The 57,671-nt window shown below is 44.5% G+C and carries 49 protein-coding genes and 1 tRNA gene (2 of these 50 only partly in view); 22 read left to right on the top strand and 28 right to left on the bottom strand.

Annotated features, from left to right (window positions below):
- Together FBF61_RS25715 and FBF61_RS25710 are read left to right on the top strand one after the other, a co-directional pair.
- A protein-coding gene (locus FBF61_RS25715) for an ATP-dependent helicase (protein ID WP_229215218.1) crosses the window boundary here: on the top strand, window positions 1-83 show its 3' end. It extends 2,191 nt beyond the left edge of the window; 83 of the gene's 2,274 nt are visible here — the last part of the coding sequence; its start codon lies off the left edge, out of view; its stop codon occupies window positions 81-83.
- Between the two features lie 110 nt (window positions 84-193).
- A complete protein-coding gene (locus FBF61_RS25710) occupies window positions 194-1,687 on the top strand; it encodes a DUF4301 family protein (protein ID WP_138482749.1) in 1,494 nt (497 codons plus the stop codon).
- A gap of 71 nt (window positions 1,688-1,758) precedes the next feature.
- On the opposite strand, the gene FBF61_RS25705 is transcribed toward FBF61_RS25710, so the two are convergent.
- On the bottom strand, window positions 1,759-2,232 hold the full coding sequence (locus FBF61_RS25705) for an Lrp/AsnC family transcriptional regulator (protein WP_015813234.1): 474 nt from the start codon (window positions 2,230-2,232) through the stop codon (window positions 1,759-1,761).
- Window positions 2,233-2,418: 186 nt separating this feature from the next.
- Window positions 2,419-3,360 carry a GDP-L-fucose synthase family protein gene (locus FBF61_RS25700; RefSeq protein ID WP_138482747.1) on the bottom strand — a complete coding sequence of 314 codons (942 nt, stop codon included), beginning with the start codon at window positions 3,358-3,360 and terminating at the stop codon, window positions 2,419-2,421.
- 95 nt (window positions 3,361-3,455) lie between these two features.
- On the opposite strand from FBF61_RS25700, the gene FBF61_RS25695 reads away from it, so the two are divergent.
- Window positions 3,456-4,493: a toxin-antitoxin system YwqK family antitoxin gene (locus FBF61_RS25695; RefSeq protein ID WP_138482745.1), complete on the top strand. Its 1,038-nt coding sequence runs from the start codon at window positions 3,456-3,458 to the stop codon at window positions 4,491-4,493.
- Window positions 4,494-4,628: 135 nt separating this feature from the next.
- Window positions 4,629-6,263, top strand: coding sequence for a hypothetical protein (locus tag FBF61_RS25690; RefSeq protein ID WP_229215217.1), 1,635 nt, complete (start codon window positions 4,629-4,631; stop codon window positions 6,261-6,263).
- A 2-nt stretch (window positions 6,264-6,265) separates the two neighbouring features.
- On the opposite strand, the gene FBF61_RS25685 is transcribed toward FBF61_RS25690, so the two are convergent.
- A complete protein-coding gene (locus FBF61_RS25685) occupies window positions 6,266-7,540 on the bottom strand; it encodes a D-alanyl-D-alanine carboxypeptidase/D-alanyl-D-alanine-endopeptidase (protein ID WP_138482740.1) in 1,275 nt (424 codons plus the stop codon).
- A 47-nt stretch (window positions 7,541-7,587) separates the two neighbouring features.
- Complete coding sequence (locus FBF61_RS25680) at window positions 7,588-9,138, bottom strand: glycosyltransferase family 39 protein (RefSeq protein WP_138482738.1); 1,551 nt, start codon at window positions 9,136-9,138, stop codon at window positions 7,588-7,590.
- Between the two features lie 108 nt (window positions 9,139-9,246).
- On the opposite strand from FBF61_RS25680, the gene FBF61_RS25675 reads away from it, so the two are divergent.
- The 3 genes from FBF61_RS25675 (at window position 9,247) to FBF61_RS25665 (ending at window position 15,002) form a co-directional block, all read left to right on the top strand.
- Complete coding sequence (locus FBF61_RS25675) at window positions 9,247-11,166, top strand: RecQ family ATP-dependent DNA helicase (RefSeq protein WP_138482736.1); 1,920 nt, start codon at window positions 9,247-9,249, stop codon at window positions 11,164-11,166.
- Window positions 11,163-12,590 (top strand): DUF5723 family protein, encoded by a 1,428-nt coding sequence (locus tag FBF61_RS25670; RefSeq protein ID WP_138482734.1) that lies wholly within the window; start codon window positions 11,163-11,165, stop codon window positions 12,588-12,590. The genes FBF61_RS25675 and FBF61_RS25670 overlap by 4 nt, the downstream gene beginning before the upstream one ends.
- 93 nt (window positions 12,591-12,683) lie before the next feature.
- On the top strand, window positions 12,684-15,002 hold the full coding sequence (locus tag FBF61_RS25665; protein WP_166444610.1) for a CehA/McbA family metallohydrolase: 2,319 nt from the start codon (window positions 12,684-12,686) through the stop codon (window positions 15,000-15,002).
- On the opposite strand, the gene FBF61_RS25660 is transcribed toward FBF61_RS25665, so the two are convergent.
- The 8 genes from FBF61_RS25660 to FBF61_RS25625 form a co-directional block, all read right to left on the bottom strand.
- Entirely contained in the window at window positions 14,999-15,313 is a 315-nt protein-coding gene (locus tag FBF61_RS25660) for a DUF6787 family protein (protein ID WP_138482732.1), read from the bottom strand. The two genes, FBF61_RS25665 and FBF61_RS25660, sit on opposite strands and share 4 nt — an antisense overlap.
- Before the next feature lie 3 nt (window positions 15,314-15,316).
- Window positions 15,317-16,048, bottom strand: a complete 732-nt coding sequence (locus tag FBF61_RS25655) for an RluA family pseudouridine synthase (protein ID WP_138482730.1) — start codon at window positions 16,046-16,048, stop codon at window positions 15,317-15,319.
- Window positions 16,049-16,075: 27 nt separating this feature from the next.
- Window positions 16,076-16,894 (bottom strand): 3-methyl-2-oxobutanoate hydroxymethyltransferase, encoded by an 819-nt coding sequence (gene panB / locus FBF61_RS25650; RefSeq protein WP_138482728.1) that lies wholly within the window; start codon window positions 16,892-16,894, stop codon window positions 16,076-16,078.
- A 73-nt stretch (window positions 16,895-16,967) separates the two neighbouring features.
- Entirely contained in the window at window positions 16,968-18,305 is a 1,338-nt protein-coding gene (locus tag FBF61_RS25645; protein WP_138482725.1) for a murein hydrolase activator EnvC family protein, read from the bottom strand.
- 93 nt (window positions 18,306-18,398) lie between these two features.
- Window positions 18,399-19,241, bottom strand: coding sequence for a lipoprotein insertase outer membrane protein LolB1 (gene lolB1 / locus FBF61_RS25640; RefSeq protein ID WP_138482723.1), 843 nt, complete (start codon window positions 19,239-19,241; stop codon window positions 18,399-18,401).
- Window positions 19,231-20,976 (bottom strand): tetratricopeptide repeat protein, encoded by a 1,746-nt coding sequence (locus tag FBF61_RS25635; RefSeq protein ID WP_138482721.1) that lies wholly within the window; start codon window positions 20,974-20,976, stop codon window positions 19,231-19,233. Before FBF61_RS25635 ends, lolB1 begins: the two co-directional genes overlap by 11 nt.
- 153 nt (window positions 20,977-21,129) lie before the next feature.
- On the bottom strand, window positions 21,130-23,571 hold the full coding sequence (locus FBF61_RS25630) for a TonB-dependent receptor plug domain-containing protein (RefSeq protein ID WP_229215216.1): 2,442 nt from the start codon (window positions 23,569-23,571) through the stop codon (window positions 21,130-21,132).
- A 55-nt stretch (window positions 23,572-23,626) separates the two neighbouring features.
- On the bottom strand, window positions 23,627-24,961 hold the full coding sequence (locus FBF61_RS25625; protein ID WP_138482719.1) for an APC family permease: 1,335 nt from the start codon (window positions 24,959-24,961) through the stop codon (window positions 23,627-23,629).
- A 109-nt stretch (window positions 24,962-25,070) separates the two neighbouring features.
- Here FBF61_RS25625 and FBF61_RS25620 point away from each other — a divergent pair, with 109 nt between their 5' ends.
- From FBF61_RS25620 to FBF61_RS25605, 4 genes are all read left to right on the top strand, one after another.
- Window positions 25,071-26,168 (top strand): sensor histidine kinase, encoded by a 1,098-nt coding sequence (locus tag FBF61_RS25620; protein WP_138482717.1) that lies wholly within the window; start codon window positions 25,071-25,073, stop codon window positions 26,166-26,168.
- Window positions 26,165-26,860 (top strand): LytR/AlgR family response regulator transcription factor, encoded by a 696-nt coding sequence (locus tag FBF61_RS25615; protein WP_138482715.1) that lies wholly within the window; start codon window positions 26,165-26,167, stop codon window positions 26,858-26,860. Before FBF61_RS25620 ends, FBF61_RS25615 begins: the two co-directional genes overlap by 4 nt.
- Before the next feature lie 119 nt (window positions 26,861-26,979).
- Window positions 26,980-27,705 (top strand): dioxygenase family protein, encoded by a 726-nt coding sequence (locus tag FBF61_RS25610; RefSeq protein ID WP_138482713.1) that lies wholly within the window; start codon window positions 26,980-26,982, stop codon window positions 27,703-27,705.
- A gap of 63 nt (window positions 27,706-27,768) precedes the next feature.
- The gene (locus FBF61_RS25605) at window positions 27,769-28,452 is read left to right on the top strand and encodes a pirin family protein (protein ID WP_138482711.1); all 684 of its coding nucleotides are present in this window, start codon (window positions 27,769-27,771) and stop codon (window positions 28,450-28,452) included.
- A gap of 23 nt (window positions 28,453-28,475) precedes the next feature.
- Here FBF61_RS25605 and FBF61_RS25600 read toward each other — a convergent pair whose 3' ends face one another.
- The 4 genes from FBF61_RS25600 to atpD form a co-directional block, all read right to left on the bottom strand.
- Window positions 28,476-28,898 (bottom strand): putative toxin-antitoxin system toxin component, PIN family, encoded by a 423-nt coding sequence (locus FBF61_RS25600; protein WP_138482709.1) that lies wholly within the window; start codon window positions 28,896-28,898, stop codon window positions 28,476-28,478.
- Window positions 28,867-29,097 (bottom strand): DUF8507 family protein, encoded by a 231-nt coding sequence (locus FBF61_RS25595; RefSeq protein ID WP_138482707.1) that lies wholly within the window; start codon window positions 29,095-29,097, stop codon window positions 28,867-28,869. Before FBF61_RS25595 ends, FBF61_RS25600 begins: the two co-directional genes overlap by 32 nt.
- Before the next feature lie 181 nt (window positions 29,098-29,278).
- Window positions 29,279-29,521 (bottom strand): ATP synthase F1 subunit epsilon, encoded by a 243-nt coding sequence (gene atpC / locus FBF61_RS25590; RefSeq protein ID WP_138482705.1) that lies wholly within the window; start codon window positions 29,519-29,521, stop codon window positions 29,279-29,281.
- Between the two features lie 13 nt (window positions 29,522-29,534).
- Window positions 29,535-31,049: a F0F1 ATP synthase subunit beta gene (gene atpD / locus FBF61_RS25585; RefSeq protein WP_138482703.1), complete on the bottom strand. Its 1,515-nt coding sequence runs from the start codon at window positions 31,047-31,049 to the stop codon at window positions 29,535-29,537.
- Between the two features lie 169 nt (window positions 31,050-31,218).
- Between atpD and FBF61_RS25580 the strand changes: the two genes are divergently transcribed.
- The 5 genes from FBF61_RS25580 (at window position 31,219) to FBF61_RS25560 (ending at window position 36,955) form a co-directional block, all read left to right on the top strand.
- On the top strand, window positions 31,219-33,879 hold the full coding sequence (locus FBF61_RS25580; protein ID WP_166444609.1) for a tetratricopeptide repeat protein: 2,661 nt from the start codon (window positions 31,219-31,221) through the stop codon (window positions 33,877-33,879).
- 43 nt (window positions 33,880-33,922) lie between these two features.
- Window positions 33,923-34,375: a hypothetical protein gene (locus FBF61_RS25575; RefSeq protein ID WP_138482701.1), complete on the top strand. Its 453-nt coding sequence runs from the start codon at window positions 33,923-33,925 to the stop codon at window positions 34,373-34,375.
- A gap of 64 nt (window positions 34,376-34,439) precedes the next feature.
- On the top strand, window positions 34,440-35,150 hold the full coding sequence (locus FBF61_RS25570; protein WP_138482699.1) for an ABC transporter ATP-binding protein: 711 nt from the start codon (window positions 34,440-34,442) through the stop codon (window positions 35,148-35,150).
- 120 nt (window positions 35,151-35,270) lie between these two features.
- Entirely contained in the window at window positions 35,271-35,993 is a 723-nt protein-coding gene (locus FBF61_RS25565; RefSeq protein ID WP_138482697.1) for an RluA family pseudouridine synthase, read from the top strand.
- 182 nt (window positions 35,994-36,175) lie between these two features.
- A complete protein-coding gene (locus tag FBF61_RS25560; RefSeq protein ID WP_138482695.1) occupies window positions 36,176-36,955 on the top strand; it encodes a hypothetical protein in 780 nt (259 codons plus the stop codon).
- Between the two features lie 71 nt (window positions 36,956-37,026).
- Here the strand turns inward: FBF61_RS25560 and FBF61_RS25555 are convergent, their stop codons facing one another.
- Together FBF61_RS25555 and msrA are read right to left on the bottom strand one after the other, a co-directional pair.
- Window positions 37,027-37,560, bottom strand: a complete 534-nt coding sequence (locus FBF61_RS25555) for a hypothetical protein (protein WP_138482693.1) — start codon at window positions 37,558-37,560, stop codon at window positions 37,027-37,029.
- Window positions 37,561-37,707: 147 nt separating this feature from the next.
- The gene (gene msrA / locus FBF61_RS25550; RefSeq protein ID WP_229215215.1) at window positions 37,708-38,301 is read right to left on the bottom strand and encodes a peptide-methionine (S)-S-oxide reductase MsrA; all 594 of its coding nucleotides are present in this window, start codon (window positions 38,299-38,301) and stop codon (window positions 37,708-37,710) included.
- Window positions 38,302-38,502: 201 nt separating this feature from the next.
- On the opposite strand from msrA, the gene FBF61_RS25545 reads away from it, so the two are divergent.
- Window positions 38,503-39,060, top strand: a complete 558-nt coding sequence (locus tag FBF61_RS25545; RefSeq protein ID WP_138482691.1) for a CopD family protein — start codon at window positions 38,503-38,505, stop codon at window positions 39,058-39,060.
- Here the strand turns inward: FBF61_RS25545 and FBF61_RS25540 are convergent.
- The 4 genes from FBF61_RS25540 to hpt form a co-directional block, all read right to left on the bottom strand.
- Window positions 39,050-39,568 carry a protein kinase family protein gene (locus FBF61_RS25540; RefSeq protein ID WP_138482689.1) on the bottom strand — a complete coding sequence of 173 codons (519 nt, stop codon included), beginning with the start codon at window positions 39,566-39,568 and terminating at the stop codon, window positions 39,050-39,052. The two genes, FBF61_RS25545 and FBF61_RS25540, sit on opposite strands and share 11 nt — an antisense overlap.
- A 66-nt stretch (window positions 39,569-39,634) precedes the next feature.
- Window positions 39,635-39,718 (bottom strand) — tRNA-Leu (locus FBF61_RS25535).
- Window positions 39,719-39,788: 70 nt separating this feature from the next.
- Window positions 39,789-41,189 carry an MBL fold metallo-hydrolase RNA specificity domain-containing protein gene (locus FBF61_RS25530; RefSeq protein WP_138482687.1) on the bottom strand — a complete coding sequence of 467 codons (1,401 nt, stop codon included), beginning with the start codon at window positions 41,187-41,189 and terminating at the stop codon, window positions 39,789-39,791.
- Window positions 41,190-41,253: 64 nt separating this feature from the next.
- Complete coding sequence (hpt, locus tag FBF61_RS25525; RefSeq protein WP_138482685.1) at window positions 41,254-41,781, bottom strand: hypoxanthine phosphoribosyltransferase; 528 nt, start codon at window positions 41,779-41,781, stop codon at window positions 41,254-41,256.
- A 121-nt stretch (window positions 41,782-41,902) separates the two neighbouring features.
- Here hpt and FBF61_RS25520 point away from each other — a divergent pair, with 121 nt between their 5' ends.
- Complete coding sequence (locus FBF61_RS25520) at window positions 41,903-43,129, top strand: tetratricopeptide repeat protein (RefSeq protein WP_138482683.1); 1,227 nt, start codon at window positions 41,903-41,905, stop codon at window positions 43,127-43,129.
- A gap of 43 nt (window positions 43,130-43,172) precedes the next feature.
- Here FBF61_RS25520 and FBF61_RS25515 read toward each other — a convergent pair whose 3' ends face one another.
- From FBF61_RS25515 to prmA, 4 genes are all read right to left on the bottom strand, one after another.
- Window positions 43,173-44,534: a dipeptidase gene (locus FBF61_RS25515; protein WP_138482681.1), complete on the bottom strand. Its 1,362-nt coding sequence runs from the start codon at window positions 44,532-44,534 to the stop codon at window positions 43,173-43,175.
- 112 nt (window positions 44,535-44,646) lie between these two features.
- Window positions 44,647-45,306: a glycerol-3-phosphate 1-O-acyltransferase PlsY gene (plsY, locus tag FBF61_RS25510; protein ID WP_138482679.1), complete on the bottom strand. Its 660-nt coding sequence runs from the start codon at window positions 45,304-45,306 to the stop codon at window positions 44,647-44,649.
- 143 nt (window positions 45,307-45,449) lie between these two features.
- The gene (locus FBF61_RS25505) at window positions 45,450-50,126 is read right to left on the bottom strand and encodes a hypothetical protein (RefSeq protein WP_138482676.1); all 4,677 of its coding nucleotides are present in this window, start codon (window positions 50,124-50,126) and stop codon (window positions 45,450-45,452) included.
- A 27-nt stretch (window positions 50,127-50,153) separates the two neighbouring features.
- Window positions 50,154-50,996: a 50S ribosomal protein L11 methyltransferase gene (gene prmA / locus FBF61_RS25500; RefSeq protein WP_138482674.1), complete on the bottom strand. Its 843-nt coding sequence runs from the start codon at window positions 50,994-50,996 to the stop codon at window positions 50,154-50,156.
- 133 nt (window positions 50,997-51,129) lie between these two features.
- On the opposite strand from prmA, the gene FBF61_RS25495 reads away from it, so the two are divergent.
- Window positions 51,130-51,363 (top strand): hypothetical protein, encoded by a 234-nt coding sequence (locus FBF61_RS25495; protein ID WP_138482672.1) that lies wholly within the window; start codon window positions 51,130-51,132, stop codon window positions 51,361-51,363.
- A gap of 171 nt (window positions 51,364-51,534) precedes the next feature.
- Window positions 51,535-51,762 carry a PIN domain-containing protein gene (locus tag FBF61_RS35665; protein WP_138482670.1) on the top strand — a complete coding sequence of 76 codons (228 nt, stop codon included), beginning with the start codon at window positions 51,535-51,537 and terminating at the stop codon, window positions 51,760-51,762.
- A 55-nt stretch (window positions 51,763-51,817) separates the two neighbouring features.
- On the opposite strand, the gene FBF61_RS25485 is transcribed toward FBF61_RS35665, so the two are convergent.
- A complete protein-coding gene (locus FBF61_RS25485; RefSeq protein ID WP_138482668.1) occupies window positions 51,818-53,632 on the bottom strand; it encodes a glycosyltransferase family protein in 1,815 nt (604 codons plus the stop codon).
- Between the two features lie 329 nt (window positions 53,633-53,961).
- Between FBF61_RS25485 and FBF61_RS25480 the strand changes: the two genes are divergently transcribed.
- Both FBF61_RS25480 and FBF61_RS25475 read left to right on the top strand, forming a co-directional pair.
- Window positions 53,962-55,530: a glycoside hydrolase family 10-like protein gene (locus FBF61_RS25480; RefSeq protein ID WP_229215214.1), complete on the top strand. Its 1,569-nt coding sequence runs from the start codon at window positions 53,962-53,964 to the stop codon at window positions 55,528-55,530.
- Between the two features lie 5 nt (window positions 55,531-55,535).
- Entirely contained in the window at window positions 55,536-56,753 is a 1,218-nt protein-coding gene (locus tag FBF61_RS25475; protein WP_138482666.1) for an NADH-quinone oxidoreductase subunit D, read from the top strand.
- A 48-nt stretch (window positions 56,754-56,801) separates the two neighbouring features.
- On the opposite strand, the gene FBF61_RS25470 is transcribed toward FBF61_RS25475, so the two are convergent.
- Window positions 56,802-57,671, bottom strand: partial view of an aspartate-semialdehyde dehydrogenase gene (locus FBF61_RS25470; protein WP_138482664.1) — the 3' portion only. Its footprint extends 141 nt past the window's final position; only the last 870 of its 1,011 coding nucleotides appear in the window; the start codon falls outside the window, past its right edge; the stop codon is at window positions 56,802-56,804.

Raw genomic sequence — 57,671 nt, 5'->3', positions numbered from 1 at the left:
ATCGAAAAGCGACGGTCAAATTTGATATCGTTGGAGAAAAAACGCTGCTGTTAAGTTTCGCAAAGCTTCATATCGTCAAATAATTGCACTTACATGGTTATAGTACATCAACATAAGACTTTATACTATTGAAAGATTTAATTTTAAATAATTAAGAAATTACCCTAAAACTTCACTGATTAACTTACTTGATATGTTCCTTGAAAAAGATATTGTACAGATTGGCGAACGTGGGAGTGACCTCGCTACGGTAAAAGAACAAGTTAAATATTTCGAAGATGGATTTCCATTTCTTCATCTTTCGAAAGCGGCCACTGTCGGAGATGGAATAATCCGGCTTACTGACAGTCAAATTACAGAAATGCTCGCCGAATTTGATAAAAATACACTGGAAGGTGAAATAGCCCTGTTGAAATTTGTACCGGCATCCGGCGCGGCAACCAGGATGTTTAAATCCCTTTTCGGTTTTTTGCAGGAGGGGAAAAAAGATAAATCGGTAGACGAGTTTTTTGCGAGACTGCGCGAATTTGCTTTTTTTGATGACCTTAAAACTGCCCTCGCTGCGGATGGTAACGATATAGAGACTGCGGATGAGACTACTATCGTTTCTTATTTTCTCACAAATAAGGGCTTGGGATACGGTGAGTTACCAAAAGGTCTTTTGAAATTTCACAATTACGAAAACCGCTCCAGAACACCTCTGGAGGAACATTTGGTGGAAGGCGCAAAATATGCAAATGCCGGAGGCCATGTTAAAATACATTTTACAGTGTCGCCTGAACATCGCGATAAATTTGAAAAACTGGTGGTAGAGGTGTTGCCAAGTTACCAGAGTGTTTTCGGAGTGAAGTACTTTGTGTCATTTTCAGAGCAAAAAAGTGCTACGGATACCATTGCGGTCAATCTGGACAATACACCTTTCCGTGAAAAAGACGGTAGTTTGCTATTCAGACCTGCGGGGCACGGTGCGCTCCTTGATAACCTGAGCCAACTGGATGCCGATATTATTTTTATAAAAAATATCGACAATGTGGTGCCTGACCGCATAAAGGAAGATACAATTACCTATAAAAAGGCACTCGCCGGGATTGTCCTGACTTACCAGAAACGTATTTTCGGCTATCTGAAAAAGCTTCAGCAATATGACTCGGCCCTGTTAAATGAGCTGGATTCGTTTTTCCGAAACGAACTTTGTGTTATTCCTCCGGCATCTTTTGACGGATTGACGGATGAGCAAAAGAAAGATTACTTTGTTCAGAAGTTAGACCGGCCTCTGCGCGCTTGTGGGATGGTTAAAAATCAGGGTGAACCGGGCGGCGGTCCTTTCTGGGCACAGAATAGTGACGGATCATCTTCCCTCCAGGTTGTGGAATCTGCCCAGGTGGATGTGGATGATGCTGAACAAAACAAAATTTTCAAGGACTCAACCCACTTTAATCCTGTTGATCTTGTTTGTGCTATCAAAAACAGCAAAGGAGAATTGTATGATCTCAAAAAATTCAGAGATCCGTTGACAGGCTTTATTACCGGCAAATCAAAAGACGGGAAAGACCTTAAAGCTCAGGAACTTCCCGGACTGTGGAATGGCGCGATGGCAGATTGGAACACACTTTTTGTAGAAGTTCCTCTACTGACATTCAATCCTGTAAAGACTGTAAATGACCTGTTACGGGAGCAGCATCAGTAATTTTAATTTATATAAAAAAAGGCGTCAAATTTAAGTTTGACGCCTTTTTTATGCCTCTGTTTTTGCTTGAATCAAGGAATTGGCAATACTTTGCTTTCTTTAAAAGTAGAAAGAATAACCATGGTTTGCGTGCTCGCTACTTCTTCGATCTCATTGATTTTTTCAAGCATCAGCTTCTGATAAGTGCTGATATCTTTTGAAATAACCCTTAAAAGAAAGTCACCTGTTCCGGTAATGTGATGACATTCGATTACTTCCGGGATCGCGTGTATTTTTTCTACAAAAGATTCTGTAACAGCTTTTCTATGCCCAACGAGTGAGATCTGAACAAATGTGCTTACTCCCAGACCTACCTTTTCAGGTTCTAACTGAGCGTGATAGCTTTTAATGATCCCTGATTGTTCAAGTTTCTTTACACGTTCCAATGTGGGTGCGGGAGAAAGCCCTATTTCTTTGGATAGTTGTGCGTTGGTTATTTTTGCGTTCGTTTGTAAGATCTCCAGTACTTTACGGTCTATCTGGTCTAACTTAATAATGGCCGACATTTCTCTATGACTAAGGTTTATATTAGGTCCTTTTTTAAGGACGCTGCAAAACTAATTAGTTTCCCGAAGAATCTTATAATTATATATCGTTAATTTGTTAAAAAAAAGAATTTTCGTAGGTAAAATGTGATTTTAGTGTTGAAATATTAGGAGTTAACGCGACAAAACCCATTTATTTCACTTTTTTCAGACTGCGTAAGTTTCGATTTTTTGTAGAAAATCCTGATAAGTTATTCTTATTCCATCTTCCAATTCAACGCGGTGTATCCAGCCAAGCCCGTGTAATTTACTTACATCCATCAATTTACGGGGAGTTCCGTCAGGTTTATCGGTGTTCCATCGTATTTCGCCTTCATATCCTGTAACATTTTGAATCAGTTCCGCCAAAGATTTGATGGTCACATCTGATCCGACCCCGACATTCAGAAAGCCCGGTTCATTGTAATTCTGCATTAAAAAGTAGCATGCATCTGCCAGATCATCAGCATGCAAAAACTCTCTCAACGGCGATCCTGTTCCCCACAATTCAACAAAAGGCTTATTTTCTTCCTTTGCTTCATGAAATTTCCTGATCATAGCAGGAAGCACGTGAGAATTATTCAAATCGTAGTTGTCATTCGGACCATACAAATTGGTGGGCATGACCGAGATGAAGTTACAGCCGTATTGTGACCTGTACGCTTCACACATTTTGATTCCTGCAATCTTTGCAATCGCATAGGGCTCGTTGGTAGGTTCAAGAAGGCCTGTCAAAAGTGACTCTTCCTGAAGCGGTTGAGGAGCTAGCTTGGGATAAATACAGCTTGATCCCAGGAACATTAATTTCGTAGCATCGTTGCGATAAGCGCTATCGATTACATTGTTCTGAATCAGGAGATTATCATGCAAAAACTCAGCACGGTATATGTTGTTTGCCATAATTCCGCCAACTTTTGCGGCAGCAAGGAAAACATAGTCCGGACGTTCGGTTTCGAAAAACGATCTCACAGCTTGCTGATCACGTAAGTCAAGCTCGGAAGAAGTTTTTACAAGGATATTCTCGAATCCTTCCTGAATCAATTTTCTGTGAATAGCCGAACCTACCATCCCACGATGTCCGGCAATATAAATTTTAGCGCTTTTTTCCACGGTGTTTGTTTAAATTTACTTCTTGAAAGTCAATATAGAAAAAACCAATTCGTTACAAAAGTAACAATCTTGCTAAGAAGAAAAATTCAATACACATGCAAAAGGTAAGTTTAATGCTGTTTTGGTGCACTTTATCGGTCTTTTTGCCCGGTATAGCGTCCGGACAGTCCGAAAAACAGAAGGAGTCAACCCCTCCTCCTGCGTGGCTGCCTAAGGAATCATTGAAGAAAGATACTTTGGGTTCTCAAAGTGGCAAATCAAAAGACTTGAAATCCTTTATTTCCGGCCTGGATCCGGTAGTAGGTGCGTCCGCTCCCGGTGGAAATGGGAAGTCTGCCAGCCTGTCTACCTTATTTGGTGAGACCATTCCTGATTTGGGACTGAGGGTCAAAGAATATAAAAGCCAGAAAAGTGAGCGGAAAAGAAAGAAAGAAAAAGCAAAACTTTCGAAGGTACAGTATGAAGGGGTCCCGATGCAAGCCATGTCCGTTAAATACGGCAGTGGCGACCGCGCTACGGTAGAATCCTTTCATGTCCTGAAAGGATATCAGCCAATCAATGCCTACGTCAGGGCCACAGAGACGCGCTGGTACGATAAGAAAGGGAAAAAGCTGAGTTCAGCGGTGGTGAAAGAAAAGGAGCAGGCTCTTCCGTTACACGGTTCATACAGAAAATACAACGGTGAGAACCTGATAGAGGAAGGTTACTATTACAAAGGCGTAAAAGATGGTCGTTGGGTCAAGTACGACACGAAATACAACCTCATCGATAAAGTGATCTGGGACCGGGGATTTCCGGCAGAGTCAAGGGTTACCTATTATGATTCAGCGCATACGCAGGTTAAAGAGGTAATGCCAGTCACTTTCGGAGAAATCGAAGGTGAATATCTGCATTTTTATAAGGAAGGTCAGCTTATGGCCAATGGTAAATACGATGACGGTAAAAAAGTGGGCCGCTGGGTCGAATATTACCAGTTCCGTCGTCAGAGAAAAAAAGAAATTCAATATCCCAAAACCAGCTGGGACGAGGAATTTGAGCCTTTTGTTTTGAGAGAGTGGGACGATAAAGGGAAATTGCTTTACGATTACACCAAAGATCCGCGCGCTTCCGTGGAAGAGGAAACGGAAAATTGAGTTTCATTGATTGGAAATTAGCTACTTCTTTCTTACTTAGTAGTTAAATTTTCAACACTGACACACATATTTATGTTTACACCTCTTCCGTCTTTTCTAAGACATAGAAATTGGTTGATATTCTTATTGAGTATTTTGCCGGTAATTATCTACATAATAGTATTTCAATCCATTGCACTGAATGTCAACTATGTCGCTTTTGATGATATTCTTATCCTGGGTATCATCCCCGGTTTCGCAGAAGCTTCCTGGACCGAACGCTGGGCAAGGCTAAGCGAATTGTTTCCTGAACACAGACTTGTTTTTTCGCGCTCGGTCATCCTCTTTTTGTACAATATTTTAGGCAAGCTAAATCTGGTCTGGCTGATGGCCATCGCAAATTTATGCTGGGGCTTTTGCGTGGTAATATTCTATCGCGTTTTTGTGCGGACAGAGCTTTCTTTATGGTATTTTTTGCCCATTCCCTGGCTCTGGTTTAATATCCAGTCATTCGAAAATATTTTCTGGGGTGTTAGTTCACTTTGCAATTTCGGTGTGATATTCTTCGTCCTTATCACACTTTATTTCACTGTTTATTACAAAGACCGGATCATTTTTAGCCTTCTTTTTGCTGTGATTGCCACTTTCTCCTATGGGAATGGAATGTTTGTTTTTCCGGTTATCGGACTAATACATTTGCTTACAAACCGCCTGAGATCATTTCTGATAACAATGGGTGTGGCTGTTGTTATAAGTGTCGTTTATTTTTTTGATTTTGCTCCGATCACGCAAAGCCTCAATTTTACTGATCCAAAACAGTTGAGGGATGGTTTTTTTGGTTTCTTCGGTTTTTTGGGGTCTCTGGCGACATTATCAGCTTACGACATACCTGTCTTCATGTTCTACACCGGGGTTATAGCCGGCATGTTCCTGATTGCGGTTTTTCTTATTTTACTACGAAAACAGTTTGTTCTGCTAGTGGATTCGTTTCGGCAGAGAGCAGAATATCAGAATAAAACCTTCTTGTTTGCTTTGTCCGTGACCATGTTTGTGGGTATTACTGCCCTGATTCTCACATATAAGAGGATTCCGTCAGATGCGTTCGAGGGAATGTTTAAAGGCCGTTACAGGATGTATTCCCCAATGTTGTGTATCGCTGTTTACCTGGCTTTCTTATCAGTTGAAGGAGTCAACGCCAGAAGGGTTGCCTTGGCATTTATCTTGCCTTTTACGATTATATTGAACCTGGTTATTCTACATGATAATTTCGCGAAAGCAGTCAATTTCCGTCATGCCGCCATTGCACAGGAATTTAACGCGAGGTACAACCCCGACTGGCTTGGCATCCGCATGTTTTCGATGGATAACAGACATTTTGAGAAAATCAGGGGCTATTATGGATCCGCAGATCCGCTTGCAGAAGGCTGGACCCCGACGTCAGAGTCTGATCGTATACTGTATGACGGCATACGTCCGGCGGACATAGTGACACTATCGGGAGATAATATTTTTATTGGCTTTTCAAATGATATTTTTGAGGTTGAAAAAGACTTTTCCGATGGGGCTTATGTAATATTGAAATCGGCAAATCATGTTTATGCAGCCTCTCCGACACTATATGCCACGCCACTGAAAACTACGGTTCGCCGGTGGGCATATTTTGCAAAAGGGGGAATTGCAAGTTTTCATACAGCTACTGTTGAGCCGGGGCACTATAAGATTTACCTGCTTGTCAGGAAAAACGGGCAAAATAAAATCTATTGGACAGGCAGAACCTGGGATGAGAAATAGCGTCAGAATTTCTGGTGCAGTCCAGTCAGTATTCGCTCAATCTCCTTTCGTACCTCACCGGTAGGAACAGTAAAATTGTTATTCATAAAGCTGAATGCGAGTGTTTTACCTTTTTTTGTAGTCAGGTAACCGCTCAGGCAATAGTTATTACTCAGGCTTCCCGTCTTCGCAAAAATGAAAGGTGGCTCATCTTTAAATAGAGTTCTGATGGTACCTGTTTTTCCTCCCGTTGCAAGGATCTGAAATAATCGTTCACGAGGGATTTTGGCGTAAATCTTTTGCAATAATGCAGTTATAGTCCTTGGTGTGAACAGATTATACCTGCTAAGCCCCGATCCGTCACGCCACACCGGACGGTCCGGCAGATCGCTCAGATGATGTTCAATGGCGTGGGCGATCGCCTTTTCGGTGTTCAATGGCAAACCGTTCGCAGAAGCATATAGCAACATGAGCTGTTCAGCCAGCATATTGTCGCTTACGTGCATCATACGGGTGTATAAAGAGTCCGAAGGGATGCTGTAAATTTTGTTCAGTTCAGTATCCAGTGGAATATTGAGCGGTTTGATCTCCTTTTTCAGGGTGTCGCCCAGCAATTGAACGGTAAGAAGGTCGGACATTCTGACGGGAACGTCCTGGATGAGGCCCTGAGGTACAACCAGGCTGGAATGATGAAAGCGGTTTTGAAATTCTTCACGTTCGATCCCAGAAGCGGTTGTATCAAAAATCATTGATTTTTTCCAGAATCCAGGATTAACCTGATAGTTTTGAGAAGCTTCTCCCGAAAACCGGGCAATGTTCCCATAAACCGGTAAAGAAGAAATTTCAGGCTGATAATAATCATTGTAATCATTCCAGCTCCACCCCGGTCCGAAACGTTTGTTTTCAAAATGAGAGGATGTGAAAAAGATCTGGTCCTTTCTGTTTTTCAGGAAGTCAAAGACCTTACTGTGAGGCAAATCTGGATGTAAAAGAGAGGGATCCCCGGTACCCCTGATGATCAGCAACTCTCCCCATTCGAGATATTCTAATCCGGGAATGGAGTCGCCAAGGGCACATAATCCTGCGTAAAAGCTGAATAACTTTGTGTTGGATGCTGGCGTGAAATATTTATTTTCCTGGTAAGAAGCTAGCGGCTTTTTCCCGTTCAGACCGGAAACCGAAACCCCTGTATGTTGCTGGCTGAGGACTTTGGAATTTTTTAATTCGCGTTTCAAATAATGGGAAACAGAGCAGCCTGAAAACGTGAACAGACTGATAAAGAAAATAAGCGTGCGCATGGAGACAATTTGAAATTGACAAAAACAAATATAATATTTTTACATATTTATAAATGGCCTGTCTGTTTGGCCTTTCCGCGAATTTCCATGCCCAAACTATGATACCCGGCATTCAGGCGGTTGATGCGCTGATTTTTGATGACCAGGAAAAAATTATCCCGCAATGTAATCAAGCCGTCTTTCTTCAAATCGAACTGATTCAGGCAGAAGGAATTAGCAATAATGTATTTGGTATAATTGGTTTGTGTAGTGAGGGATAAATGATGGTATCGCTGGAAGTAGGTATGAATGTCGGCATTCTGATAGAGTTCCTGACATATCCCTACTGTTGACGATCTGGAAACATAGCCGCTTATCTTTTTTATATTATAGGCCATGCCGTTAGATTCAAGTGTATTAAGCTTCCTGACAGTAATTCCCCAGCTGACCAAAATCGATGCTAAAAGAATTCCGACGCTGAATTCCCTTTTTGACAATATAAAGTCGTTTATTTTTTCAACATACAAAGACGCGAAAAATATAGCCACGAACGGCAAAGAGGGTAGCAGGTAATGCGGATATTGTTTGATACTGATCAGCATAGGAGCAATCCCGGAAAAAGCGATTAAAAAGACGAACTTGCTTACCCGCGCCACTTCTGAAGAAACCTTTATTCTCAGTTTCAGGAAAAAAGCGATGGTATAAAGCCCGGCAAGTGCAAGGAAATGTGGGATCAGATTTCGGAATAATTCCTGGACAAGATAAAAATGAGCTGTCCAGCCAACACCCGTTTTTTCCCTTTTTTGCAATAAAGCCTGCACAACCTGACCGTTAAAATAGGTGCTGAGAAAATGGTATGCCGGCTTATAGAGAAGGATGAACCCCATTGTTATACCAAATGTAACAAGCATCACGAATGTGTTGACCGCCGCTTTTTTTAATGTTGTATATTGATAACCAAGAATATACAAAATAGAAAAAGCAAGTGGAAACAACCCGACAGGACCTTTCGTAAGAAATGCCAGCACAATGAAAATACCCGCAAGAACTTGCAGAAAATTACTTTTGGCAGAGTACTCATCTCGCGACGCAAAAAATAAAAGCTGGCAGTAGCAGGAAGCCAGGCAAAAAACAGTCATGGTACTGTCAAGGAAGTTATTGGGAATGCTGTACCAAACGGTAATCATTCCGTACCAGCACAAAACCGGCAGCCAGGCGAAGGATTGCAGAGCGCGATGGCCCTCAAATAGTTTTCGCCATATGCTCACGATCAAGGCTACACTGCAGATCAGTACGATCAGATTATAGATATTTTCAACAGCGGTAGTATCCCCAAATATTCTGAATAAAACAGACTGAATACCGAATTGTAGCGGGGGATGTCCGGAAAAAAACGCACCATTATCGTATGGCAGCCAGAAGGAATCGGCGAAATGCGGCCGCCAGAAAGATCCGACCCCCATGGCCATATTACGGGCGATTGATGCATAGGCCAGTCCGTCCATAAACATAGTATCGTCCAGTGACCTGGGAAGGAAAGTAATCAATATAAAGCTGATAGTGAATAGCCAGTATAGATATACCTGGTATTTTTCATTTCTGAAAATGGACAATATCATTTTTATGGAGGACTTGAGTAATGTAGAATCAAAGTAAACAATTTCCGGCTTTTAGATAACAAACATTATCACATTACTTTGTAAAGGGAAAAATACAAATCTATTCTGATGATTGACCTTCGATCGGTATTGAAGCGCTATTGGGGTTACGATTCGTTTCGGCCATTTCAGGAAGATGCCATCAATACGGTGCTGAATGGGATTGACGCGCTGGTATTGCTGCCGACCGGTGGGGGGAAATCTATCTGTTTTCAGGTGCCGGTTATGGCTATGGAGGGAGTTTGTATCGTAGTTACCCCATTAATCGCTCTGATGAAAGACCAGGTTGAGCAGCTGAAAAAACGGGGAATTGCCGCTGCGGCGATCCACTCGGGAATGAGCCGGACGGAAATAGACATTACCCTCGACAATTGCATTCACGGCAATACGCGTTTCTTATACGTTTCTCCGGAAAGGTTGAGAACGGATATCATGATCGAGCGGACGAAACAGATGGATATCTGTTTGCTGGCGATCGATGAGGCGCATTGTATTTCTGCCTGGGGCTACGATTTCAGGCCTTCTTACCTGATGATTTCTGATTTCCGGGACCTTATTCCCGGTGTACCGGTAATGGCACTTACTGCAACAGCCACAGAAGAGGTGCGTGCAGATATCCTGGACAAGCTGAAAATGCGCAATTCGCGTGTATTCAAGCAGTCTTTCGCGCGGGCTAATCTCTCTTATTCTGCATTTCAGGAGGAAAGTAAGGATAGAAAATTGCTTCAGGTTTTAAAGAGCGTATCAGGGTCGGCAATTATTTATGTCCGGACAAGAAAACGAACCAAAGAACTAGCCGACTGGCTGGTTCGTCAGGGGATCAGCGCGCAAAGCTACCATGCCGGATTGCCGTTTCGTGAACGCTCCGACCGTCAGTCGGCCTGGATTAAAAACCAGGTACGCGTCATTGTTGCCACCAATGCATTTGGAATGGGGATCGATAAGCCCGATGTCCGGGCGGTGATCCACTTCGACCTGCCGGATAGTTTAGAAGCATATTATCAGGAAGCAGGGCGGGCAGGGCGCGATGAAAAAAAAGCATATGCCGTGGCCCTTTTCAATAAAATAGATCTCGAAGAGCTCGCGGAAAGTGTTGAAAGGAAATATCCGGCGGTCGAGGTTTTGAGGAGAGTATACCAGGCTTTGGCCAATTATTACAAAATTCCTGTTGGCGGTGGTGAGTTTGCAGGTTTTAGTTTTGATATCCAGGAGTTTACAGGAATATTCGGTTTGCCGGTAAATGAAACACATTACGCGCTGAAACTTTTGGAAGAAGAGGGTTTTATGCAATTGAGCGAAAATTTCAATGAAGCTTCCAAGATACATTTCCTGGTCGACAACCGCCAGTTATACGACTTCCAGATACGGTATAAGGAGATCGATTCGTTTATCAAGTTGTTGCTCCGAATCTATGGAGGCGAACTTTTCACAGAGTATGTGAGAATTTCCGAAAACGAACTTGCTCAGATCTATTTCGCACCGGAGCCTGAGATTGTCAAAAAGCTGACTTTTTTGATGGAGCGGGATATCCTGCACTACGAACCAAGAAGGGACAAACCGCAGCTGACCTTCCTCACCCCAAGATACGATGCGGCCCTGTTGCCGATAAATGTTTTTGAAATAGAAAAAAAGAGGGAAAGGGACCGCCAGAAAGCGAAAGCCACCATCCATTACGCCACACATACGCATATATGCCGGACATTGCTTCTGCTGGAATTTTTTAATGAGTTTGATGCTGAAGAATGCGGCGTTTGCGATATCTGTCTGAAAAATAAAAAACAGGATGCTGGAAATGATCTGGAAATTGGGGAGGCGATTCTGGACTATCTTAGAAGTTCGGGCCCGGTACTTCCGCAGATATTTGGACAGGTTTTCGAAAATATTCCTGAAAAAGTGCTCCTGCAGGTTGTACGGCAGCTTATAGAAGAAGAGTGGGTTAGCTATAACCCCGACGGAAAACTTGCGATAACTAACAAAACTCAACTTTGAAAAACGCACTTTTTAGCTTCATCATTACAATTGGCACGTTTACGGGGACAACTTTTGCACAGGATATTCCCGGACTTGTAGCCAGCAATTACGGAGGATTATACCGCGCTACCTATAACCCGGCAGTTTTGGGAGGTCCGAAACACAAATGGCAGATCAATATCGGCGCGCTGGGAGGAAGTATCAACTACAGGTATTTTGTGTTTATCGGCAAGAATTCCCTACTCTACCCCCTCCTTGCGCCGCATTCTACTAAGGAACTTTACGGCCGTTCCCGGACAATGGGTTCACTGATGCATGCGGACCCGTTATTTCTGGTTAGCGAAATCCGTTGGCCGTCAGCGTCATTTTCGTTGGGGAAATATCAGGGGGTGGCCGTGCAGTTCAGGACCAGAGGTTTTGTGCAGGGAAAAAATATGCCCGAGGCGATCAGGAATTTATATTTCAAGAGACTTGATACCGAAAGTACCCCGGCTACCAGTAATGAATCGTGGGGAGATTTTGACCTTGTGCAGCAGAGTTTTTCAGATGTAAGCTTGTCCTATGGTATTCAATTGCTGGACCTGGATGCACATAAGTTGAGGATAGGTGCCACTGTCAAACGTATTTTTGGCGCACGGATTGGATATCTGTCAGGCTCTGCCAGTCAATTCTCGATCCGGCCCTTAGCCGGAAGCCCGGAGTCCAGCGAATTGGTTATTTCTGATCTCGCCTATGAAAGCGGTTACAGCGCTCCCAACCAAAAAATGAGCATTGGAAATCTTTTCGATGCGGATAAATATGGTACCGGATGGGGTTACGATCTGGGCGTATCCTATGAATTTGGTTCTTTCTGGCAAAGTGATACGGAAAAATTTGATGAAAGTCCGGCCTACCTTTTTCGACTGGGTGCTTCTTTAACCGACATTGGATCAATTCGTTACCGGACTTCCAAAAGCAGGGTTATCACAGGACGGCAGCCGGAATCTGTAATCGGACAAAAAGAACTGGAAACCATCAGTGACAAGGGACCGGAAGGGTTTATGACCCTGTTTCCTGCTGAAACGAGTGCCGTTTTTGGCAGGGATGTGAAGCTGCCGCAGGCAATTCATCTGGAAGCAGATGTTCAGCTGGTAAAGGGTTTTTTTCTCAATATGTCCCAAACCAAACGCTACGGAAACAGTAATCGGTCGCTGGACATTTATCAGCCGGAATCTTTTACGATTACTCCCCGCTTTGAGGACGAGGATTCGGATTTCGCCTTTCCTGTTTCTTTTATTAAAGGCAACAAACGTCCCTCTTTGGGGGCGGTCGGGCATTTTGGTCCTGTTTTTCTCGGATTCAGCAACTTAAACGGCCTTATCAAAAAATCAGGGGCGCGGGGCAGTATGGTTTACCTGGGATTTTCAGCCTGGAAATTAAATCGCAGGCAGAACAGAGAGTAATAGCTGAAACAGTAAACGAGGTTTATAAATGTCTTTGGAATGCATTCACAGGCTTTTATAAACCTTTTTTGTGGTAACGATGATTAAACAGCTATGAAAAAATCTGTCCTGTTTTTGACCCAGTTGTTATTACCTCTGTTCTTGCTGGCGCAACACGAGCATCATCCTGCACAGCATACACTCACGGGTGTCGAGCCGCAACCTTTGCTGGCTCAGGCGATGCGTCTTCAGGAAGCATTGTCTTTTTCGGGAAATTCATTGTCGGCTGTGGATCTGGATAAAATCAAAGTATTGAGCAACAAGCCGTTTGATCAAAAAACAGTATCGGAAATCCAGGAAATTCTGGATCCTTATTGTCTTAATATCGTCGGTATCAATCCCGAAGGCAGGGTTAAGGTGGAGCGCGGGCAGGCAAAAGCGCTGCTGGTGCAAGGCGGCTGGACCAGTTTTCTGGTCAAGGTCAATAATGAGGCTGGCATTACTGCGAAGTTACAGGTGGAAAGTCCAAATGCTCTCAAACCCTTTCACTCTCCTTCGTTTGAATCCAAGGTAAAAAAGGAACATGAACTTTCTCCTGGCCAGGTCGCGAACCGGTTTCTTGAGATTCAAATGTATACGGGCAGGCCTTTACAGCCTAGCCTGACCGGCCTGAAACTGGAATATGCAGTAGTTCAGGTATATTGTAAAGATTCTGGTCAGCGTGAGGCTGAGATTGGTTACAATGTCGGGCAAGGTTCTCAGGATATTGGTTTCAGGAATTCCACACATATTCTTTTTAATATAAAACCTTCTGTAAAGGTCACATTGCGTATCAAAGACGATGATGGTTCATCTGCTATGGCTTCTTTGCTTATTACCGACGGCCAGGAGCATGTCTCCGGAAAGTTCACCGGGATTTATCCGCTTCCATCCCGCCGCGTCGCTGCCTTTGACGAGTACCCCGATTTTTTCTTTCAGCCTCAGATATACCGTAACGATGGTGAGCATGTGCAGTTGCCGTCAGGAAAATATATAATTACTTTCGGCCGTGGCCCGGAATATGTCAGGCAAACCCGTGAAGTGACAATTCCGGAGAATGTCAATGCATTCGATATTTCGCTGCAGCTAAAAAGATGGATTCAAATGACAAAGCTGGGGTGGTACAGTGCTGACCACCATGTACATGCAGCAGGATGCAGCCACTACGATAGCCCCACGGAGGGTGTAAATCCGAAAGATATATGGCGGCAGGCACTGGGAGAAGACCTGAATATCGCCGCAAACCTTGCCTGGGGACCAAGCTGGTATCATCAAAAAACGTTTTTTACCGGAAAGGACGATCCGCTGTCCGACCGAAAAAATATCATGCGTAATGATGTGGAAGTTTCTGGTTTTCCTTCCTCACATTCCGGACATATCGTGCTTCTGCGGATTAAAGAGGATGATTATCCCGGGACAACCCAAATTGAGGATTGGCCAAGCTGGACAGCCCCGGTTTTGTTCTGGGCGAAATCCCAGGGCGGTGTTGTCGGATATGCGCATTCCGGCTGGGGGCTGGAACCTGCGCAGCCTACCAGCAAGCTCCCCAATTACGTTGTGCCGAAAATGGACGGTATCGGGGCCAATGAATTCATTGTGACGGTTACCCAAAACCTCGTGGATTTTTACAGCGCAGGCGATACACCGGCTCCCTGGGAACTCAATATGTATTACCACACATTGAATTGTGGATTTAAAACGAAATTAAGCGGTGAAACAGATTTTCCATGCATTACCGATGCCCGGGTGGGTCAGGCAAGAAGTTATTTTAAATCCGACGGACCGTTGAACTATGACCGGTATGTGGAGGCATTACAAAAAGGCAGAAGTTATGTTTCAGACGGGAAATCACATATCATGGATTTCAAAGTAAATGGACAGGAGGCTGGCGTGGATGATAGTGAATTGTCACTTTCAGGTAAACAAACAGTTTCTGTAACCGCAAAAGTAGCTGCATATCTGCCTGCTGAGCAGGATGAGCTTGGCGAAACGACGGCCAAATTGCCACTGACGGAGAAACCATACTGGGATATCGAACGTGCAAGAATTGGGAAAACAAGGAATATTGGGGTGGAACTGATTGTAAATGGAGCAGCTGTGGATACTGCCATTGTCACGGCCGACGGGCAGATCAGCGACGTGAAGTTTTCTTTCCCGGTTGTGAAATCTGGTTGGATGGCGCTTCGTATTTATGCAAGCTCACACACCAATCCGGTTTTTATAAAAGTTGATAATAAAGCCATTGATGAGAAAAAAAGCGTGGAATGGTGCCTGGCGACGCTGGATCAATGCTGGAAAATGAAGGAGCCGAATATCAGGGCCGCGGAAAAGAAAGCAGCTGAAACCGCGTACGACAATGCGAGGAAAGTGTACAGAAAACTGCTGGAAAATTAGACTTCACGCTTTTTCTTTTTAAAGATCCCTCCTATCCTGCTGAACATCCTTTTCTCAAATTCCCAGAAAAAAGAAAATTTGCCCCATACCCAGCCCCAGGCAAGCAGGATAACCTGATACAAAGGGAGAATGATGAGGATATTGACAGTCCAGCGTAGCCAGCCTGGGGATTGCTCCGTCAGGCCTGCGAGATCGAACAAAGCACGTTTTACATACAAAACAGAAAAACCTGTACACGCGAAAACAGCGAGGATGATGAGCACATCCCACCCATTTCTGACCTTCCAGCGCTGTTTCAGTTTTTCGATCATTGCTTATTCGTAGAGGAAATCCAGATGTTCGGGCTTGATTTCTTCTGTATCCAGCGAGAGGAATTCTTCCCAGAAAGGGTCATTTGGTAGCCCTGCCTTGCAAATGATGGGCTCCTTTTTTACAGGATGTTCAAAGAACAGACGGCGTGCATGAAGGTTGATACTTCCGTCTGGGTTTCCTTTCGGATAACCGTATTTGACGTCTCCGCGTATCGGGCAGTTCATGGAAGCCAGCTGCACACGGATCTGATGCGGACGACCGGTTACGGGCGTAACCTCCAGTAAATTGAACTTATTAAGTTCTCCAAGCCAGCGATATGACAGCTCAGCCCGCTGTGTATTGGGGGCCTCATAGTCATACGCAGTTGTTACATTACGTTTTTCGTCTTTGGAAAGCCAGTGTACAAGCTTGCCTTTTTTCTCGGCAGGCCTGTTTTTCACAACCGCCCAGTATGTTTTCTGGACGTCGCGTTTGCGGAAGATTTCATTCATCCGTTCCAAAGCTTTGGAAGTGCGGGCGAAAACGACCAGTCCGCTTACAGGCCTGTCCAAACGATGCACAGTACCCAAAAAAACGGCTCCCGGTTTCTGATAGGTTTCTTTGATATAGTCTTTCACCATATCCAGGAGACACTTGTCACCGGTTGCGTCACCCTGCACCAGTATGCCTGGTTCTTTATTGACAATGACCAGATGATTGTCTTCGTATATTACTTGGAAATATTTTCTAGCCATATAAATAGGTCTTTACTTTTAAAAAGGTTAGTATGATTCCTTTTCGTTGGGAAATGACTTGCCTTTTACATCTTTAATATAATTGGAAATAGCGTCTGTCATGACACCATTGAGATCTGCATACCGGCGTAAAAATCTGGGTTTAAATGCTTTATTTATGCCTAGCAAATCATGAAGCACCAAGATCTGGCCATCAGCGTGGGGCCCGGCACCTATTCCAACTGTAGGAATGCTGATACTTTCTGAAACTTTTTTGGTAAGAGATGAAGGTATTTTTTCCAAAACCACCGAAAAGCAGCCGACTTCTTCCAGCATTTTCGCATCGTCCATTAACTTTTGCGCTTCTACATCCTCTTTGGCCCGGACCGTATAGGTTCCAAATTTGTATATTGACTGCGGTGTAAGTCCCAGATGCCCCATAACAGGAACGCCGGCGCTCAAAATCCGCGTAATAGAATCTTTGATTTCCAGCCCGCCTTCCAATTTTACGGCATGTGCGCCCGACTCTTTCATAATACGGATCGCAGAACTGAGTGCTTCTCTGGAATTACCCTGATATGACCCAAAAGGAAGATCAACAACCACCAGCGCCCGTTTCACGGCCCTTACCACAGAAGTGGCGTGATATATCATTTGATCAATAGTAATCGGCAAAGTAGTTTCGTGGCCCGCCATCACATTCGAAGCCGAATCCCCCACCAGTATAAGCTCTACACCTGCAGCATCCACAATGCCAGCCATCGAATAGTCATAGGCGGTAAGACAAGAAATTTTCTCGCCTCGGGTCTTCATTTCCTGGATAATGTGAGTCGTTACGCGTTTAATATCTGGGGTATGGATAGACATATATTCTTGGTGGTTTTCGGGTACTGTTACTTTTTTTAGAATAGTCGGGCGGCTAGGGGATCAAAAAATGTCCCTACCTGCTAATCAGCCAGTTTTCCGGATTGAGCCGGGATGTATTTTTCCAGATCTGGAACTGCAGTTCTGATGTTCCGTCACTGTCTGTGGCAACTCTTCCGATATTCTCCCTTGCCTTCACTTTTTGCCCGGCCCTGACGGTCACACCATTCATTTTTGCATAAATGGTCATGTAATTTCCGTGCTGAATCGCTACTACATTGCCCATGCCCGGCATTTCTGTTACATCGAGTACAATTCCGTCGTAAACAGAACGTACAGGTTCTCCGGCCGTGGTCTGGATATCAACACCAAGATTATCAATCATCACACCCTTTAAAACGGCATGTGGCCGCTGGCCAAAATGTCCCGAAACGAAGCCTTTAACCGGCCACGGCAACCGTGACTGGGAGGCTGTGAACGAGGAAGCCAGGGTCGTTTCTTCTTCGCTCATCCCACTGGACACAACTGGCTCTTCCTCTTTGGGTACTTCCACCACTGCTGCTTCGCCTTTTTTCTCGCGTTCCGCATTTTCCCTTGCTATCCTTTCTCTCTCGGCGCGGCGGCGAGCCTCACGTTCCTCGCGTTCTTTTCTTTCCCGCTCTATCCTTTCGCGTCTTTCTCTTTCGGCAATCCGGCGGATATTGGCTTCCAGTAAATCAGTCGCCCGTTTATTTTCCGCTATCTGTTTTCTCAGTTCTACTTCCTTCTGGGATAGCTCCTGGATCACTTCGTTCTGCTTGACTTTCAGACCCTCCAGCTTTGTGTTTTCTGTGATACGTGTGTCCAGTACTGTTTTCTGCTGGTTTTGCTTGGAAGTAATACGCCGACGTTCCGCGATCAGTTTTTCCTGCAGAACTTCCATCTCCTTCACCTGGCCTTTTCTGGCGTCGGTGTATTGTTTGAGATATTTATATCGTAATACAAACTGATTAAAAGTGCCCGATGAAAACAGAAAAACCAATTGATTGAAATAAACATTCCGTTTGGAAGCCTCGTAGATCATATGTCCGTATTCTTCCTTCAGTTTGGCCAGGCTGTTGTCGAGTTCCTGCCGCTTTTTTTCAAGCACTTTTAATTCACGATCCAGCAATTCCAGGTCGTCGGATAACAGGTCGATTTGTTTCTTATAGGTGTTAATCTGTTGATTTAAAGCCTTTAACTGACCTAGGTTGACGTTTTTTTGTGAAGATGTTTGTTTTAATATATTTTGAATCTCCCTGATTTTGCCCTGGTTCTCACTTTTTTCACGCTCCAGCTGTTCCCGTGTTTTTTGCGCAAATGCACTTGTTCCCACCAAAAACAGGAAAGTCAACAATAAGAATACACGGAAAAAAGACGGATTTTGAAAGGGCATATTAGTTTTTCTTGCGGCCAATAACCATAACGGCAGGCAAAGTTAAGCAGACTTCATGTTTTTGGCCCTATGATATGGGCGGCAATGTATATTTTACCTCTTTCGCGTGTAGGAAGACGGGACATTAAATGGAAATCCCGGGTTTTGATCCACCAGATCGACCTTGCTATGTTTGATACGCATGGTGGTTTGGCTGACTTGCTGATCTTTTGCCGACTTTATGCTTAAACGAATCAGGCTTGTGAAAGGAAACAGTACGTCTTTTACGTTCTTAAAATCTTCGTAGTCAAGAGTAAAGGTATTTTCGGTGGGAACTTCCGTTGCCTTGAGGCGGGTCAATTTCAAATTATCGCCGGCGATATAATTATCAACTGTCAGTCGCTCCGGAGCTTGACGAAGTACATAAAAGTTTTCTTCTTTGGTAAATTCCGCGTCGGGTTCTTGTGGGAAGGGGAGGTTACCGATGATAATGGACTGCAAAAGGGCAAAATTCAGGTCGAAATTGTATTTCTTGCTGAGCTGCTCATAATTGAATGCAAAATATTCCTTATGAAACTTATCCAGAAAGACGATAGAGTCTTTGGTGATCAATCCTCTTGCTACTTCAAAGCCGATCCCGGTCACGGAAATCCATATCAGGCTATCTTTTTTCATCCGGATGTTGACATTCGTATTGTCAAAATCCTGTGTTTTACTCTGAAAGGAGAACTTTGATTTGGCGACGAGGTAATCGAAAGCAATTTCCTGGATCTTTACAGGTGCGACTGTTTCGGCTTCTTTTGTTATCGAAGAATCTGAGGCAGCAGGAGAGGAGTCGACCAAAACTGAATCTGCGCTGGACTTAATATCTGTGTTCTTGGCTGCACGCTGTTTATGACAGGCAGTAAGCCAGAAAAAGCTCATGGCCACCAACCACGCCGTAATTTTATTGCTCATGTAATGCGCCTGTTGCTATTTTTTTATCAAGAAGTTCAGTGGTTTCCCCCATTCTTTTGGCTTTTTTCCACTGGGCCACTGCATTGTCCCGCTCACCTAGTTTGAACAGCACATCACCATAATGTTCAACAATCGTGCCACTGACACCACTGCTGTCCAACATGGCTTTTTCAAGATACTCCTTGGCTTTTTTGTAATCTTTCCGGATGTATAACACCCAGGCGTATGTGTCCAGGTAGGTAGGATTGTCCTTGTGGGTATTTACCAGTTTTTCAGACATTTTGAGCGCCAGGTCCAGCTTTTCCTTACGAAGGGAAAGGAAATAACTATAATTGTTCAAAACATGATCATTATCCGGGTTACCCTGCAGGGCCAGCTCGTATGCCGCATCTGATTTGGCATGTTCACCTAGACCGTTGTAAGCATCACCGAGTTGGGCATTGATGTATGGGATCATATCCGGTTTATCCATCAGCTTCAGACTTTCTTCAAGAGACGAGATCGCCTCTTTGAAATTTTTCTTTACCAGGTTGGCAATTCCATTGGAATACCAGAACATACCCTGGTTCGGGAACAATTCAAGCGCTTTTTCTGAGTGGACGAGCAGACTGTCCGGCTGGTTGAGGTCATTGTCCAATTGTAATATAGCTCCCCAAACCTGAAAAACGGAACCATCTGCCAACGCTGCTTTCATAAACATTTCCCTGGCTTCGGCTTTTTTATTCTGCCGCATGAGCAATTCCGCATAAATCACATTGACGCGCGGCTCATTGGGGTGAGTATCAGAAAGTTGTTTGGCCAGAACCAATGCGTCCCCGAGTTCTGCTTCGGTCTTGAGCATCGTGAGGTAGCCGGTTAATACCCGGATTTTAGGATCCGCGTCAAGATTGGGGTTAGCAAAGACGAGCTTTAATTCCTGGTTGCATTTTTGAACATCTCCGTTTCTCCGGTAAATGTCGGCGAGCAATACGTGTGCCTGGGCTTCATCAGGATTGATTTTAAGAGCATCTTCCAATGGGCTGACAGCCTCCACAATCCGGTCATTCGCAATCAGCATTTCAGCCAGTTCCACCCGGTAGCTCACTTCGCCTGGTTCGGATGCAATCAGTTTTTTTGCTTCACTAAGTGCTTTCTCCAGATTATTTTGTCTCAGATATAGCTGCTGTTTCTGGTGCGTGATTTCTTCAGTTACCCCAAGTGTTTTTTCAAGAACATTGTAGGTATTGATCGCCTTATCGAACTGATCATTAAACACATACACTGCGGCCAACTCAATTCCATACTGAATATTCTCGGGGCTTTTGGTCAAAAGCGTTTCATAAATTTCAGCCGCTTCTGCGTACTTTCTTTTTTTTGCGTATAGCTCTGCAAGCTGCTGCGCAAAAAATATGTTTTCCTTATTGAGTTCGTAGGCTTTTTTTGACGAAACGAGGGCGTCGTCAAAACGTTCGAGTTTGAGCAGGGCAGAGGCAAGCAAATAGTGGCTTGCGCCATCCTGGCTTTTAGCCTGGACTAATTTTTCGAAGACGGGAAGCGCACGTGCAGGCTCGTCTTTCATCATGAACTTCATGCCTTCCGTGGCAAGAGATTCTTCTTCCAGTCGAACGCTGGTGGCTTCTGTTTTCTCCGGCCCTTTCTCACGATCTTTATTACGACGCTGCGCTTGTGCCGGCTGCACACATATCGTTGCCAGCAAACAAAGAAGAAGGCCCAGTTTTAAGTATTCCGTCCTCATATTTTATAGAGTGCCATCAGGTCGTGAGATATAATGCCGTATTTTCTTTATTAAACAGCAAAGTTATCAATTTTTGTCTGTATGATTTGCGCATAGAGCGATCCAAACAAGAATACTAACGACCAAAACCGCGGATTCTTGTCTGAAAATCAGTTATTCAACGGTATAACCCGATTTGGCAAAACCCGGAATTCCGGCTGGGCTTAACACATCGGCCCGGATGTCGACACGGGTGGCCGCATCGGTATTAAAATACTGAAACTTCACTTTTCCGTCTTTGCCTGTTTTCAACATGGGAGCCCAGTATATCGTCGACCGGTAATCTGGCCGGTTGTCTTGTGGCTTTTTCACTTGATAATCAGGCATATAAAAATCTCTTGGAACATCAAAGCCCGCTATTTTAGAGATCAGAACGCCAGGTACAATTTCCTGTGAGTAGTCGTAATTTTCATTGCCTCTTTTGGTCAGGATGGAAATAACGCCATTACCGCCTCTGCTTCCGAATATCGCTGCGGACGCCCCTTTCAATACATCGATAGACTCAATATCCTGTACATTCAGGTTCGTAACCAGGTCTTTATCAACGGGCATACCGTCGAGGACAAATTGAGGCTCGCCCCGGTTTCCCCGAATGAAAACAGAAGCATTCATGCCTGAGCCAACCACCTGAACACCAGCTACTCTGCCAGCCAGCATATCCAGAACAGACATAGCTGACGAAGCCATCTGCGGTGTGATTTTTAAACTTGCATCGGCATTGTTATAGAGCTTTCGGGTGTCCCGTTGCGTTTCTTTTTTGCCTTTGATGGTTACTTCCTGTAAGAGTCTTTCCCGGCTTTCCCGTATTTTTCTTGCAATTTCCTGATCCTGTGCCGCCCTTTTTAAATATTCGCTCAACTGAATTGAATTTACGGTAACCGGGTAAAACGGCACCTTCTGCATGGTGGTTGAAAAAGGCTGGAACAAACTTAATGTGAAAGACAGATTCTGATTTCCCTTTTTGTTCATACCCTGAATCCGAAGATTAAGGGAGTCAGAAAAGACCAGGTTATGTATAGCGAACCGCCCCGATTGATTTGTTTCTGCGGTCATAAAACTGTTAATACTGTCACTACTCAGGTAAACAGAGAGCATGGTTTTGTCGGAAAGTTTTCTGCCCGACCGCTTTGCTTCTCCTTCCAGAGAAATACCTTGCTCTACGAAGTAACGCGGTTCGGGGAGCGAATCCCGAAAAACATCGTCCCAGTGAAATCTTGTCCAACCCTGGGTCATCATCAGGTAATCTGCATAAATTTTCCGTTCGGATTTTTCAGCATCAAAGTAATATCCGGGCTGCTCTATGTGACCTTTTAAATCAGACGATAAATTAAGGTAAGAGACTAAATTCTGATCGTTTGGTTGCTGCTCGATCTGGCTGGCATCTGTAACCGAAACCGAAATGCTCGTTTCCACGGGGTTACCGGCCGAATCGCTCACAGTGAGTTCTACTTCGGTTTTTTCCCTCGGTTTGTATGTTTTTCTGGTCGGATTAAGGCTCACCCGCAGCCTTCGGCTATGGTCTGTGAAAACCAGCCTTTCGGAAACCGGTTTGTTCTGTTCGTTAAAAAGTGTCAGGTGCGTAATTCCGTCAGGCAGATCGGTGGTGGGGATACTCATTACGAGACCTTTGTCAGAGATTTTACCCTTCGCCACAAACGCCACAATTCCTCTGGAATGACCTACGACATGCACCGGATTTTCTTTTGATCCAGGAAGCTTGCAATAGGCCAGTATCTTCATTTTTAGAGGATTGGAAAGGTTGTCGACCATCATTGTAAAACCTGATTCTTCTACTTTCGGGAAGTCAAAACGAGTGGTGCCGCCATTTTTATTCCGGAGAAATGCAGTATAAATTTTTCCGGGAGCGGGTTCAAACTGAAACCTGCCCATACCAAGGTGCTGGCTTTTAAAAGTTGCAACGGTATCCTTTTGCTGATCGAGGATGAAACCTTCCGCATCCGTTCCAAGCCCGTCGCCGTCTATTGCCTTGAATGCGATACGTGTGTTAATACCTGCGACAAGATGCCCTCCTTCGGCGAAAAACTGAAGGTCTGTTTTTGATGATGCGGAGGAGGCGGGGGTTCCCGTTTCATCAAAAAGATAAATATCTTTTTTGAAAATGAAATCCTCTGAAAAATTGCGCATCCAGTTGGTGTACGCCCGTATAGTGTATGGCCCTGGCGCGATAGAATCCGCGAGTGCAATATCACCGTGCCCAATTCCCCCGCTAAGCTGTACCCGGCGCAACGCCACGTTTTTTCCTGTGCGCTGGTCGATAAGACCCACATATAGCAGATTACTGGCACTATCGGCCTGGTGGAGAGAAGCTTCTGTCAGATAACCCGCAAACCATAGCGTATCTCCGACGACGTAATACGGCTTGTCCAGGTGCAGGTAGGCTTTTTCCTGTGGAAACGCCTGTCTGTATTTTTGTAATCTGGCGGCGATTTGTCCCGTAAAATCATCATCAGCCCACTGAAATGCAGCCAGCAGAAGTACCAGAACAGTTGGGATCAAAGGGATTTTCCTGAACAGAGTGGCATAAGAGATCATCATGGTCTACGTTGGTCCCGCGCAATTTATTATTTTACTGAAAAAGAATAGTATTATTTTATCTGTTCAGACGGCTTACCAGCAAGTAAAGCGGGTAGCTGATCACCAGAAAAAGCAATGAATACTGACTGCTCCCCAGGTCCTGCACCACCGCGCTCACCAGAAAAGCCAGTGAGCAGATCAGCATTAAAATCGGCAAAAAAGGATAGGCCGGAACTTTCCAGGGGCGGGGGAGAAGCGGCTCTTTTTTCCGGAGTGCCAGCAGGGACGCGAAGCCGGAAGTGTAGCCCAGCACAAAAAAGAATGTAGCGATATCGGAAAGTTTTTCACAGGCCTCTTTTCCGATCAGGATGAGGGTAATGGCTACGCCGGATGTTACCAGCATGGCGAAAGAAGGTGTCCCTCCTTTATTGACCTTTGTCCCGCCTCTGAAAAAAAGCCCGTCGCGGCTCATGGAATACAAAACACGGGGATTAAAAAGCAGCTGTGCATTCACAATCCCCAGAATAGAGATCATCAGAAATAAGGTTACAATTTTTCCTGAACCTTCTCCGAAAATCAGTGTGATTGCATCTGCGGCGGCTAGCTTGGATTCAGACAATTCACTCATGGGCAAAATGTGGAGAATCGCCAGGTTACACAGCAGATAAATGGCAATGATGAGCAAAACACCCCCGATCATGGATTTAGGAAGGTTTTTGGAAGGGTCCTTATCTTCCTCCGAGAAATAGGCAGCGGTATGCCAGCCGTCGTAGGTATAAAAAATAGCCTGCAATGAAAAGATGACAGGAGCTATCCAGCTGCCGGTTTGTATGATGCGGCTGGTGGTGAGCCGGGTTTGTTCGGTAGAAATTTCATCGCCATACATATAACATACCGCCACGAACAGGAACAGCCCGATACCTTTGAGTACGCTCATTACATTCTGAAAACTACTCGCCAGCGCCAGTCCGACCCAGTGTATGCCGGTCAGAACCAAAAGGATGGCTGCCGCTGTATAGGGTTCGTAACCTACCAGCGAAGGGATCAAAAGCGCGAGGTATTCGCTCATGGTATACACACCGAATCCCAAAGCCGAGCATGTCCCCAGCCAGCTGTTTATACCGACAACAAAACCGGCGTAATTTCCAAATGCCCGTTGCGCATACACATACCACGCGCCCGCCCTGGGCACCGATGTGCCGAGTTCGATGGTACATAAAGTCCCTAAAAAAGCATAGAGGCTTACTGCCACCCACAATGTCATAATAAGCCATGGGTCTCCGAGCTGCGCGGCAATAGGCCCCGGTTTTCGTAGAATACCAGTACCAATCGTGCCGCCAACGGTGACCGCGATCCCGAAACCGACGCCCAGTATTTTGAAGAGTTCGTTCCTGGCAGAGGGTTGCTGCATAGATGGAGTGAAAAATGTGCTTTTCCGAAAATATGAAAACTTTTTCTTTTTGTAACTGCCTATATTCGTAATGATTTGCAGCCGGGAAGATTAACAATGAACAACCGTAATGTTTAAGACCAAGAATTTCTGGATTCTTCACCTGCTGGGGTGGCTGCTTTTTATCAGCCTGCCTTTTACGATCATGTCCAGGGAGGCTGAACAGGGCAGGCAGGTAGCAGTACTCACTTCGGGTTCATTCTGGCTGTTCTTTCTAATTTATTTCGCGCTGTTTTATCTTAACCTCCGTTTTTTAATTCCTGGGTTGTTTCTAAAACAAAGGCATTGGATTTACGCCGGGATCTTTGTGAACGGTTTTGTGGTCTTTTATTTTACACAGCCTTTCGAAAATCTTATTTTTAAAAAATTCCGAAACCAGGAATTTGATCACCCTCAGCGATTACATTCCCCTCCGGATCACAGTTTTGAAAGAATGCCGCCACCGCACCGGCCAGGACCACGCCGGCAAACTGCTCCTGTGGATTTTGTGAGCCTGGTATTGTTTGTTATTATCTGGGTTGTTGCGATGGCAATCAGGATTTCTGAGCAGTGGCGCTTGTCTGAGCGAAAGGCCATACTGTCGGAGGCAGACAAGGCGCAGGCCGAGTTGTCTTTTTTTAAAGCCCAGATCAACCCTCATTTTCTTTTTAATACGCTTAACAATATTTATTCGCTGGCTGTCAGCAAACATGATAATACCGCGCCAAGTATTTTAAAATTATCCAAAATGATGCGGTATATCACAGAAGAGGCAACAGAGAATTATGTACCTCTGGAAGACGAGATCGCATGTCTTAAAAACTATATAGACCTGCAAAGATTGAGGTTAAACGAGAAGACAAAAGTGGATGTGGAATTGAAAATAGCTGATACGGATACTGCAGTGGCGCCTTTGATCATGATGACATTCGTAGAAAATGCATTTAAATTCGGAGTAAGCAATCACCGGGATTCGCTGATCAGGATCTGTATTGAAAGTACCGCTGAGATGATCTCTTTTTTTTGTGAAAATATGATTATCGATCAGGGTACGATTGAAAACGGGAGTGGAGTAGGTATAGCCAATACTAAGAAACGTCTGGATTTTTTATATGCCGGGCGCTACGAATTCAAAATTGAGAATAACGAAAAAACCTTTGTTGTGCATTTAAAGCTTTTTTCAAAATGAAATGTGTTGCGATTGACGATGAGCCGCTTGCGCTTGATTTATTGGAGAAATATATTTCAGAATGTCCTGCAATCGATCTGGTAAAGACTTTTGACGATGCGATTGAAGGTGCAGCTTATCTGAAAAGCAACACAGTCGATTTGCTTTTTGTGGATATCAACATGCCGGACCTTTCGGGGCTGGCGCTGGTAGCCCAGCTCGATAAAAAGCCGATGGTCATTTTCACCACCGCACATAAGAAATACGCGCATCAGGGTTTTGAGCTGGAAGCACTGGATTATTTGTTGAAACCTATCAGTAAGGAACGTTTTGAGAAGGCGATAGCCAAAGCACTGGAGCTGTTTCAGTACAAAAGATCCCGCCAACCAGAAGTCGCCGGCTCTATTATCGTGAGATCGGAGTACAAAATGGTTAAGGTCGTTTTGGATGATATAGAGTTTATTGAAAGTATGGAGGATTACATCAAGATCCATTTACTGAGCATTAAGCACCCGGTACTTACATTGATGTCTTTAAAAGGTATACTTGAAATTTTACCGGAATACCGTTTCAGCCGCATTCACAGAAGTTACATTGTCCCATATGCGTCCGTTCAATCGATACAAAACAGAAAAGTAAAATTGTTAACAGGACGGGAACTGACGATCAGCGATAGTTATCTGAATTTTATAGAAAAATGGAAGGCAAGATGAGTTCGGCTTTTACCCATTCACCGGGACAATCGGGTTATTGACCGATACATACCGTAGCCGTCGCAACAAGGAGGTTGATTTCCACGATATAGGTTAGAAATCACAGAACTGTTGCAAATATGGAACGTAAAGAATTTTTAAAGAGAGGATTTTCAGTATTGGGTTTTGCGGCCATCGCCCCACTGATCAGTTGCTCAGACAGCTCGGTAGATCCTACCGGAACCTCATCCGAAACCGGCACTACAACCGGCACTACCAATGGCACATGCACAGCCACGGCGTCAGAAACCGAAGGGCCGTTTCCTACCAAATCGCCAAGCGGGCTTGTTACCAATGATATAACTTCGGATAGAACTGGAAATAAACTGACGGTTAAGATTATTATCCAAAATAAAAACAATAGCTGTGCTGCTTTGGCCAGCGCGTTCGTGGATATCTGGCATTGCGATGCGGCAGGAAATTATTCAGAATATGGAGGTACGGGGATGCAGTCTACTAACTATCAGAGTGTACACTTCCTGAGGGGCAGGCAGACGACCGATGCAAACGGACTTGTAACTTTTACCAGCATATATCCGGGATGGTACTCCGGCAGGGCTCCGCATATTCATGTTCACGTTTATAATGCGAGTGGAAAATCGCTGCTGGTTACACAAATCGCTTTTCCTGAGGACGTATCCAAAGTAGTCTATGCCCAAGGCGTTTATGCGACCCACGGACAGGCAGACACTACCAATGCGCGCGACAATGTTTTTGGCGATGGCGTGAGTACCGAGATGTCGACGATAACCGGAAGCGTTTCGGCGGGATTTGAATTGAACCATACTATTGTGGTAACTGCGTAGAGGGCTGTCGGCTTTTTGTATTACAAAAACTATCGATTACCAATAGCGGATAATTAGCATATCATGGATGTTCAAATCGAAGCGCAGATTTTTCTGGAAAGTCGGAGAGGGCTGTTTCAAACCGATGGTTTCCGCAGTTTTCGAACATTCAACTTTCCCGGTTATCGGGCTGAAGGCAGAGAGGCGTTTGGGAAATTGCTGGCGGTTAATGACGAAACATTGCTGGCACAACGCGAGCATGAAATCAAGGTTCATGAATTTTGCGAGATAGTTTTGATCCCTCTGGTCGGAGGTATTGAGGTTCATGTGGAGAAAGGTTCAGCGGACTTTGTGAATTCGGGAGAAGCGCTAAGATTCCTTGCAAATCCGGATCAGACCTATATGTTGATAAATCCTTATCCGCAAGAAACGATCAACTATCTGCAAATCAGGTTAAGTACGGAACATTCAATGCATAGCAAACAGCTGAGCGAATTTAATCTTTTACACAAAAACATCCTTCAACCGGTTTTCAGTGGCGGAAAGGACGAGGTAAATATTTACACAGGTAAATATGGAGGCCGGGAAGAGGGTGTTTATTCCGTTTCACATCCGGGAAATGGCGTTTTCGTATATGTTATTGAAGGGGCTTTTGAAGTCAAGAACCGGCTGATGGAACGGCGGGATGGTTTGTCGCTAAGAAATGCAGAAGTTATAGAATTTGAGGCGCTTTCTCAGGATGCGATTATTTTATTGGTGGAGGTATAGGTGAGTTGGTAGAACGAGTAGTGTTAACTTTTTCCGCAAAACTCAGTAAACATTTCGAGAGACATCAAGGAAATATTGGGAAAACCAAGTTCATGCAGAATTTTGAAATGCCCATCGTTGCTAATCAAAATTGCACCTGCCGCAAAAGCGCAGTCACAGAACTTATTATCGTCGGGGTCTTTAGTTATCAAAGCCATATCGAAATATGTTTCGTATTTTTCCACGAAAGGATGGACCGTGAGGAAATTTAAAATGTTTTCGGCTACGTCAACATTGGTTTTTAGTTCAAGTACTTCCCGGTATTCTAACAAAATTGAGTTAGAAACACATAATATCAGTTCACCCTCAATAATGGCATCAAAAATCCAGCGAAATGGAGATTTTCTTCCGATACTGGCAATGATAATATTTGTATCAATTACGACCCTTGTAGCGGTTGTGTTCATTAGTCCAATTTACCATATCCTGCTTGCTCAGGCTTTTTTCTTCCCATATTTTATCCATTGCATCGGTCGCCTTTTCTGCAAAGTGTTTTCCCAGGATAGCTTTAATTTCCTTTAATTCATTTTCATCCAGATCATTCGCGTATAGCTTGAGTAATTCTGCCTGCAGGTTACTCATAGGCTTGTTTTGTATGATAGCCATAGTTTAATTTTTGGTAATGCGCAAGTCTAATGTAAGAAAATTAGATACATTGAACAAACTCTGATGGATATTCTGCCGGCCGATGTAATCCAGTTGGAGAGTTATTTAGCCCAGGTACAATAACAAAAAAAGCAGAAGCTGTGCAAACAGCTTCTGCTTTTTTTGTTATTCCGGGTCCGGGTTACAACACGGCTTCGGCCAACACCAGTACTTTATTGTTGAGCACTTCTACAACACCTCCATCAATAATATAAGTCTGTTTGGCGGCTCCTGTGTCTACAACCACATCTCCTTTGCCCAGTGTGCTTACCAGGGGTGCGTGACGGTTTAAAACCTGAAACTGCCCTTCCGTTCCCGGCAGGGTAACGGCGTTCGCTTCACCGGCAAACACTTTTTTATCTGGAGTAATTATTTCTAAGTGCATATCTGATTCGCTGTTATCTGCTGGCTTCTGCGAGCATTTTCTCACCTTTTGCCTGAGCGTCCTCAATTGTACCTACCAAGTTGAACGCCATTTCAGGAAGGTGGTCATAACCTCCGTCCATGATCAGGTTGAAACCTTTGATGGTATCGTTAATATCAACCAATGTCCCTTTCAAACCTGTGAACTGCTCAGCAACGAAGAAAGGCTGTGACAAGAAACGTTCCACACGACGTGCGCGGCTTACAACCAGCTTGTCTTCGTCGGAAAGCTCTTCCATACCAAGGATCGCGATGATATCCTGCAATTCTTTGTAACGCTGGAGAATATTTTTTACACGCTGTGCGCAATCGTAATGCTCAGCACCCAGTGTCTCAGCATTCAAAATCCGTGAAGCCGAATCCAGTGGATCCACCGCAGGATAGATACCTTTTTCAGATACTTTACGGCTCAATACCGTAGTAGCATCCAAGTGGGCAAATGTTGTTGCCGGAGCAGGGTCAGTCAAGTCATCCGCAGGTACGTATACCGCCTGTACAGATGTGATAGAACCGCGTTTTGTAGATGTGATACGTTCCTGCATCTGGCCCATTTCAGTAGCCAGCGTTGGCTGGTAACCCACGGCAGAAGGCATACGTCCCAAAAGGGCCGATACTTCTGAACCAGCTTGCGTAAAGCGGAAGATATTGTCAATAAAGAAAAGAATATCGCGACCCTGTCCTTCACCGTCACCATCACGGAAGTATTCCGCCATAGTAAGACCTGAAAGCGCCACACGTGCACGTGCGCCAGGAGGTTCGTTCATTTGTCCGAAGACGAAAGTAGCCTGAGAATCTTTCAGTGTATTGTAATCCACTTTGGAGATATCCCATCCGCCTTCTTCCATGCTGTGCTTGAACTCGTCACCGTATTTGATAATACCGGCTTCGATCATTTCACGCATCAGGTCATTTCCTTCACGGGTACGCTCGCCGACACCGGCAAATACCGAAAGACCTGCATAAGCTTTCGCGATGTTGTTGATCAATTCCTGGATCAAGACAGTTTTACCTACACCGGCACCTCCAAACAAACCGATTTTACCTCCTTTTACATAAGGTGCAAGCAAGTCGATTACTTTAATACCTGTGAAAAGAATTTCGGTTGACGTAGCCAGATCCTCGAATTTAGGAGCTGAACGGTGGATAGAAATACCGTTAGAGTTATCAAGTGGTGTCAGACCATCAATTGCTTCGCCGATTACATTGAAAAGACGTCCTTTGATGCCTTCTCCGATTGGCATTTTGATTGGTGATCCCAGCGGAGTTACTGCCATACCGCGCTGCATACCTTCCGTACTATCCATAGCGATGGTACGGACCCGGTCTTCACCGAGGTGCTGCTGGCATTCGAGAACTACTCTCTGACCATTTGCTTTGATGACTTCTAACGCATCAAGAATAGCAGGAATACGTCCGCTGTCCTCAAATGATACGTCTACAACCGGACCAATTACCTGCGTAATTTTTCCTATGTTTGTCGCGTTTGCCATTATATAATTTTGATTATCTTCAATGAGGTTTTTTTCAGACCGCAAAAGTAGGAGATAATTTGGTCAGTACCAATAGCTGTCAAGCTCATTTATAGGATATTTTTTAGAAACTGGCCCTTTTTTCAAATTAATATATTGATTTTTCCGGAATGGGGTTTAAAAAAAATTTATGAAGGATCTTTTTTTCTGGAAAGTATGGTCTCCGTCCGAACGCAGAATGGCTGTTTGGGCTTTGGCTATTCTATTTTTAGCAATCGTTTTTTTTATCACAAAGATTCTTGACCCGCTTGGAAACGTAATCCGCTGGAATGTTTTGAGTGAATTGTCCGAAGTAAGTACTGTCACAGACATATTGCAGCTTGGACAATGGCAATACGGAATCTCTGTTCCGTCACATCTGGTAACAGAAAGTTTCGCCGCCTCCGTCATGGAAACCGATTTTCTGACCGTCAGGCTTTTCTGGGTTTTTATATTGGTCGGCCTTTGCATTATTCTGGCTGCGCTGTCAACTATGCCGAGGTTCTGGTATCTGGCGGGAATGGCTTTATTCATCCTTGCGCTGTCATTTTCACGACTTGAAACATTAAATGTTTTTGGTGATGGAAACAGGTCTTTGTTTTTGCTTGCTGTGGTGCTTTATGTCGGGCTGACCTACTATTTCCACGCTTTCCGGCCGGATCTGGGCATTGCGATCCGGATTCTCGGGCTGATCTGCGTTTCCGCATTTCTGGTAATCATCGTTTATTTCTCCTCGAAAACGGCTTTCCCGGCCATTACTGCTGCGGCGTATTCTTTCCCGTTCCTGATGCTGCTGACAGTTTTATTTTTGTTAATGATTTCTACCGAGATCATGGCAGGACTGGTATGGCTCAGTTCCAGTGGTAGCGTAACAAATGGCAAGCCGGGACTCACCCGTTTTGTATTGATCAGTGTTTTGTACCTGCTTTTGCTGTTGTTGATGTATTTAAAAAATACAATGCGAATTGACTGGAATATTACGCTGATCAGTCCAGTTTTCCTTGCTTTGGCGTCGGCAATCCTGGGTTTGTGGGGCTTTCGAAAAAGAGCCGATTCCACTGGAATTATTCCTTTTCGGGGTACGGGTTTCTGGTTGTATGCCGGTTTATTCATGATAGCAGCTGCTTTTACCGCATACGCAGCCGGAACCGCCAATGATCCTGTATTGGAATCCCTGGAAGATGTAGTAGTACAGGGGCAACTGGCTATGGGCATCCTTTTCTTATTTTACGTTCTTGTCAATTTTTACCAGCTTTTCATGCAGGGACTGGCGGTTCATAAAGTCCTGTACAAACCACTTCGTTTCGGGCTCACGCAAACCCGTTTGTTTGGTTTCGCTGGCGTGGTCGTTTTATTTTCCATTCAAAAACTACTTCCTGTTAACCAGGCAATTGCCGGATATTTTAATGGATTGGGCGATTTACATGCGGCTTCCGATGAATTTCCGCTGGCCGAGCAATATTATAAACTGGCGCTGCAGCAGGAATATCAAAACCATAAATCCAACTACGCACTGGCTTCGCTGGCCCTCCGGCAGGGAGACCATAATGCGGCTGCATATTATTTCAGACAATCACTGCTCAAAAATCCATCGCCACAGGCTTACGCAGGACTTAGCGGCATATTAACACAAGAAAATCTTTTTTTCGACGCCGTTTACAGTTTGCAGGAAGGTATCGGCAAATTTCCCAAAAGCGGGGAATTGCTGAATAACCTGGGCATGCTTTATTCCCGTACCAATGTTGCGGATTCTGCTTATTATTATTTGCAAAAAGCTGAGGGAAATACAAAGCGGAATGAAATTCCTGCCACAAATTTGCTGGCAATTATGGCTAAAAGTACTGATCCGGCTTTGCTGGACTCTCTTGCTGCAAACATGGAGAAACATAGCTATCTTTCCTGGCAGGCAAACTGGCTTGCGGTCCAGAATCTCCGGCAGAAGTTTCCAAAAGAGGCTTTTTTGAGTGAATCTGTACCGAAGGACTCGTTACTGAGTGTCTCTGGTTTGGCTTATCTTTTGAATTATACCAGGAATCAGGCCAGGCAGGACAGTATGCCGGCGACCTTATTGCCGAAGCTGGCGGTGAAAAATCCTGTCCTTTCCGGCGACCTGTCGTTTGCATCACTTTACGCTCAGTTTTACAGCGGGGATAAGCTTAAAGCATTGGAAACACTTTCGGCCTGGGCAGGAGAGGAGGACGAAAAAAGCGACTTGTATCACAAGGTTTTGGGTCATTGGTTACTGCAGCTTGGGCTATATAACAAGGCGATAGAATCATTGTCTGTGGTGGAAGGCACGGAAGGTACACTGGGCATGGCTGTTGCAAATGCTTTGTCTGACAAAAAAGAAGTAGCAGTTATTTTGCTGGACAAAATTCAGGAAAAAGAGAAAAGTCCGGCGATCGATCAATTGAAGAAAACGCTTTTTTCGGGTGTCAAACCTGTTTCAGCAACAGATTCTTTACTACAGGTTGCGCGAAAATCACCTTCGGATAAAAATTTCCAGCGGGCTATGATTTCGAACCCATTTGATTCCCACGTTGTAGCCGCGGCGGCGACCTATTACCGTCAGGCCAAACAAACTACAAAAGCTTACCGGCTGGTTGTTAACGCATTACGGTTCAATGAATATGCCCCGCAGATCTGGGAACAATATGCCTATCTTAGCCTGGATCAGGGGTTAATGTCTCAGGGAGACGAAGGCGTGGAAAAAGTCAGGCAACTGGCCTCCGCAGCCGACTATCAGCTATTTCTAAATCGCTATCAGCCGATGCGTGCTCTTATCGAAAAACAACGGGCAGAATTTCAATGATTTAATATTTTAGCTATCATTTAAAGGGATCAGCCTTACCAAAATGCAATTAATTTGGAAATCCACTTTTACCGGAAATGAAACCCGTATTTTCAGGGGAAAGGTTCTTGCGGGACTTCTGAAAGTAAGCAACTGGAAAGACAATGCTTATGGGGAGCTGGATGGCCACATGCTTCGTTTCAAGACCCGCGGATTCTGGAAAAGGCATACTCAAATTCTCAGCATTGAAGGCGAGCGGGAACTTGGTAGGATCGAGTATAACATGTGGAATGGCAATGCCACCATTGTTTATCAGGATAACGAATATCAATGGAAGTTCGGGTCCTGGAAAAGAAACAAATGGACGGTAACCGATTCTGAATCTGTCGCTCATTTTACTAAAAAAAGTCTTTGGAAAAATCAAGGAGAAATAGAATACGAGTACATTTCTTCTGCCATAATTCTCATTGGATTGTTTGTAAATACATATTTCCAAAGAATATCGGCATCTGCCTGAGGAGAAGAAACAGCCGCTTATCAATTACAATCTATTCTGTCCATGTTTATAAAATAAGGTTTTCATGAAAATTATAGAAACCAACGAAATTTCGAAGCGCTACGTCATGGGTAGCGAAGTGATACAGGCGCTGAAATCCGTGACGATCTCGGTTAACAGGGGAGAATATGTGGCGTTTATGGGACCGTCGGGTTCAGGAAAATCTACTTTGATGAATATCATCGGATGCCTTGACACACCCACCACCGGCAGATATGTTTTGAACAATAAGGACGTAAGCGACATGACGGAAAGCGAACTAGCCGAAATAAGAAACAAGGAAATAGGGTTTGTATTTCAGACGTTTAACCTGCTTCCCAGAATGTCGTCCCTGGATAATGTGGCTCTGCCGCTGATTTACGCGGGTTTAAGTAAATCTGACAGGACAGAGAAAGCCATGTTGTCGCTGAAAAATGTGGGGCTGGAGAACAGGGCCGGACATAAGCCCAATGAACTTTCGGGTGGACAGCGGCAGCGGGTAGCTATTGCGCGGGCACTTGTTAATGATCCCAGTATCCTGCTTGCGGATGAGCCTACGGGAAACCTGGATTCCAAAACATCCTATGAGATCATGGATTTGTTTGATCAGTTATATAGCAAAGGAAATACGATTGTGATGGTCACGCATGAGGAGGATATCGCGCATTACGCGCACCGGATCGTGCGGCTTCGTGACGGTTTGATCGAATCCGATACCATCAATCCTAATCCAACCAAAGTGAGCGAGTTGGTGTAAACTAAATAGCTTATCTTTGCAGCCGGAATACCAGAGATAAAAAACATTTGATACCAATATTGATCCGAATGAACTACTGTTATCAGGTAATTCATTCGGATTATTTTTATTAAAATACTCATGAAAATTAATTTCAAAGACATCATATTATTTGAGGACGACGATTTTCTTCTGGTGAATAAACCGCCGCACCTGGCTACGCTGGACGAAAGAACTGCTGATCGAGGTGGAAGTGTATTGCGGCTTGCAAAGGAATATAATCCGAATCTTCAGGCTGCGCACAGGCTGGATAAAGAAACATCGGGGGTTTTGGCTTTTGCCAAAAATCCGGAAGCATACCGTCATCTCGCCATGCAGTTTGAACATAGAGAAGTGACGAAACGCTATCATGCAGTTGCCAACGGAATCCATAATCTGGAAGGCATATCTGTTTTTCTGCCTATTCTAGCGCTGAAAAATGGCACTGCGGTAAAAATCGACCGGGCAGAGGGAAAAGTAGCTGAGACGGTTTTTAATACATTGAAAGTGTATCGAGGCTACACCTTAATCGAATGTATTCCAATCACGGGCCGGATGCACCAGATCCGTATACATCTGTCCTGTCTGAAAGCGCCCATCGTTTGTGACCCGCAATATGGTGGCGAGCCTATATTTTTATCGACGCTTAAACGCAAGTTCAATCTGAAAAAGGAAACCGAAGAGCAACCACTTATTCAGCGGGTGGCGCTTCATGCACATGCTCTTTCTTTTGCCCTGATGAATGGCGAGCGTGTTCGCATAGAAGCACCGTATCCAAAAGATTTTGAGGTACTTGTGAAGCAGCTGAATAAATTCGGCGTTTGATTTTCGGCGGGAAGACCGATCGAGCCGGTAGCTTTTTTGTAATTTGGAACTTCGTAATTCATAGGCTGAAAAAAGTAGTACCAAAATGAGGGATCCGGAGTATAATAACCGGCGCCGCATGGAAGTCAGCATTTGACCCAGGAGATCGCTTTTAATCAATTTGTTAAATAAATCCTTCATTTATGAAATCAACACTATTACCATTAAAGTCTGTTTGGTTATCTGTTTTTTTGCTGGTCGGCCTGATCAGCTTTTCCAATGCACAAACGCCACCTCCGCGTAAACCGGACGTAATTATCATGCGGGATAATTCCAAACTGGAGGTACTTATTCAGGAAGTAGATGAGAATGTGGTAAAATACAAAAAGCTGACTGATCCGGACGGCCCGGTTTTTTCGATACGAAAAACAGAAATTGCGTCCATAAAATACGGAAACGGGGAAGTGGAGACGTTTGAAGCTGTGCTTGAAGTTCCCGGTTACTATTCCCCTTCGCAGCCGACTACGCCTGCGTCCCAGGCAGCACCCGCACCGGTTGCGAGAAATAAATCTGAAGCTAATTTGCAGACATTGGAACCGGACAGGTTGAGGACGATTTACAAATATTACAAATCAAAATCAAAGGCCGGGATGGTCATGGGAATTGCCGGAACCTCAATAGGAACATTAGTAGCCGCCATTGGAACGGGGATAGTCACGTCGTCTACTGATGCAAATGGAAATTACAACAGTTATCAGGATCAGCAAAGGGCTGTTACCGGTGCCTGGATGATGATTGGAGGATTTGCCAGTGCGGTGACATTTGGAACAGTTGGTTTTATAAAAGGGGGTAAAAACGGTGCTAAGGCAAGCAGGGTGAAAAGGGAGCTGTTAAGAAGGAGAGAGCCACTGCAAATCAACTTTACACCGGGTTTCAATGTGATGACCGGTACAGCCAACCTCGCTTTAAAAGTTACATTCTGAAAGGGCTAAATATGAGAAAAGCGGTGCAGGATCAAGTCTTGCACCGCTTTTTTTGTGGATTTTGTGTGTACTTAGAATTTGAAAGTGATACCGACCTTCAACGGAGTTACGTTATATCCAACTTCTGCAAATGCGGCCATATTTGGTTTGAAATAATACCTTCCGCCACCAAAAACACCAAATAGAACTTTGCTGCCATACGAGTCGCTATAAGATCCTCCGAAAGGGGTGTCGGCTTTATAGCTTGAAATGTAGTAACCAAGCGAGGCTCCTGCGTAAAGGTCAAGTTTTTCTACTTGTAAAAAATGTTTACCGAAGTGGTAAGAACCTCTTGCAGCTATCGGAAGAAAAGTATAACGATATTTGTATCCGCTTCCCCAGTTATAGCCCCATGTATAGAAGTCCGCTTGAGCACCTACACTAATAAAATCCGTAACACCGTATTCGAACGCCGCGCCGACAGCAACACCACCTCCGTAATAAGAGCCTAGTCCAATTCCAACATTCAGAAGTTTGTCGCCTTTTTCATATTGGGCAAAAGCTTTGCCGGACGCTACGCTCATGAGAGCTGCAACAACTACAATCATTAATAAAGTCTTTTTCATCGCAAATAGAATTAGTTATTGTTAAAGTAATAATGGCACAAATTAAAGCCTTTATTTCAATGCTTCAAAACTTGTGCCATTCTTAGTTATTATACGGAGAAATAAATATGGTGAAAGGATCCTTAGCCTATTTCAAAGGCATTTATGTCAGATATTCTTTCGCAACTTATCCTTGAAAACCTTCTTGAATTTATCCAGTTTGGGCGCGATCACAAATGCGCAATATCCCTGGTCCGGATTGTTCGCAAAATAATTTTGGTGGTAATCTTCTGCCTGATAAAACGTTACGGCTTTGGTAATCTCGGTCACAATCGGTTTTCCATATGCTCCGGACTTGTCCAGTTCTGTTTTCGCCTGCACCGCAAGCTGCTTTTGTTCATCATTGTGATAAAAAATAACAGAACGATACTGTGTTCCAATATCATTGCCCTGTTTGTTCAGCGATGTAGGGTCGTGGCTACGGAAAAACGCCTCAAGAAGATCAGCATAACTGACCACTTTGGGGTCGAAAGTGACTTCTACGCATTCGGCATGGCCGGTATTTCCGGTACACACTTCTTTATACGTGGGTTTCGGGTCATGCCCGCCTGAATAACCCGACACAACTTTTTTTACACCGTCGAGGGATTCCATTACTGCTTCTGTACACCAGAAACATCCGGTTCCAAAAGTTGCAATTTCAGTATTCGAGGTATCAACGTTGGTTTCATCAAGTGCGGTCGCACCTGTTTCCTTGTTCATGTTTTTCTTTTGTTTTTTTTCCGGCTGTGCGCACGACACAATGACCATGCAGCACAAAAATATAAATGTAAAAAACGGAATGGTGGTTCTCATGATATGAATGGAGATTACTTCTTGCGTACTAAACGATTAACCGACAAAGAAAGTTTATGCCGGTATTCATTGGATATTTACGAAATTTGGGACGAAAAAGATGCTATCATGACCTATCTCCACTTCAAAGCCCTTCATATCATTTTTGTTGTCAGCTGGTTCGCCGGGCTTTTTTATATGCCCCGTTTATTTGTGTATCATACCGAGGCGAAAGATAAGCCGGAGCCTGAGCGTGGTATACTAATCGCACAGTTTACAAAGATGGAAAAGCTGCTCTGGAACGCGATCATGACACCTGCATGCTGGGCGGCGCTGATATTTGGCTCGATCATGCTCTACATAAACCCGGCCTGGCTCGAACAGGACTGGATGAAACTGAAGTTGCTTTTTGTACTAGGGCTGCTAGGATACCATTCTTTCACCCGTAAAATATTGTTGGAGCTCCGCCAGGGGAAATTCAGGTTCGCCTCGTTTCAGCTCAGACTTTTTAATGAGGTAGCAACCATTTTCTTGTTTTCAATCGTATTTCTGGTCGTATTGAAAAATACCGTCGATTGGCTCTGGGGTGTTCTGGGACTGGTCGTATTTGCAATTGTGATTATGACTGCGGTGCGAGTGGTGAAGCGGGTACGGGAGAAAAAAGAAGGTAAAAATCCTACCGGTTGAGAAAATATTCTCTGAAAACATTCATTTCCGAGCGCTCGGTTTCCAGGTACTTATCAAAAATCTTTGCTCCGACTTGTTCTCTCAGGGCCGAAATACCAACATCAATTAACCTTAACCCGCTGTCAGTCAATAAAATATTGTCGTAATATAACCCTCCGATACCTGAGGGACGGCGTAGATCGCGGTGAACAAACCCAGCTTTGTGAAGCATTTTCAGCTGGTCTTCAAAAACATCCAGCCATAGCTCGCGGATTTCGACCTCATAAGCGCGAAAATCCATTGGTTTCAAACGCTCCATCACCAGCATTTCTGCCTGCAAATCTTCGTGAAAATCAAGGCGGATAAACTTTACGACCAGACCGTTGACGGAATTTGCAAATTTCATTTTTTCCGCCTCCGAGCCAATATCTGAGCGTGTATCGTCAAGAAATAGCTTGGCGACTTCCAAATCGGACAGTGTTATAACCGTGTTATTTGCTCCGGAAGAAAGGCGGTTGGGATATTTCATGGATCATTTTTTGAAACTGTCCTGAAAAGTAAAAATGCCATTCCTGAAAACAGGAACGGCATTTTGTGCCGAAGATGGGACTCGAACCCACACAGGGCAACCCCCACACGCCTCTGAAACGTGCGTGTCTACCAATTTCACCACTTCGGCATGAAAATCTGGTGGGCAAAAATAGTAATAATGTAACCGACTTTCCAAGTGTTAGGGTAAAGATGATTAATTAAATAATCACATTTTCATACAATGCCGGGATATGCACATCCTTGTAACCCGCTTTTTCGAGTTTTAGCTTGAAAGAAATCTGGGTTTTATATTCTCCATGTACTAGAAATACTTTTCTGACGCGCTCTGGGCTCTGGCAGGACAGAAATTCGAGCATTTCATTGTAATCGCCATGGCCGGAAAAAGAATCCATACTCGAAACCTGGCACCGTACCTCAAATTGCTCCCCGAAGATGTTAACCTCCCTGTCTCCCCTTTTCAACGCACCAGCCAATGTGTTGGAGGATGCATACCCCACCAGCAGAATGGTTGATTTCGGATCACCAATATTGTTTTTGATGTGATGCTTGATACGCCCGGCCTCGGCCATTCCCGATGCGGAAATAATGATACAAGGTTCTTGTTTATCATTAAGCGCAATAGATTCGTCGGCACTTGATATGTAATGCAAGTATGGAAAGGCAAAAGCATCTCCGTCTTTCTCAATGTAGTCCAGGATTTCAGGATTGAAACATTCGTCGTGCTCCTTCATGATTTTGGTCGCACGGATGGCAAGGGGACTGTCGATATAAACCGGGATCTGAGGTAATTTTCCGGAACTTGACAACTGATCCAATGCATAGATCAATTCCTGGGTGCGGTCGATGGCGAAGGCAGGAATGATCAGTTTTCCTCTTCTGACAACACAGGTCTGATGTACAATTTCCAGGAGATGTGCATGCATATCTGTTTCTTTTTCGTGCAGCCTGTCTCCATAGGTAGACTCGCAGATAATAATATCCGCCTGTGGAAAAACATCAGGCTTGCGTAAAATGCGATCTTCCGGCCGGCCAATGTCGCCTGTAAATGTTAGCTGTTTGAATGCTCCACTGTCAGGAATAGTAAGGTGGACCGCGGCGCTCCCAAGCAAATGAGCCGCGTCGGTCAGGATAACTTCTACTTCGTTACTTTCGCCAAGAAAAAATGGTTGTCCGTAACGGACTGTTTTAAAAAGGTTCAACGCTTTCGCCGCATCTTCAGAGTCATAAAGTTCTTCCAGCAGCGGCCTGCCCTGTTTTTCGCGTCTCCGGTTAATTCTTTCCAGATCTTTTTCCTGGATATGGGCACTATCGAGCAGCATCACGCGGCAAAGGTCGGCTGTTGCAGATGTACAATATATGGGACCGTTGAAACCTTGTTTTACAAGTCTCGGAATCAATCCAGAATGGTCAATATGTGCGTGGGACAAAATCAGATAGTTAACTTCGGCCGGCTTAAACCCGAAACGCTGATTGAATTCATCTGTTTGTATCCCCTGAAACAATCCGCAGTCAAGAAGGATTTTTGTTCCCTTTTCGGTAGTAATCAAATGTTTGCTTCCTGTAACAGTTCTTGCGGCTCCAAAAAATTGTATATTCATATTATGCAGATTGTCTCTAAAATTCAAAAGGTGCCCGGTCGGCAATTACTACTTTTAAAAAGGGTCAGGCTAAAACATATATTGAATCCAGGTTACGGCCGATCCCATCATAATCAAGACCATACCCGACAACAAACTTGTTTTCAATCTCAAAGCCGATGTAGCGCATTGCAACAGGCGTTTTAAGTGCTTCCGGCTTATGTAGTAAAGTGGCAATTTCGACAGACTTCGGTTTCTTATCTTCAATTTGTTTTAATAACTGTGCAATGGTCAGGCCGGTATCCACAATATCTTCGATAATAATGATGTCGCGGTTTTCAATGTTGTTGTCCAGACCTATGATTTCCTTTACTTTTCCAGTCGATTCGGTTTGTGAATAGGATGAAAGCCGGATAAATGTAATTTCGCAGGTCAAAGGAATATGCTTGACGAGTTCCCCGGCAAAAAGAAATGCACCGTTCAAAACCACGAGGAATAACGGGCAGCGGCCTTCATAATCTTTACTGATCATGGCCGAGAGTTCCAATACCCGGTTTTCAATCGATTGCCTGGAAATAAATGGGACAAATGTTTTGTCCAGTATGTTAATCATAAGGAAGTGCCGTAACGTTAAAAGCTCTGAGGATCAATATTAACTCTTTTTTCAAAAACCCGACAGCCCGCAAACGTAAAATTCGAATCCGGCGTTAAATAGGACAGATTTTATCCCTGACATGAAAAGTTTAATTTTTAACACCATAACATTCTGTTTCTTAACTGTAATTGCCATTCATTCTGTCTCGGCTCAGCTATATTCTTCTGCCGATCTGGACAAGAATTATGATATGATCCTGAAAAACCCGAGCGTACAAATCGAGTCAACGGAAGCTATCAATATGCTTTACAATTATAAGTTTGCGGAAGCGGATGCAGAGTTCAGGTGGCTCAAATATCGCTACCCAAAGCATCCTATGCCCCATTTTCTGATGGGCCTTTCCGAGTGGTGGAAAATCGTACCGAACACGGATAATGAATCGCATGATAAAGCTTTTCTGGCACAGATGGACTCGACCATTGCGCTGGCGGAAGAGTTATATGACGTGGAGAAAAATAAAGTGGAATCTGCTTTTTTCCTGGCGGCAGCATATGCATTCAAAGGACGGCTATATGCCGAGCGGGAGAGCTGGACAAAAGCAGCTTTTGCCGGGAAAAAATCCCTTAAATATTTTGAACAATGTAAAGGAAATGGTGATCTGAGCCCGGAATTGCTTTTTGGCGACGGTTTGTATAATTATTATGCAGAGTGGGTCCCCAAAGAATATCCGATTCTGAGGCCTGTGATGGCGCTTTTTCCAAAAGGCAATAAAAAGCTTGGTGAAAAACAGCTTGAAAAAGTAGGGAACAATGCTTTTTACACGCGGGTAGAAGCGAGGTATTTTTTACTGCAGATTTACAGCATGGAAAATGAGTATGGAAAAGCTTATGAAATGGCTAAGTATATGTGGCAGACTTTTCCTAACAATCCATATTTTGAAAGGTACTTTTGCAGAACAGCCTTTGTAACTGGAAAAATGGCAGAGGCAGAAAAGGCAGCCCAGAATATTCTTGATAAAATTGGCAAAGGTATGCCTGGATATGAAGGGGTTAGCGGAAGAAATGCGGCGTATGTCCTGGCTTACTACAACATGCAATACCATCGCAATTACGATCTTGCCGCGCAGTATTATCAGAAAGCAATTGAGTTTTCAGCTCAGACCAACTCTCTCAACGCTGGTTATTATATCTCGTCACTGATTGGGCTGGGCAAGATTGCAGAAACCAAAAAAGATTACGATGAGGCGCTGAAATACTATAAATTGGCGGATGATAAGGCGGATAAGAAGTCGAGCCAGGATAAGGAAGCGAAAGCTGCGATTGCCAATTTAAAGAAAATGAAACGGGAGCAGCGCCGGAAAAGATAGTACAAAGCCGGGCAAGCCGATAGCCGCCCGGCTTCTGAACCGATCATTTTTTCAATTTCGCATAGTGTTTGAAAAATAACGGGATCGTCTCAATTCCTTTATAATAATTGAATAGCCCATAGCTTTCGTTAGGTGAATGCAGGGCATCAATATCCAAGCCGAAGCCCATCAGGATGCTTTTTCTGCCAAGTTCCTGCTCAAAAAGCGCCACAATCGGAATACTTCCTCCTCCCCGCGTGGGTATAGGCTTTTTACCAAAAGATTCTTCCATTGCCATTTCGGCAGCCTTATATTCTACGGAATCCGTCGGAGTAACGTAGGGAAGACCTCCATGATGAGGAGTAACCGTTACCTTCACCGAAGCCGGGGCAATGGATTCAAAGTGTTTCGTAAATAACTCAAGAGTATCTTCATCTGTTTGATTCGGAACCAGCCGCATGGATATTTTTGCATTGGCTTTCGAAGGCAAAACTGTTTTTGCGCCTTCACCTGTGTAACCTCCCCATATTCCATTCACGTCCAGCGTAGGGCGAACTGAAGTCCGTTCAATAGTGGAATATCCTACTTCGCCCTGGATGTCTTCAATGCCTAGGTCCCGCTTGTATTCTTCCAGATCAAACGGAGCTGAATTTAAAGCTGCTCGCTGTCCGGGTGTCAGTTCTTCCACTTTGCTGTAAAAACCTGGAATTGTGATGTGGCCGTTTTCGTCTTTCAGCGACGCGATCATTTCACATAAAACATTTACCGGATTGGCAACGCCACCGCCATAAACGCCTGAATGCAAGTCCCGATTCGCGCCTACTACTTCTACTTCCACATAAGTCAGACCACGGAGCCCTGTTTCTATGGACGGGACATCGTTTGCGATGATGCTGGTATCGGATATCAGGATGGTATCACATTTCAGCATGTCCTTGTGCTCGCTTACAAATGCACCCAGATTTGAAGATCCGATTTCTTCTTCGCCCTCGATCATCATTTTTACATTGCATGCCAGGGAATTGGTGGCCAGCATCGTTTCCAATGCTTTGATATGCATATAAAACTGTCCCTTGTCGTCGCATGCACCTCGTGCATAGATACGGTCATTTTTGATTACCGGCTCAAAGGGCGGGGAATTCCAGAGCTCGTAAGGATCGGCTGGCTGTACATCATAATGCCCGTATATCAATATGGTAGGCAGTTTGGGATCAATGATTTTTTCACCGTAAACCACTGGGTGCCCTTTGGTTTCATAAATTTCAGCACGATCAGCTCCGGCTTCCGATATGCGGTCGCGAACGTATTCGGCGGCTTTAAGCATATCGCTTTTGAAATTGGAATCTGCACTTACTGAGGGTATCCTGAGAAGGTCGAAAAGCTCATTTAAAAATCGCTCGCGGTTCTTTTCAATATATTTAAGCATTGCGTTTTAATGTTGTGGACCAAAAATAATTATACTCGATAAGCTGCCCAATATAAAAAATAACCCCTAAGGTTTTGCCTCAGGGGTTGCTATTTGTGTATAAATACTTTTGTCAGGAGATCTGCCGGGCAGATTTGGATTTCGCGAAAATATTAACCCGGTTTTCATTTCCGTTCAATAATCTGATGATATTTTTCTGATGTGTCAAAACGACCAGCAGAAACATCGTAAACCCGAAAACGACCAGGAGCGGCTCAGGATGTCCGAAAACCCCAAGCCACGATAATATCGGAAATGCCAGGGTTCCAAGTATAGAGCTCAGCGACACATATTGAGAAGCGATCAGCGTAAGTATAAAAATTGTGATGGACATCAATGCCAGCTCGGGATGGATAGCAAGTACCATTCCCAGCAACGTTGCAATCCCCTTGCCACCCTTGAAGTTTACAAAAACAGGGAAGATGTGCCCAATGATTGCTATGATGCCAAAAATGATCTTATACATCAACAATTCGGTTTCACCGATTTCATTCATATAAAATAGCATGGAAGCAAGGCACGTTGCAGTCCATCCTTTGATCACGTCGATCAGCATTACAATTGTTCCTGCCCTTTTGCCAAGTACTCTGAAAGTATTGGTAGCACCCGCGTTTCCACTTCCGTGCTTCCGCACATCAATTCCAAAATATCCTATACCATACCAAACGGAACTCGGTATGGATCCCAATAAATAGGCTGCAACAATCGTAATTATTAATAAGGCAATACTCATTTTGTACTATTAGAAGATAATTTTAGATTACAAACAGGTTTTCTCAAAAATACGATAGTTGAAGGATTTTGCAAACAAAAATGCGAAGACAAAATTATCATTTGGTTAGCAAATGACCAAAAAAATGACAAAAGCACTGAAAATCAGAACCCTTCTGTTGGTTCCTCTTTTTTCTTCTTTTGGGCTGCGGGCACCACTTTTTTCTTGGCGGTTTTTGCAGCAAGTTTGGCCTTTTTGATGGCAGGCTGGTAGAAATCATCGAAGCGGTTCACAAAAAGATCTTTTTCTTCTGTGCCAAGCCCGATGAGCGACATATCCCTCGACTTTACATTTTTTGCTTTGGCCGTTATCTGGTCATTGAAATCAACCATGGACGAAACCACGCCGAGCTCATTTAATTTGTAGTCGAAAAAGTACCAGACATCCGGTGATGCCTCGAGATAAAGACTGAACTCGTCGCCGTCAATCGAGCGGCGGATTTCGAGCACGCCCTCCATTTGAGCATTGATATTGCTTTTACCCAAATGTGAAACACCGATCGGCCCCTGTGAATAGTATGCCCCGTGAGAAGCCGACCAGTTGAGATTTACATTGGAAAGCGCCAGCTGGGCATCCAGCAGGGGAGAGGCGTCAAACAAAGGTTTGTAGCCGGCGGCAGAAAGCTTGATATAATTGTCTGTTGCTTTCGGGCCGATCAATGCGGATATTTTCTGGTTGAGCTGATCGGGATCCTCGTCTGCTGATGTACTGTTCTGCTCTTCCAGGTTGATCTCAATGATTTTGGCAGCGAGTGGAGGTAATATCGGATCGAGAGCCGGTAGTTTTAGCAGCAAGAGAGAATTGAAAGCAAACCTGGAACTATCGACCTGTACCTCGGCTATCCCTGAGGATTGCAGCCAGTTTGCGCCGGTCAGTTTTAGGGGACCGGAGAATGTTGCCAGGCCGGTTTTGTCGTCAAATTTTAAAGTATTGGCTTCGTCTATCAACCCGTCGGCCCCTGGGGGGGGCGTTAGTTTGAATGCTTTTTCATCTTCATCATAGTTCAATGCGCCCTGTGCTGTATAAATATCCTCGTCACCCTCAGACTCTTTCGGCGAAAGGAAAGACATATACATGCCTCTCGTTTCATTGTGATGCAAACCAACGGAAAGCGGTATTTCGTGTTCGTTTTTAAGGTCTTTGTCTACTTTTATAGCAACAGACTCGCCCGGCGAATCATTGTAGACGATCCAGGAACTCTGGAAATCTTTCCGGTATTTGATCACAGGCTTTACAAATCCTTCCAGTTTCAGGGATGGCTCGTATGCGATGAGATTAATCGCACCTTTATATTGTATGCGAGGTGAAAGGGTAAGGTTATCCGTTTCTTTGATGTCTGCACGGGCAGTTGTATAATATTTGGGAGTTGCTGACGGAGTTTTGCTTTCCGCACGTGAGCGCTTTCCGGCAGGGATTTCGGTCAATTCTTTCAATTCAAAATTCTGCATTTTGATATTAAAAGTATCCTTTCTGGCTGTAATGTACTGGTAAGTGGCGGAACCTTCAAAGTGGTTACGGGAATCTATACGAATGTCCGCGTCACGCATGCGGTGAGAACTGTCTATCTCGATCCGCGCTTTTTTCAACGGGCTGATCCGGCCTTTGCTGTCGATACTCACCATTCCTTTGTCGGGAATGATCGTTACATCTGCTGTTTGTATTCCTGGAACGCCTTTTACATTCAGGGTAACTTTTTCAATATCATATATTGCCTCCGTACCATTGAAAGTCAACCCTTCCTGGGCCGGGTCGGTGGAAGTATAAGACGAAGTTTCTCCCAAACCTTTCATTAAAATTGTCTTTTTAACCATATCCCATTTTGCACTTCCGATCAGCGTCTGGTAAGAGGCCGTCGGGATCTGCATACCCGAGGAATCGCTGCCGAAACCGGTTTCGTCGGTCAGGAAATTGGCGACGCCGGTTTTGAAGTTAAAATCGATATTTACGTTATTTCCTGTCAGCAGTTTTTTGCCGGATTTTGCATCGCCGCTGTTGATAGAAAACTGCGACCGGTTCGCCAGAAAGCCGTCTTTGTTAAATTTGATATCTGGGGAAGATAGCTCGGAATCCGCCCGTTTCAGTTTTCCGCTGCCATATAATCCTGTGGAACGAAGCAATAGGCTACCCTCAAGATTTGTTGTTCCTTTATAAAAAGCGAACGATTTGCCCTGCGTATTAATAAACATGCTGTCTGCATTGGGATACCATTTTAGCGCATAATCCTTCAATTCCACTGCCGGAAAGTAGCCCTTGCCGATCGTTGCCTCCTTAATGCTGGCCACATCCCCGGATGCCATCAGAGAATCGGAAGTGAGCAGAATGTTCTTGGCGGTCATGGAAGCAGATTGGTATTTCAGGATTGCTTTGGAATGCAGACCACTGTTATCCATGGTAAGCGTATCGGTAAATCTGGCCGTAGCCTTGCCTTCATACAATTTCATATCTACCGGCGGAGCTTTGTATTCAAAGCCCAGTGAGTTGTCGGGCATGCTTTTCAGGATCGTCTGAATAGGAGGGAGGATGCCGTTTGAATTGAAAGTTCCTTCAAAAATCACATCGCGCTGGTCCAGCCCGTCCATATCGATTTTGGGGATTTTGAAAAAAACCTCGCGGGGATACAAAACAGTCCCGCGCTCGGGCTGATCGAAATAGACGATCATACCATCGGGGACAACCAGTCGCGGCGACTTTTTGATCCCTTTCTGATTCCCGGATTTATTCTTTGGGTCACTCAGATAGAAGGTCCCGCCCTTTTCGTACTTCACGTGCCCGCCTACTTCGCCTTTCTGACCTTTGGCGAATTTTTCGCGCGGTGTAAAAGTGATGGAATCCGAAGGCGGGACGTTCACAAAGAACTGATTATAGTCAAACTTTACATTCTGGCCACGAAACTGGTAGTTAGACGCCACCATTTGTCCGTTCAGCGAGAAACTCCTGTTGCGTCCGATCACCAGCTTTTTATCCGCCGGAACGGCATATATTTTCAGGGAATCGCTTACCACGAAACGATCAACCCCCAAAACGGTAAGCATGGTATCCGGAAGGTAGATGGTCGCATTGGCAATCTCATCGTTGGCTGTAAATTGGGAAACGACCTGGAAATTATCGTAATCTGCCTTATCCAGATTGGCCAAAACCCACAATATCCCTTTTTTTGCCAGTGAAAATTCGTCTGTGGCTTTGTTGTAAATGAAATAATCTTCCAGTGTCAGGCGCTCCAGTGTTTTTCTTACGATTTTCGGATTCTGTTTGAATTTGGCGGCCAGTTCTTCTGCAAGGAATGCTGATTTCTTGGTGGTTTGCTGATAGTTGGCGGCCATATTAAGCGGTTGAAAACCATATTCCTGGCTGATACCTTTGAATTTTTCTTTTTTGAAATAATCAAAAGATTCAAGCTTAACCGGAACGACCTGCTTGCCGTCTATGCGAAGAAATTCAACTTTGTCATTGGGAAATTTCCATCTCATAGCCTGAGACCAGATATTCATTTTATGGTAGGAATCCTGGTAAGGCAGAGGCGCGTAATCTGTTTTATCGGCCCGGCCCAGTTTTACGAGCCCTTCATCGTCATGGTAAGAGAAAGTAACGCCGGGATGGTACAACGAATCACTTCCCAGAGGCATTGAAAATATTGCGAAACCAGAAGTAATCACAGAATCTTTCAATGCGAACTTCTTACTAAGTGCCTTAAATGCAGGTTTATCCTTGTACTTCACCGACACGGTTGAATTCTGATCGCTGAGTGAAGAACTATACATAGCTGTTCCTATCAGTGAAAAGCCGCCTTTATAATCAATGCTTTTTCTGGTGTCTTTCAACCGGGCGTCAATTCCATTGGAAATAAACCGTGGATAGGGTGCCGACTGGCCTTTTATTTTTTTTACACTCCGGTACTCCATCGTTCCTTTAATAGGTGCTGCCAGTTTTTCGTCATAGTGGAACGTGACATTTTCAGCCACAATTTTCGGCTGCGAAATATTGAAAGAGTAAGTGTCGAGATCCGCGTAAATTGACGAATCTCCGATTACCTGCCAGCTAAATTTTCCGTTTTTGCCCACAAAAATTCCGTTCTGCAATGAGACTGTGCCATTACTAGGACCGAAAACTACCGAGTCGCCAGCCGCTACCATAGCAAACGTAGCGTTCTGCAGATCCACCAAAGCACCCGAAACTATGGGTAACGGATTGGATTTTGGCGCAACAACAAAATTGGAATCGACAGGGGTGTCCCAGCTGTCATTGGCGGCCGCTACTGCAGCTTCTGTATTGGCTGTCTGGGCATTGGTTGTATCAAAACGATATTTATAAGTGCCGCTTAGTAAATAAAGGGAATTGTAGTTGGCAGCGTACAGTTTATTGGTTTCTGTGATCGTCCTGACCGTTTCCAGCACTTTTTGCAATGTTTTTCCATCATACTTTTCACCGGATCTGGCAGCCAGTTCCAGAAAACCATCCAGATTTTCAGGGGATTGTTTTGCAAATGAGTGCGTATTTTTGATCAACAGAAACATAACCGGTCCCGCTTTTTGTCCTTTCTGTATCTGCGTTTTTACAATGCTGATAAATTTCGCCTGCTGGGAGGTGTTCACCGAGGACATCCAGATACTGTCCAGCTGAGCTGCTGCTCGGACATACTGTGGGTTCCGGCCTCCGTCGATGAGCTTGCGAAGCTGCACCACAAACTGGCCCGGATCGTCTGATAACTTCAGGTTTTGAGCCGATGCAGTTTTCCCAAGAAGTATGATGAAGGATAAAAGTAAAGCGAAACGTATGATTCTCATGGATTTGCTGACTTTTGCTTTGAATAGCTAGCTATTATTCAATTTCTCAAATACAACGCAGGCCCATTGATTACGTGTATTCGACCTGATCTTTTTAAGGTTATTTTCTTCTGCACAACGTTCAATATCAACCTGATCTGTTTCATAAAAACCACTCACTACCAGCCATCCTCCATCTTTCAGGTGCGAGACGTAAGTCGGGATTTCGGCGAGCAGGATATTGCGGTTGATGTTGGCTAGTATTCCGTCAAAAACCTGGCCTTTCTGAACTTCGGTAATCGTTCCCTGGAAAACCTCTGTTTTGGAAGGCAGATTGTTCATTGAAAAATTTTCCCGGGTATTTTCCACGGCCCACTCATCGATATCAAATCCCAGTATGTGAGTTGCACCTAGCTTGGAGGCCAAAATCGCCAGAATTCCTGTTCCGCAGCCGACATCCATTACTGAAAAACCCTGATGTGGAAGACTGAGTTGTTCGTTCATTACCAGCCAGGTAGTTTCGTGGTGACCGGTACCGAACGACATTTTCGGCTGGATCAGAAGATCGTATTTAAAAGACGGGTCCGGTTCATGAAAAGTTGCTCGAACCCTCACCTGATTACTCACCTCGATCGGTTCGTAGCTTTTTTCCCACTCCTCGTTCCAGTTCCTTCTTTCTAACGATTTCCAGGTTGCGGCTATTGCCGTTAAATCCTGGTATTTGGCTGTCAGTTTATTCAGTTCATTTTCATCAAAATCATTTTCCGGGATATATGCTAGCAACCCTTCGTCCGTTTCCACAAACGATTCAAAGCCCGCCTCTCCCAGTTCCGCCATCAATATTTCCGAGTAATCCGGTTCAAGTTTCAATTCAACTTCTATGTAATTCATTTTATAAGCTATGAGTGTATTTAATCGGAAGTGAAGGTAATCATATCAACAAAACGATGAAAATATACTTGCTTGCAAGACAAATCTTAATGTAGATTTTTGTTAGATTTGATTAAACACGATTGCGCTAATTATGTACACAGCTATTAAGGGAATTTATGAAAATGGTGTTTTAACATTTACTGAGACACCGCCAACCACCAGGAAATCGGAGGTTGTTGTATTGTTTATGGAAGAGGCGACGAAGTCCCATACTGAACCTAATTCGCCAAAAAAGGGGGTTGTCCTAGGAAGTCATGCAAATAAAGGCTACAGTATTCCTGATGATTTCAACCAGCCACTGGATGATCTAAAGGATTATATGTAAATGCAAAAATATCTCGCCGACACTCAGATTCTTATTTGGGCTATTATATCTCCATCAAAATTGCCCGCGGAGGTAAGGATACTATTGACTTCAAATCCGATAGCAGTTTCTCAAATAAGTATTTTGGAAATAGCGATCAAACAAAAGATAGGAAAGCTTCCTTAACTTCCTTTGGACATAAGTGAATTATATGAAATCCTTTCCGAGGATGGTTTTGAGGTAATACCTTTAAAATCAGACCATATTGCCAAATACGGGTCCATTCCCTTGCTGGCTAATCATAAAGATCCTTTTGATCGACTCCTTCTCGCGACTGCCTATGTTGAGTCAATTCCAATAATGTCTGTGGACGAGAATTTTAAGTTGTATAAAGAAATAATCCGCCTTGTAGATTTTTAAGAACAAAAGCCGGCCAACAAACGCTAACCGGCTTCTCCAATATAAAAACTCATAATTAAGGCTTCCTCCTCTTCGCAGCGAGATCATGCGCTGTATCGTAATAAGACCGCAGATTCATCCAGTCAAAAACGTCAGAAATGTTTTCGACCCGGTTGCGCTGCATAATGCGGTCGCGGCGCTGCATTTTTACGAATTTGAACAAAATATCGGCCATCTGATCGGCAGCCTGAGAGTAATTCTGTGATTTTCTGTTGATCACGTAGATTCCCCGGTTTTCATAATCACGCATAATCTGCATGATATAATCCCCGAAACCTGACAAGTCGCTTGTTACTGTAGGAACACCCCGAACAACGCATTCCAGCGGCGTATAACCCCATGGTTCGTAATAGCTCGGGAACACCCCCAAATGACAGCCACGGACAAACTGCCCGTAATCAAGCCCAAAAAGCGGGTTGGTGGACGAAATGAAATCGGGGTGATAAACGATTTTCACCCTGTCGCGTTCATTATTGATCAGGTTAGCTTTTTTGCAGAAATCGGTGATACCATCTTCTTCCTTCAGATCGTGGGTAACAAATGCCGGAAGCTTTTCCGTTTTCCAGCTTTGGATCGTCCGTCTCAAACGGAGGCGCCAATATTCGTCCACAAAATTGTTCAGGTCGGGCATTTTATGGTCTGCGCCGGAAGCGGTTGCAAGGAAAAGTTTTTCTCCTACTTCTTTTTCAATGGCCCTGCAAGTCTCCTGCAACTCGTTTAAAACCGCCCGCGATTGCAACACGTCGGGATTAACGGAATAGTAGGGTTGTTTTGTAACAATGAACATCACCACCGTTGTGTCCATATTGGCCTGGACCATTTTCCAGTTGAGACGTGCAAGTGCTTCCAGTGTAAGATCGTAACCCTTGTTACTGTATTCGTACCGGCCCGAGGTAAAAAAGTAGAGCGTTTTATCCAGATCAAAAGAATAGCTGGGAAAGAAATGCCCCAGAACAAACTCGTGTATACGCTCTTTATATTTTAAATGAAGATTTTGAAACTCATGTACGGCCTGAAAACGGACTACATTCAAGCCGTTAGGCGTAACGAGGTCGGGCATCCTACCCAAAAACACTTCACACTCCCGGGCGGTAACGTCGCTTACAGTGGTCAGTACATGCGCACTCAGGGCTGCCTGCCGTTCTATGGAACATTGGGCGAGAATACCATAGTTTTTGGCTTCCTGTTCCCAGTCGAAAAATGGAAGCTTGCTATAAAACCCGCTGACATTCTGCGCAAGATAGCGGCCCAGCATAGTGGCATGGGTAGTGAATGTCATGGCGATCTTGACGTTGTCACGTTTTAGATCGGGCAGGCCGCTGCTTGCCATCCATTCGTGAAACTGAGCGTAAATCTCTTCGCGCTTCGCATTTTCTTCGGCATATTCTTTCAAGAAAATCCGTACCATTTCACCAAAACAAAGCGTCTGATTAACCAGGTGCTCAACGTTGATTGTAGGAATCCGGCTGCGATCCCACAGGTTGAATTTTATTGTATCCAGTTCTTTTGCAATGCTTTCGAGGTCAAAAAGCACTACGCGCGGCTTGCCGGTCACCAGCCAGTAGCCATAGTATACGGTGTAACCCATCTCACGCATCCGCTTCACGATCCGTCCGGCCGGGGAGTCGTCCAGGTCGGTGATAATCTCAAATTCTGACGATGCCTTCTTTTCGAAATATGGGCCAAGTAAAAAGTAGTTGTCTTCCCACTTCTCAACCATCGCCGGGACTTTGGTCCTGATTACAGTATAAATTCCTCCAACTTGATTACAAACCTCCCATGCAATTTCAAACAGGACGTTCTTCTTAGTGGTTTTGACAAATGGTTCCAATATGGGATACAGGTTTAAACGTTTATTAGGGTAATGGCGACAACCTTGGTTGGTTTTAAATCACAAAAATCCTTGTAATTACACAATAAATATGCAGAAAAATTATTCACAATTACAACAATCCGTTGCATGTTTATTTGGCCTGTGTTGAAGCACTATCTGCATTTTCAGAACCAAAATATAACAATGCCAAGAATGCTTTCAAACGGGTAAATAAGCTTGAATACTGCAAATCAAACCCTGTTTGTATGAAATTAAGGTGGTTCTCGGCTAACTTTGTTCCAAATTACGTTACTTTGATCGGATTAACATTTTGCATTGGTTAGATAGTGAGAAAAATTAGAATAGTTGTGCTTTCCTTTACGATCATGATGTTTTTGATGGAAAGTTGCATTGCGCAATCTGCAGAAACCGAAGACGTTTTGCCTCCTAAGAGAGAATTCAGAGCTGTTTGGATTGCTACTGTCGATAACATTGACTGGCCCAGCAGTAAAAATCTCATACCAGGCGAGCAACAGGAAGAATTCACATCGCTTCTTGATTTTCATAAAAAAAATGGCATGAATGCAGTATTTGTCCAAGTTCGCGCGGCCGGAGATGCATTTTATGCTAAAAGCCCGGAGCCCTGGTCGGAGTGGCTGACAGGCCGCCAGGGAAAACAACCGGAACCATTATGGGACCCTCTGGATTTCATGATCGATGAGTCGCACAGACGTGGGCTCGAATTTCATGCGTGGCTCAACCTGAACCGGCTGGTGCACAAATCATCCACCAGTGTTTCTTCCGACAACATCAGCCGTACACATCCCGAATGGATTTTAAGCTACGACGGGTATAAGCTTTTTAATTTTGGTATTCCCGAGGTGCGTCAGTTTATTACAGATATAACTGTAAACGTTGCTAAAAACTATGATATAGACGGCATACATTTTGACGATTACTTCTATCCGTATGCCGCTCCCGGACAGGTTATTCAGGACGATGAAACCTTCAGGAAATACGGTGCTGGATATGCGAAAAAGGCTGACTGGAGAAGACATAATATCGATCTGCTGGTCAAACAGATCCATGACGCACTTACAGCTGTAAACCCGAGACTGAAATTTGGGATCAGCCCTTTTGGAGTCTGGAGAAATAAAGGTACCGATCCCGAGGGTTCAAATACCTATGGAGCATTAGCTTCTTATGATGACCTCTTTGCTGACAGCCGCAAATGGGTAAAGGAGGGTTGGATGGACTATATCGCGCCACAGATCTATTTTTCATCGGGTTTTGGAAAAGTACCTTATAAAAACCTGGTCGACTGGTGGGTGGAAAATAGCAACGGGCGGCATTTGTATATCGGAACCGGCGCTTACCGAGTGGGTTATAAGGATAAAGATACGCACTGGGCCAATCCTTCCGAGATTCCAAACCAGATCCGGTATGCCAGGGAAAGCGAGACAGACGGTTCCATTTTTTTTAGTTCAAGGTCGCTGCGGGCCAATAGCCTGGGTTTTGTGGATTCGCTGCGAAGGGATTTTTTCAGGTATCCGGCTTTGGTTCCGACTATGCCGTGGAAGGATAAAATCCCCCCTTTGTCCCCTAAGAGCCTTAAAGCTACTTTGCTGTCACGGGGTATCGAACTGACTTGGGAAAAATCGGATCCAGCTGCGGATGGAGAGCGCGCGTGGTATTATGTGATTTATCGTTTTTCGGCCGACGAAAAGGCTACTGCCCATGATCCCCGGCGTATTATCGGTATGTGTTATGATGGGGAACGTTTTGTAGACCTCAATGCTGAAAGCGGACAAAGGTATGTTTATTATGTCACGGCAGTGGACAGGCTGCACAACGAGGGGCGACCAATAGGGCCTTTACGCGTTGAAGTCCATGATCAGAAATTAGTAAGATTTTAAATGCTATGAGCAATTCTATCCAGTACGAATACCGTCCAGAATATCTAAGCGTTTCGGTTCCCACAAAATACAACTCCGAAAATCTTCGTACTGAAGAAATGGTATTAAATATGGGTCCGCAGCATCCGTCTACCCACGGTGTTCTTCGGCTGGAAGTAGTTACTGACGGCGAAGTGGTCGTCGATGTAGTGCCGCACCTTGGCTACCTGCACCGTTGTTTTGAAAAGCACGCCGAGGCACTCCCTTTCAATCAAATCATACCCTATGTAGACCGGATGGATTACGTTGCGGCTATGAACTCGGAACATGCGTATGTGATGGGTGTGGAACGTATGTTGGGCATCGAGAATGATATTCCCAAAAGGATAGAATATATACGGGTAGTGGTTGCCGAGCTCAACCGGCTGGCTTCCCATTTTGTTGCATTAGGCACTTATGCAATGGATATCGGAGCCTATACTCCATTTTTATGGATGATGCGTGACCGCGAACAGATACTGCGTTTGCTGGAATGGACCTGCGGAGCCAGAATGCTTTACAATTACATCTGGATCGGTGGGTTATTCTATGATTTGCCGGTTGGCTTTGAAGAACGTTGCCTGGAATTTATACAATACCTGAAACCAAAACTGGCCGAGTTACAACAGCTGGTGGTCGACAATAAAATATTTATTCAGCGTACGGCCAATGTAGGTGTTCTTCCAATGCCCGTCGCAATTAATTATGGCTGCACGGGGCCTATGCTGAGGGGATCCGGGCTGCGCTATGATCTGAGGAAAGTGGACGGCTATTCGGTATATCCCGAACTCGACTTTGAAGTGCCGATAGGCGAAGGCAAAATGGGAACCGTCGGCGATTGCTGGGACCGTACCTGGGTCAGGGTAGTGGAATGTCAGGAATCTTTGAAGCTGATTGAACAAAGTCTGGTTCAGCTAACCGGCGACTATAAACGTACCCGCGGTTTTGATCCTCAGGCAGTTGTGCCCAAAAAGATCCGCCCGAAAGCGATGGATTTTTACGTTCGTGCGGAAAACCCGAAGGGCGAGCTCGGCTTCTTCTTCCGGACTGACGGGCGGTCGGATATTCCGGTTCGCTGCAAGGCCCGGGCCTGTTCGTTCAATAATCTGTCAGTGATTGGTGAAATGTCAAAAGGAGCATTATTGGCCGATCTGGTCGCTATTATCGGGTCTATCGACGTGGTAATGGGCGAGGTAGACCGCTAAAAAAGGAGCCACCTTCCGGCAGCTCCTTTCTCAAAACTTTTATCAATATTAAGCTTCCTGAGCTACTGCTACGAGTTCATGCTTTGCCAGAAATTCGGCAATCTGAACAGTATTGGTTGCTGCTCCTTTACGAAGATTGTCAGCTACGATCCAGAGGTTCAGTGTTTTAGGCTGAGATTCGTCGCGACGGATACGGCCAACAAACGTTTCGTCCTTTCCGTGAGCTGTCAAAGGCATTGGATACACAGCATTTTTCGGGTCATCCTGGATAATCACACCTTCAGCTTCGCTCAAAATCCGGCGAACTTCGTCCAGATCAAATTCATTTTCGAATTCGATGTTAACTGCCTCAGAGTGACCGCCAATAGTCGGAATACGAACGGTTGTGGCAGTAACAGCAATGCTGTCGTCGCCCATGATTTTCTTCGTTTCGTTCGTCATTTTCATTTCTTCCTTGGTATAACCGTTGTCGAGGAACACGTCGATATGCGGCAATACGTTTAGGTCGATCTGATGCGGATACACATTGCCTTTGCTATGGTCACCTGCGCGCTCAGAGAAAAGCTGATCTACTGCCGCCTTGCCAGTTCCGGTTACAGACTGGTAGGTTGAAACAACCACGCGTTTGATTTTATATTTCTTATGCAAAGGGTTCAAAACCACCACCATCTGAATAGTTGAGCAGTTTGGATTTGCAATGATCTTATCTTCTTTCGTCAATTCACCTGCATTAATTTCAGGAACAACCAGTTTTTTGGTCGGGTCCATGCGCCATGCAGAAGAGTTGTCAATAACGGTAATACCAGCTTCGGCAAATCTTGGGGCAAGTTCAAGGGATGTGCCGCCGCCTGCTGAGAATATCGCTATTTCAGGTTTGGCTGCAATCGCTTCCTCAAATCCGATCACCTTTATCTGTTT

The sequence above is a fragment of the Dyadobacter bucti genome, from assembly GCF_005869225.1.
Classification (GTDB): Bacteria; Bacteroidota; Bacteroidia; order Cytophagales; family Spirosomataceae; genus Dyadobacter; species Dyadobacter bucti.
This window is presented reverse-complemented; position numbering and strand designations above follow the sequence as displayed.

Bases quoted from the DNA above. Each gene is read 5' to 3' on its own strand.
- FBF61_RS25710 (WP_138482749.1), top strand. From the start codon at position 194: ATGTTCCTTGAAAAAGATATTGTACAGATTGGCGAACGTGGGAGTGAC.
- FBF61_RS25705 (WP_015813234.1), bottom strand. From the start codon at position 2,232: ATGTCGGCCATTATTAAGTTAGACCAGATAGACCGTAAAGTACTGGAG.
- FBF61_RS25695 (WP_138482745.1), top strand. From the start codon at position 3,456: ATGCAAAAGGTAAGTTTAATGCTGTTTTGGTGCACTTTATCGGTCTTT.
- FBF61_RS25685 (WP_138482740.1), bottom strand. From the start codon at position 7,540: ATGCGCACGCTTATTTTCTTTATCAGTCTGTTCACGTTTTCAGGCTGC.
- FBF61_RS25680 (WP_138482738.1), bottom strand. From the start codon at position 9,138: ATGATATTGTCCATTTTCAGAAATGAAAAATACCAGGTATATCTATAC.
- FBF61_RS25675 (WP_138482736.1), top strand. From the start codon at position 9,247: ATGATTGACCTTCGATCGGTATTGAAGCGCTATTGGGGTTACGATTCG.
- FBF61_RS25665 (WP_166444610.1), top strand. From the start codon at position 12,684: ATGAAAAAATCTGTCCTGTTTTTGACCCAGTTGTTATTACCTCTGTTC.
- FBF61_RS25660 (WP_138482732.1), bottom strand. From the start codon at position 15,313: ATGATCGAAAAACTGAAACAGCGCTGGAAGGTCAGAAATGGGTGGGAT.
- FBF61_RS25655 (WP_138482730.1), bottom strand. From the start codon at position 16,048: ATGGCTAGAAAATATTTCCAAGTAATATACGAAGACAATCATCTGGTC.
- panB (WP_138482728.1), bottom strand. From the start codon at position 16,894: ATGTCTATCCATACCCCAGATATTAAACGCGTAACGACTCACATTATC.
- FBF61_RS25645 (WP_138482725.1), bottom strand. From the start codon at position 18,305: ATGCCCTTTCAAAATCCGTCTTTTTTCCGTGTATTCTTATTGTTGACT.
- lolB1 (WP_138482723.1), bottom strand. From the start codon at position 19,241: ATGAGCAATAAAATTACGGCGTGGTTGGTGGCCATGAGCTTTTTCTGG.
- FBF61_RS25635 (WP_138482721.1), bottom strand. From the start codon at position 20,976: ATGAGGACGGAATACTTAAAACTGGGCCTTCTTCTTTGTTTGCTGGCA.
- FBF61_RS25630 (WP_229215216.1), bottom strand. From the start codon at position 23,571: ATGATGATCTCTTATGCCACTCTGTTCAGGAAAATCCCTTTGATCCCA.
- FBF61_RS25625 (WP_138482719.1), bottom strand. From the start codon at position 24,961: ATGCAGCAACCCTCTGCCAGGAACGAACTCTTCAAAATACTGGGCGTC.
- FBF61_RS25620 (WP_138482717.1), top strand. From the start codon at position 25,071: ATGTTTAAGACCAAGAATTTCTGGATTCTTCACCTGCTGGGGTGGCTG.
- FBF61_RS25615 (WP_138482715.1), top strand. From the start codon at position 26,165: ATGAAATGTGTTGCGATTGACGATGAGCCGCTTGCGCTTGATTTATTG.
- FBF61_RS25610 (WP_138482713.1), top strand. From the start codon at position 26,980: ATGGAACGTAAAGAATTTTTAAAGAGAGGATTTTCAGTATTGGGTTTT.
- FBF61_RS25605 (WP_138482711.1), top strand. From the start codon at position 27,769: ATGGATGTTCAAATCGAAGCGCAGATTTTTCTGGAAAGTCGGAGAGGG.
- FBF61_RS25600 (WP_138482709.1), bottom strand. From the start codon at position 28,898: ATGAACACAACCGCTACAAGGGTCGTAATTGATACAAATATTATCATT.
- FBF61_RS25595 (WP_138482707.1), bottom strand. From the start codon at position 29,097: ATGGCTATCATACAAAACAAGCCTATGAGTAACCTGCAGGCAGAATTA.
- atpC (WP_138482705.1), bottom strand. From the start codon at position 29,521: ATGCACTTAGAAATAATTACTCCAGATAAAAAAGTGTTTGCCGGTGAA.
- atpD (WP_138482703.1), bottom strand. From the start codon at position 31,049: ATGGCAAACGCGACAAACATAGGAAAAATTACGCAGGTAATTGGTCCG.
- FBF61_RS25580 (WP_166444609.1), top strand. From the start codon at position 31,219: ATGAAGGATCTTTTTTTCTGGAAAGTATGGTCTCCGTCCGAACGCAGA.
- FBF61_RS25575 (WP_138482701.1), top strand. From the start codon at position 33,923: ATGCAATTAATTTGGAAATCCACTTTTACCGGAAATGAAACCCGTATT.
- FBF61_RS25570 (WP_138482699.1), top strand. From the start codon at position 34,440: ATGAAAATTATAGAAACCAACGAAATTTCGAAGCGCTACGTCATGGGT.
- FBF61_RS25565 (WP_138482697.1), top strand. From the start codon at position 35,271: ATGAAAATTAATTTCAAAGACATCATATTATTTGAGGACGACGATTTT.
- FBF61_RS25560 (WP_138482695.1), top strand. From the start codon at position 36,176: ATGAAATCAACACTATTACCATTAAAGTCTGTTTGGTTATCTGTTTTT.
- FBF61_RS25555 (WP_138482693.1), bottom strand. From the start codon at position 37,560: ATGAAAAAGACTTTATTAATGATTGTAGTTGTTGCAGCTCTCATGAGC.
- msrA (WP_229215215.1), bottom strand. From the start codon at position 38,301: ATGAACAAGGAAACAGGTGCGACCGCACTTGATGAAACCAACGTTGAT.
- FBF61_RS25545 (WP_138482691.1), top strand. From the start codon at position 38,503: ATGACCTATCTCCACTTCAAAGCCCTTCATATCATTTTTGTTGTCAGC.
- FBF61_RS25540 (WP_138482689.1), bottom strand. From the start codon at position 39,568: ATGAAATATCCCAACCGCCTTTCTTCCGGAGCAAATAACACGGTTATA.
- FBF61_RS25530 (WP_138482687.1), bottom strand. From the start codon at position 41,189: ATGAATATACAATTTTTTGGAGCCGCAAGAACTGTTACAGGAAGCAAA.
- hpt (WP_138482685.1), bottom strand. From the start codon at position 41,781: ATGATTAACATACTGGACAAAACATTTGTCCCATTTATTTCCAGGCAA.
- FBF61_RS25520 (WP_138482683.1), top strand. From the start codon at position 41,903: ATGAAAAGTTTAATTTTTAACACCATAACATTCTGTTTCTTAACTGTA.
- FBF61_RS25515 (WP_138482681.1), bottom strand. From the start codon at position 44,534: ATGCTTAAATATATTGAAAAGAACCGCGAGCGATTTTTAAATGAGCTT.
- plsY (WP_138482679.1), bottom strand. From the start codon at position 45,306: ATGAGTATTGCCTTATTAATAATTACGATTGTTGCAGCCTATTTATTG.
- FBF61_RS25505 (WP_138482676.1), bottom strand. From the start codon at position 50,126: ATGAGAATCATACGTTTCGCTTTACTTTTATCCTTCATCATACTTCTT.
- prmA (WP_138482674.1), bottom strand. From the start codon at position 50,996: ATGAATTACATAGAAGTTGAATTGAAACTTGAACCGGATTACTCGGAA.
- FBF61_RS25495 (WP_138482672.1), top strand. From the start codon at position 51,130: ATGTACACAGCTATTAAGGGAATTTATGAAAATGGTGTTTTAACATTT.
- FBF61_RS25475 (WP_138482666.1), top strand. From the start codon at position 55,536: ATGAGCAATTCTATCCAGTACGAATACCGTCCAGAATATCTAAGCGTT.